The organism is uncultured Piscinibacter sp., assembly GCF_937952055.1.
Lineage (GTDB): Bacteria > Pseudomonadota > Gammaproteobacteria > Burkholderiales > Burkholderiaceae_C > Piscinibacter.
In genome coordinates this window covers 1-56,042 of record NZ_CALFYO010000031.1, presented here as the reverse complement: position 1 = coordinate 56,042, position 56,042 = coordinate 1, and the positions used below count along the sequence as shown (strand labels likewise).

Here is a 56,042-nt window from a genome sequence, read left to right as displayed (position 1 = left end):
CGAACCCGTCGACGAGAAAAAGCTCATCAACGACGCCATCGCCGGCATGGTGTCCGGGCTCGACCCCCACTCCCAGTTTTTCGACAAGAAGACCTTCAAGGAATTCCGCGAGGGCACCAGCGGCCGATTCGTCGGCGTGGGTATCGAGATCGGCATGGAAGACGGCCTGGTCAAGGTGGTTTCGCCGATCGAGGGTTCGCCCGCCTTCCGCGCCGGCCTCAAGAGCGGCGACCTGATCACCAAGATCGACGACACCGTGGTCAAGGGCCTGACCATGGACCAGGCGGTCAAGAAGATGCGTGGCGAGCCCAACACCAAGGTGGTGCTCACCGTGTTCCGCAAGGCGGAGAGCCGCAGCTTCCCGGTGACCATCATCCGCGAGGAGATCCGCGTGCAGAGCGTGCGCGCGAAGATGGTCGAGCCGGGCTACGGCTGGCTGCGCGTCAGCCAGTTCCAGGATCGCACCGTCGACGACTTCGCGCGCAAGCTGGAGGAACTCTACAAGCAGGACCCCAACCTGAAGGGACTGGTGCTCGACCTGCGCAACGACCCCGGCGGCCTGCTCGAGGGTGCGGTGGCGATCGCCTCGGCCTTCCTGCCCGCCGAAGTGGTGGTCGTCACCACCAACGGGCAGATCGCCGACTCCAAGGCCACCTTCAAGGCCTCGCCCGAGTACTACATGCGCCGTGGCGGCGCCGACCCGCTGCGCCGCCTGCCCGACGCGGTGAAGAGGGTGCCGCTGGTGGTGCTGGTCAACGAAGGCTCCGCCTCCGCCAGCGAGATCGTTGCCGGCGCACTGCAGGACCACAAGCGCGCCACCATCATGGGCGCGCAGACCTTCGGCAAGGGCTCGGTGCAGACGGTGCGCCAGCTCGGCCCCGACACCGCGCTGAAGATCACCACGGCGCGCTACTACACGCCCAGCGGCGCGTCGATCCAGGCCAAGGGCATCGTGCCCGACGTGATGCTCGACGAGACCGCCGAGGGCAACGTGTTCGCGGCGCTGCGCGTGCGCGAGGCCGATTTGGAGAAGCACATCGCCAGCGGCCAGGGCGCCGAGCAGAAGGACGACGCACGCGAGAAGGCACGCGAGGAAGCGCGCAAGAAGCTCGAGGAAGAGGCGCAGAAGAAGGCCGCGATCAAGCCGTTGCCCGAGTTCGGCAGCTCCGACGACTTCCAGCTTGCCCAGGCGCTGAACCGCCTGAAGGGCAAGCCGGTGCTCGTGAGCAAGACCGCCGTGGAGCGCAAGGCCGAAGCGCAGACGAACAACTGAGCGGGCGCTTCGCCCCACCATCGACGCCCGCCGCCATGCGGGCGTCGTCGTTTTCCGCAGGCTATGCTGCACACATGAGCGACGACCCAGAAGACGGCCTCAGCGACGCGCAGCTCCTGCGCTACTCGCGCCACATCCTGCTCGACGAGATCGGCGTCGACGGGCAGGCGCGGCTGCTGGCCGGCCACGCGCTGGTCATCGGCGCGGGCGGGCTGGGCTCGCCCGTGGCGCTCTACCTCGGCACCGCCGGCGTCGGCACGATCACGCTGGTCGACCACGATACGGTGGACTTCACCAACCTGCAGCGACAGATCGCCCACAACCTCGCGCGCGTCGGCCAGCCCAAGGTGACGTCGGCGGCGCAGTCGATCGCGGCGATCAACCCGGAGGTTCGCGTGATCACCCTGCAGGAGCGCGCCGATGCGAAGCGCCTGGACGAGTTGGTCGCCGGCGCCGACGTGGTGGTCGACTGCTGCGACAACTTCGCCACGCGGCAGGCCGTCAACGCCGCCTGCGTGGCACACCGCAAGCCGCTGGTGTCGGGCGCGGCGATCGGTTTCGACGGCCAGATCTCCGTCTACGACACGCGTGCCGAGGCCAACCCCTGCTACGCCTGCATCTTCCCGCCGGAGGCCACCTTCGAGGAGGTGCGCTGCGCCACCATGGGCGTGTTCGCGCCGCTGGTGGGCATCATCGGCACCGTGCAGGCGGCCGAGGCACTCAAGCTGCTTGCCGGCATCGGCAGCTCCCTGGCCGGCCGGCTGCAGATGCTGGATGCGCGCACGATGGAGTGGCACGAGATCCGCATGCAGCGCGCGCCGCATTGCCCGGTGTGCGCCGCGCGACGCTGAGGCCCGGCGCATCGCGGGTATTCTCCGCGCCATGGACAAGAAACAGGACCTGACCGCGCGCAACTTCCCGACCGCGGAAGAGGACGCCGAAGCCGTCATCCAGCCCTCGCGCTACGCCGGCCCGGAGAGCGCCTACCGGCTCGCCTTCACCGACACCGAGTTCCTGCTTCGCGAGGAACTGCGCCCGGTGCGCATGCAGCTCGAGCTGCTCAAGCCCGAGATGGTGCAAAGCGAGCACGGCATCCGCTCGACCATCGTGATCTTCGGCAGCGCGCGCATCGTGCCGCCGGACGTGGCCTTCCAGCGCCTGGAGGCGGCGCGCGCCGCCGGCGAGGCCGAGGCGATCCGCCGCGCCGAGATGACAGTGGCGATGTCGCGCTACTACGACGAGGCGCAGCGCTTCGCCGCGATCGTGACGCGCAAGTCGCGCGAGCTGGAGTCGCCGGTCTACGTGGTCACCGGCGGCGGCCCCGGCATCATGGAGGCGGGCAACCGCGGCGCGCACGAGACCGGCGGCAAGAGCATCGGGCTGAACATCGTGCTGCCGCACGAGCAACAGCCCAACCCCTTCATCACGCCGGAACTGTGCTTCCAGTTCCACTACTTCGCGCTGCGCAAGATGCACTTCGTCATGCGCTCGATCGCGCTGGTGTGCTTCCCCGGCGGATTCGGCACGCTCGACGAACTGTTCGAGACGCTCACGCTGACGCAGACCGGCAAGTCGCGCCGCCGTCCGATCCTGCTCTTCGGACGCGAGTTCTGGACGCGGCTGATCGACTTCGACTGGCTGATCGAGACCGGCATGATCAGCCCGGGGGACACGGGCCTGTTCCGCTTCGTCGAGACCGCCGAGGAGGCCTGGACGGTGCTTGCCGAGGAATACGGCTTCGACCTGCCCGAGACGAGCACCGGCGAGTTCGCCGACGACACCTGAGGAGGCGCCGCCCATGAACAAGCAGGTCAGCCTGATCGGCGCACCCACCGACATCGGTGCCGGCAGCCGCGGCGCGAGCATGGGGCCGGAGGCGCTGCGCGTGGCGCAGATCGTTCCGGTGCTCGAATCGCACGGGCTCGAGGTGGTCGACCGTGGCAACCTCGCCGGTCCGGCCAACCCCTGGCTGCCGCCGGTGGACGGCTACCGGCACCTCGCCGAGGTCGTGGCCTGGAACCGCGCGGTGCACGAGGCGGTGCATGCCGAGCTGAAGGCCGGCCGACTGCCCATCCTGCTCGGCGGCGACCACTGCCTGGGCATCGGCTCGATCAGCGCGGTGGCGCGGCACTGCCGCGAAACGGGCAGGAAGCTGCGCGTGCTCTGGCTCGACGCCCACGCCGACTTCAACACCAGCGAGCTCACACCCAGCGGCAACATCCACGGCATGCCGGTGGCCTGCCTGTGCGGACACGGGCCGACGGAACTGGTCGAGATCGGCGGCGCGGTACCGGCGATCAGCCCCAAGTCGGTGCGCCAGATCGGCATCCGCAGCGTCGATCCCGGCGAGAAGCGCTTCGTGCACCAGGCCGGCCTGGACGTGTTCGACATGCGCTACATCGACGAGATGGGCATGCGCCACGCCATGGAGCTGGCCCTGGCCACGCTGGACACGAACACGCATCTGCACGTCAGCTTCGACGTCGACTTCCTCGACCCGGAGATCGCCCCCGGCGTCGGCACCACCGTGCCCGGCGGACCGACCTACCGCGAGGCGCAGCTGTGCATGGAAATGATCGCCGACACCGGCCGGCTCGCATCGCTGGACGTGATGGAGCTCAACCCGGCGCTGGACGTCCGGAACAAGACTGCCACCCTGGCCGTGGACCTGATCGAGAGCCTGTTCGGCAAGAGCACGCTGATGCGTCAGGAGGGCCGTTGACGCCAGGAGGAGGCCGATGAATCGACGCCATGTCTGGATCGCGCTGGCCTGCGCCGCGCTGATGAGCGCCTGCGGGGGTGGGGATGACGACAGCGGCACCAGCCCGTTCGTCCCGCCGACGTCGGACTTCAACCCGCTGGTCGGCTGGCAGAACCTTCTCGGCACGGGGGGCACTTGGACGGTCAGCGGCACCGGATCGGACAATCTCGCCTACTCGGCGACGCTGAGCTACGCGCCGTCGACGCCCGCGGTCTTCCCGGTGACGGACACCAGCCACGACCGCAGCATCCTGACATCGACACTGACGCAGGACGGCGTGTCGCTGGGCAGCGGCACGGTCGAGTTCTTCCGCAGCAGCGACTTCCGGCTGGAGGCAGTTCGTGTGACGCCGGCGAACGGCGCGGCCCTGTGCAGCCTGGCCACCGCCAGCGCGCTGCCCCCGGGTGCGGCGAAGGTCTTCGCGAGCGGCGCGCTGGCGTCGCTGAACGATCTGAACGGCTGCCTGCCCGCCTCACTGCCCGTCGGCACCACCGAGTCGACCTGGACGATCGACTTCGAGCGCGGCATCGTGCTGTTGTGTCTGAGCAGCGTCTCCCGCGATGCCACCTTGCAGGTGATCGGCCGCGAGAGCGATTGTTTCCAGATGGCCGAAGACGGCACCCTGGGCACAAGGGCTCGCGTGAGCATCGTCCAGCCCGGCTTCACCCTGGTGATGAAGAACTTCTGACGCCGGCGCCGGCCTCGCACGGGCCGTGCGCCTTGCGGAACACCCAGGGCTCGACCGCCGCCGGGTCGGCGAACAAGCCGGCACGGCGGGTCTGCGCATCGCGCTGCTGCGACGCATAGGGGCCAGGATGGCGGCGGAAGCGCGCGCTCCAGGCATGGCCCTGCGACACCATCCACGCGCTCACGTCGCGCCCGTCGGACAGCAGCAGGCCGCCAAGCAGCCGGCCATACGCATCGACGCCGCGCGCGGGCACCTCGACGCGACGCTGCAGCACCTGCGAAGACAACGCCGCGGTCGCCTCGGTGCCCCAGGCCTGGCAGCGCTCGGGCGCGTCGATGCCGATCAGGCGCAGCTTGACCGGCTTGCGCGCCGGCACGCCGTCGGGCCTCACCCAGACGGTGTCGCCGTCGCTGACGCGGATCACCACGCCGCTCATCGCCTGGGCGACACCCGCACAGGCCAGGCCCAGGAACAGCAGGGCAGCCTTCATGCCGAGGCGAACAGGCGCAGCAGCCACCACACGAACAGCCCGAACATCGCCGCCCAGACCAGCAGGATGAGCAGCGCGCCCCACCACAGGCGCGGCAGGTTCTCGGCCGAAGCTTCGGCCTCGCGCAGGCGCGCCTCCCACAGCGGCGGCGGCGTGAGCTTCACCGCCAGCGCCACGCCCAGCGGCAGCAGGATCAGCTCGTCGAGCTGGCCCAGCACGGGAATGAAGTCGGGAATCAGGTCGATCGGGCTGACCGCATAGGCGATCACCGCGATGGCGACGAGCTTGGCGGCGCGCGGCGTCTGCGGATGCTTGAACAGCTTCCACAGCGCGATCAGGTAGGTGGCCAGGCGTGCGGCGTTGGCGAACTGGAACAGACGGGTGAACTTGCTCATCGGTCGGCCATTCTCTCCGCATCGCGCACGATGCGTTCGAGCCGGTCGGCGAGCTTCTCGTTGCTGAGCTTCTCGCGGAAGCGCTCGACCATCAGCGGGAGGCTGAACGGGCTGGGCGCCTTCAATTCGACGAAGTCCAGCCGCTGCACCGCCATGCGCTGCAGGCTGGCGGCCAGACGGACCAGGTCGAGTTCCTGGCTCAGCACTTCCTGCTGCGCCTGGGAGAGCAGCAGGTTGCCGGCATCGTGCTTGCGGAACACCTCGTAGAACAGGCCGCTGGAGGCCTGCAGCTGCCGCGTGCTCTTGGGCGCGCCGGGATAGCCGCTGAAGACCAGCCCGGAGACGCGCGCGATCTCGCGGAAGCGCCGCTGCGCCAGCTCGCCGGAGTTGAGGCTGGCGAGCACGTCGTCGAGCAGCTGCGCGGTGTCGAAGACACGCCTGTCGAGCAGCGCGGCCAGGTCCACCGGCTCGGCGCTGAGCAGCTCGAAGCCGTGGTCGTTGACGCTCATGCTGAAGGTATTGGGCGCATGCCGGGCCAGCCGCCAGGCGAGTAGGCTGGCCAGGCCCAGGTGCACATGCCGCCCGGCGAACGGGTAGAGGTAGAGGTGCTCGCCCTCGCGCGAGCGGTAGCGCTCGATCAGCAGCGTGCCGGGCGTCGGCAGCCGCGACAGCTTCGCCTGCGTGGCGAGCATGGGCGCCGCGGCCTGCATCTCGGGCGCCTGCGCGTCGCGCAGTCCGTCGACCTGCGCAGCCTCGGCGAGCAGCTCCAGCACCGCATCGGCCAGTTCGGTGGACAGCGGCATGCGCCCGCCCGCCCAAGAGGGCACGATGCCGCGGCTCTTCGCCGCCTTGCGCACATAGGCCGCCATGTCCTGCGTACGCACGAACTCCAGCACACGGCCGGCGAACACGAAGCAGTCGCCCGGGCGCAGCCGCGCGATGAAGCTCTCCTCGATGCTGCCGATCCTGCCGCCCGACAGGTACTTCACCTGCATCGAGGCGTCGCCGACGATGGTGCCCACCTGCAGTCGGTGGCGCCTGGCGATGCCGGGGTCGGGCACGCGGTACAGGCCGTCGACGAGCGCCACGCGGTGATACTCGGGGTAGACGGTCAGGCTCGCGCCGCCCTTCTCGACGAAATCCAGCGCCCACTGGAGCTCGGCTCGGGTGAGCTCGCGGTAGGCATGCGTGCCGCGCAGCTCCGCGTAGAGCGACTCCGGCTCGAAGCCGCCGCCCAGCGCGACGGTGACGAGGTGCTGCACCAGCACGTCCAGGGGCTTGTCCGGCGCGGCGCGCCTCTCGATGCGGCCGGCCTGCGCGGCGCGGCGCGCCGCGGCGGCTTCGATCAGCTCCAGCGTGTTGGTCGGCACCACCGTCACGCGGCTGGGCCGGCCCGGCGCATGGCCGCTGCGGCCGGCGCGCTGCAGCAGCCGCGCGACGCCCTTGGGCGAGCCGATCTGCAGCACACGCTCGACCGGCAGGAAGTCCACGCCGAGGTCGAGCGACGAGGTCGCAACCACCGCCTTCAGCCGGCCCTCCTTCAGGCCGCGCTCGACCCACTCACGCACCTCCTTGTCGAGCGAACCGTGGTGCAGCGCCACCAGTCCGGCCCAGTGCGGCCGCTCCTGCAGGAGCAGCTGGTACCAGATCTCCGCCTGCGAGCGGGTGTTGGTGAAGACCAGCGTGGTGCCGCTGCGCTCGATCTCGGCGACCACCGGCTGCTGCATCTGCGCGCCGAGGTGCCCGCCCCAGGAGAAGCGACCGGGGTGGGCGGGCAGCAGCGTGTCGATGACCAGGGCCTTGTCGACGCGGCCCCGCACCAGCGTGGCCTGGCGCGAACCCACCAGCACGCGCATCGCCTCGTCGAGGTTGCCCAGCGTGGCGGACAGTCCCCACACCGCCAGCGACGGATTCCAGCGGCCCAGCCGCGCGATCGCCAGTTGCACCTGCACGCCGCGCTTGTTGCCCATCAGTTCGTGCCATTCGTCGACGACGACGGTGTGCACCGCGGCCAGTTCCCCGGCGGCGTTCTCGCGTGTCAGCATCAGGCTGAGCGACTCGGGCGTGGTGACCAGCACGGTGGGAAAGCGCCTGTCCTGCCGCGCACGCTCGGCCGCCGGCGTGTCGCCGCTGCGCTGGTCCAGCGTCCAGTGCGGCGCCAGGTCGGCCAGCGGCAGCGAAAGCGCACGCGTGGTGTCCGCGGCCAGGGCACGCATCGGCGTCACCCAGAGCACCTGCAGCGGCGGCGCACCGCGCGCGGGCCGTGCCAAGGCCAGGCCACGCAGCAGCGCGCCCAGCCACACCGCGTAGGTCTTGCCCGCGCCGGTGGTCGCATGCAGCAGGCCGCTGCGGCCGCCGGTCAGCGCCGACCAGACTTCGCGCTGGAAGTCGAACGGCTGCCAGCCACGCGCGGCGAACCACTGCAAGGCCGGTTCGGCATCGGTGCGGAGTGGCGGCGCCTCGGGCATCCGCACGAGTGTGCCGTAACCCCCTTGATCCTCTCGGCCTTGTGTTTTTGCCCGGGATCAAGTCTGATCCACTGCGCGAGACACACCATGCGCGCGCCAATGTCGCAGTATCCCCGCCACCCGAACTCGCTGGTCCAGATCCTGCGCGAAGCGCAGGCTGAACACGGCTGGCTGCCCCGCCCGCTGCTGGCCGCGCTGGCGCGCGAGCTCGGCCTCACGCTCGCCCAGGTCGAGGGCGTGGCCAGCTTCTACCGATTCCTCCATCTGGAGCCAGTCGGTCGCTGGCGCGTGCTCTTCAGCGACAACATCACCGACCGCATGCTCGGCAGCCAGGCCTTGATGGACGCGCTGTGCGCGCGGCTGGGTGTGACGCCCGGCGAGATGCGCGCCGACGGCCGCGTCAGCGTCGCGACGACCTCCTGCACGGGCCTGTGCGAACAGGGCCCGGCGCTGCTCGTCAACCACCATCACGTGGTCACGCGGCTCGATGCCGAGCGCGTGACGCGCATCGCCGAGTTGATCGAGACCGACACGCCGGTGTCGCAATGGCCGGCCGAGTGGTTCCACGTCGAGGACCCGATCCGCCGTGCCGACGTGCTGCTCGGCACGAGCGTCGCGCCGGGCGAGGCGCTGGCCGCGGCGCTGGCGCGCGGCCCACTGGCGATGCTCGACGAGATCCGGCACTCGAACCTGCGCGGCCGCGGCGGCGCGGGCTTCGCCACCGGCACCAAGTGGGCGCTGTGCCGCGAGGCACCGGGCGAGATGCATGTGGTGGTGTGCAACGCCGACGAAGGCGAGCCCGGCACCTTCAAGGACCGCGTGCTGCTCAACCGCCATGCCGATCTGGTGTTCGAGGGCATGACGATCGCCGCCGCGGCGGTCGGCGCGCGCCAGGGCCTGGTCTACCTGCGCGGCGAGTACCGCTACCTGCTCGAACACCTGCAGGCGGTGCTGCAGCGCCGCCGCGAGGCTAACCTGCTCGGCCGCGCCATCCAGGGCCACGAGGGCTTCGACTTCGACATCCAGATCCATGTCGGCGCCGGTGCCTACGTCTGCGGCGAGGAGTCGTCGCTGATCGAGTCGCTGGAAGGCAAGCGCGGCACGCCGCGCATCCGTCCACCCTTCCCGGTCGAGCACGGCTACCTGGGCCACCCGACCACGGTGAACAACGTCGAGACCTTCTGCGCCGCAGCCCACATCGCATTGAACGGCGGCGCCTGGTGGGCCGGCATCGGCACGCCGAAGTCCACCGGCACGAAGATCCACTCCGTGTCGGGCGACTGCGAGCGCCCCGGCCTGTACGAGTACCCCTTCGGCACGCGCATCGGCCGCATCCTCGAGGATTGCGGCGCGCGCGACACGCAGGCGGTGCAGGTGGGTGGCCCCTCCGGCCTGTGCGTGTCGGCGTTCGAGTTCGGCCGGCGCATCGCGTTCGAGGACGTGCCCACCGCGGGCGCCTTCATGGTGTTCGACCGCTCGCGCGACATGTTCGAGGTGGCGCGCAACTTCGCCCACTTCTTCGCCCACGAGAGCTGCGGCTTCTGCACGCCTTGCCGCGTCGGCACGGCGCTGGTGGTCAAGCGCATGGACAAGCTGGCCGAAGGGCACGGCTCCCGGCACGACGTCGACGTGCTTTACGAACTCGACAAGCTGATGCACGGCGCCACCCATTGCGGACTCGGTGCCACCGCCTGCAACCCGCTGCGCGACACCATCGCCAAGTTCCGTCCGGCCTACGAGCGGCACCTGAAGTCACTGCACTTCGAGCCGGCCTTCGACCTCGACGCGGAGCTGTCCGAGGCGCGCGCCGTGACCGGCCGGGACGACCCGGCTTCGCACCTGGAGCGCACGCATGAGTGAGGCGCCGACCTTCTCGCTCGACGGCGAGGACATCCCTTTCGACCCCGGCGAGACCATCCTGCAGGCTGCGCGTCGCGCCGGCCGCTACATCCCGCACCTGTGCTGGCACCCGGACTTCCGCGCCCACGGCTCCTGCCGCATCTGCACGGTGAAGGTGGGTGGCCGCATGGGCGCGGCATGCACCGTGCAGGCCAGTGCCGGTCTGGAGGTGGAGAGCGCCACCGAGGAGCTGAACGCGCAGCGCAAGACCCTGCTGCAGATGCTCTTCGTCGAGGGCAACCACTTCTGCCCATCGTGCGAGAAGAGCGGGAATTGCCTGCTGCAGGCCACCGCCTACCAGATGGGCATGGAAGGCCCGCACTTCGAGGAGTTCTACCCCGACCGGCCGGTCGACGCGAGCCATCCCGACGTGCTGCTCGAGTTCAACCGCTGCATCCTGTGCGAGCTGTGCGTGCGCGCCAGCCACGATGTCGACCGCAAGAACGTCTTCGCCATCGCCGGCCACGGCATCGGCACGCACCTGGTGGTGAACAGCGAGAGCGGCCAGTTGGTCGACACCGCCCTGGCGCTGACCGACCGCGCCACGGGCATCTGCCCGGTGGGCGTGATCCTGCCGAAGCGGCGCGGCTTCGTGATCCCGATCGGCCAGCGTCGCTACGACGAGGCCACCGCGGCCGATCCCGCGTGCCAGGAGGCCTCGTGATGGCGACGCCGACGCCCCCGCTGCACGCGCCGCGCAAGCTGAAGCTGGCCACCGTCTCGCTGGCCGGCTGCTTCGGCTGCCACATGTCATTCCTCGACATCGACGAGCGGCTGCTCGAGCTGATCGAGCATGTCGAGTTCGACCGCTCGCCGCTCACCGACATCAAGGAGGTCGGCCACTGCGACCTCGGCCTCGTCGAGGGCGGCTTGTGCAATGCCGAGAACGTCGAGGTGCTGCGCCAGTTCCGCGCCCACTGCAAGACGCTGGTGGCGGTGGGCGCCTGCGCGATCAACGGCGGCCTGCCGGCACAGCGCAACCATCTGCACCTGGGCAGACTGCTCACCGACGTCTACCCGCAGGGCGTGCCGAACGACCCCGAGTTGCCGCTTCTGCTGAACAACGTGCACCCGATCCACGAGGTGGTGCACGTCGACTACGTGCTGCCCGGCTGCCCGCCCTCCGCCGACGCCTTCTGGCAGTTCCTCACCGACCTGATGGCCGGGCGCACGCCGCACCTCGGCCACGGCCTCATCCACTACGACTGACGCGCCATGAGCTTCGATCTCGAGTCCGCCGCGCAACCGCAGGGACTGCGCCGCGTCGCCATCGATCCGGTGTCGCGCGTCGAAGGCCACGGCAAGGTGACGCTGCTGCTCGACGAGGCCCACCGCGTGCAGCAGGTGCGGCTGCACATCGTCGAGTTCCGCGGCTTCGAGAAGTTCATCGAGGGCCGGCCCTACTGGGAGGTGCCGGTGATGGTGCAGCGGCTGTGCGGCATCTGCCCGGTGTCGCACCACCTCGCCGCGAGCAAGGCGATGGACCGCGTGATCGGCGCCCACCCGGTGCCGCCCTCGGCCGAGAAGATCCGCCGGCTGATGCACTACGGCCAGGTGCTGCAGTCGCATGCACTGCACTTCTTCCACCTCAGCTCGCCCGACCTGCTGTTCGGCTTCGATTCCGAGGTGCAGAAGCGCAACATCGTCGGCGTGATCGAGGCGCATCCGGACATCGCGAAGAAGGGCGTGATGCTGCGCAAGTTCGGCCAGGAGGTGATCCGCGTCACCGCCGGCAAGCGCGTGCACGGCACCGGCTCCGTGCCCGGCGGCATGAACAAGCACGTGAGCCGCGAGGACCGCGAGCTGCTGCTGCGCGACATGGCGCAGATCCTCGACTGGGCGCAGGACGCGGTGACGATCGCCAAGCGGCTGCACGCCGGCAACCGCGAGCTCTACGACGGCTTCGGCAGCTTCCGCTCCAACATGCTCTCGCTGGTGCGCCGCGACGGCGCGATGGACCTCTACGACGGCGTGCTGCGCGCGCGCGACGCGAACGGCGCCGTGCTCGTCGACGGTGCCAGCGACCAGGACTACCGCGGGCTCATCGAGGAAGAGGTGCGGCCCTGGACCTACATGAAGTTCCCGCACCTGCGCTCGCTCGGCCGCGAGGCGGGCTGGTACCGCGTCGGGCCGCTGGCGCGCGTGCAGAACTGCGACTTCATCCCCACGCCGCGGGCCGAGGCGCAGCGGCAGGAGTTCCTCGCCTGGGGCCAGGGCGCTCCGGTGCACGCCACGCTGGCCTACCACTGGGCGCGCATGATCGAGCTGCTGCACTGCGCCGAGGTGATCGCGCAACTCCTCGACGACCCGGACATCCTCGCCGGCGAGCTGATGAGCGGCGGCGTGCGCACCGGCGAGGGCGTGGGCATCATCGAGGCGCCGCGCGGCACGCTGGTCCACCACTACCACGTCGGCGACGACGACCTCGTCACGCTGTGCAACCTGATCGTCTCGACGACGCACAACAACCAGGCGATGAACGAGGCGGTGCGGGCGGTGGCACGGCAGTACCTCGACGGCCGAGAGATCACCGAGGGACTGCTCAACCGCATCGAGGTGGCGATCCGCGCCTACGACCCCTGCCTGTCCTGCGCTACCCATGCCCTCGGCCGCATGCCGCTGGACGTGACGCTGCTCGATGCCGACGGAACCGTGGTCGACCACGTGCTGAAGTCGCACGACGGCTCGCTGCAGCGTGCGCTGCAGGCTCCGGTCGGCCTGCACGGATGACCGCCCCGCTGCTGGTGTTCGGCTGGGGCAACGCCAGCCGTGGCGACGACGCACTCGGGCCGCTGTTCGTCGAACGGCTGCGCGAGCGGCTGGGCGAGGCGGCCGACCAACATGTCCAGTGCCTCGACGACTACCAGCTGCAGGTCGAGCATGCGCTCGACCTCGTCGGCCGGCAGCGCGTGCTGTTCGTCGACGCCAGCCTGTCCTGCCCGCCCCCCTTCGAGGCCACACCGCTGCAGCCGAGGCGCGACCCGAGCTTCAGCAGTCACGCCATGTCACCGCACGCGGTGCTGCAGGTCTACCTGGAGCTGCACGGCCAGGCGCCGCCGCCGGCCACGCTGCTGGCCATCCGCGGCGAGCGCTTCGAACTCGGCGAGCCGCCGGGCGCCGCGGCGCTCAGTCACCTGGAGGCGGCGCTGGACTGGGCGCTGGACTGGGCGCGGGTGCGCTGACGATCCAGCCCTCCAATGGGTCGGCATCCGGCGGCAGGCCGTAGCCCGGCTGCAGGCTCGCCCACGCCGCCTGCATCAGGCACAGCACAGCGTCGAGCCGATCGCCCGAGGCGTCGGCGGTGAGGTCATCGCGCTGTGCATGCGAGAGCCGCAGTCGCAGCCCGAGCCGCGAGCGCCCCTGTTCCAGTGCCTCGAGCAGATCCTTGCGGGCGATCAGACGCTGCGGCGTCTGCTTCGCCCTCTCGTCGCTCTTGTAGGAGCGCCGGCCGATCAGCTCGCGCGCCAGCAGACCCGGGTAGGCCTCCAGCGCGACGCGCGCGCTGTCGCCCGCGTGCAGCCCCGGCAGGTGCACACCGGCGTCGACGAGCATCGGCACGCCGGCGTGCAGCATGAAGGCCACCGGCGGGTTCACCCACTTCATCGAGGGCGACGATCCGGCGGGCAGGTCGCAGGCACGGTGGGCGAACTTGCCGCCGGCCGGCCGCGCCTTGCAGAAGGCGGCGAAGGTGGCGCGGATCTGCTCGCGCGACATCGCGGCGTAATGGCGCATCAGCGGCAGCCACTCGCGCGGCCAGCCCAGCGTCAGCACCAGCTCGCGAGGCAGGCCGAAGGGGAAGTCGAAAGCGCCCAGCCAGGGCCCGGGCGCCCGCAGCCAGGCCGCGAAACCGTCGAACCCCGCGTGCCCTTCGAGGCGGTGCAGGCGCACGCCCTGGCCGTCGAGCGTGCCGAGCGCCACGGTGATCGGCTTGCGCCGTGTCGGCCGGCTCGTGAAGTCGATGCCTGCCAGGGTCGGGTGCTGCATCGGCGCACGCTATCACGTGCCGGCGGCCTCCCTGCGCCTGCATCGGCAGACCAGCAGGCGACAATCGGGGCCGTGAACCGTCAGCGACTTCTCGTGCTCGCCGCCTTCATCGCCGTGCTCCTGCTGGCCGTCGTGCTCGGCCTGCGCAGTGCCGCCAGCCGGCTCGAGGCCGGCCTGCGCGAGGCGCTCGGCCCGCGCGCGAGCATCGCAGCGGTGCGCCTGGGTTTCACCGGCGTCGAGGTGACCGACCTGCGCATCCGCGGCGCACCGGGCAGCTGGCCGGCTGCCGACGAGCTGATCGCGAAGCGCGTCAGCCTGCGGCCGGCCCTGTCCAGCCTGTGGTCGCCCGGCTGGCACATCGCGCGCATCGAGGTCGAGGACGGCTACCTCTCGCTGCTGCGCACGCGCCAGGGCAGACTGCGCGTGCTGCCGGCGCTGCTCGACAAGCCCAGGCCGGCCGACGGCACGCCCCGCCCGGCGCCACGAGTGCATATCGCCGAGGTGGTGCTGCGCGACGTGGCGATCGACTTCCACGACGCCAGCGTGCGATCGGGGATGCACAAGCTGCGCTTCGAGTCGCTGCACGCCGACGTGGGGCCGCTGGATCTGCCGGCCTTCGACAGCCCGACCGAGATCGATCTGCAGGCCGTGCTGAAGGGCCCGCAGCGCAACGGCCGCATCGCCATCCAGGGCGAGTTCACCATCGCCACGCTCGATGCGAGGCTCAAGGCGGCGGTGCACGCGGTCGACCTCGTCGCCCTGCAGCCCTACCTGCTGAAGGTGAACGAGGCTGGCGTGAAGCGCGGCACGCTGGACCTGAGCCTGGACGCCCGCGTGAAGGCGAAGCAGTTGCACGCCCCCGGGCACGTCACGCTGACCGGGCTGGAGCTGGCCAGCAGCGGCGGCCTGCTTTCCACCTTCGGCGGCGTGCCGCGGCAGGCGGTGCTGGCGGCGATGCAGCGCGACGGCCGCATCGAAGTCGGCTTCACGCTCGAAGGCCGCATCGACGACCCCGCGTTCTCGATCAACGACAACCTCGCCACCAAGCTCGCCGGGGGACTGGCCGAGGTGCTGGGCGTGAGCCTGGGCGGCGTGGTCGAGGGCGTGGGCAGCGTGATCAAGGGCCTGCTCGGGCGCTGACTCGGCAAGGCGATGGGTCACCACCCGATCCTGGTGGAGTTGCTGCGCGGCACCACCCTCGAGTCCATGCACCGCGGCGCGCTGGCGGTGGTGGATGCCGAGGGCGCCGTGTTCGCTGCCATCGGCGACATCGCGCGGCCGGTGTTTCCCCGCTCGGCGGTGAAACTGCTGCAGGCACTGCCGCTGGTGGCCAGCGGCGCCGCCGAGGCGCTGGCGCTGAGTGACGAGGAACTGGCCTTGGCCTGCGCCTCGCACACCGGCGAGCCGGCGCACGTGCGCACCGCGGCCGGCATGCTCGCCAAGGCGGGGCTGGACGGCGCGGCGCTGGAGTGCGGCACGCACTGGCCCAGACTGGACGTGGCCGCCCGCGAGCTGGCGGCGCGCGGCGAGCGGCCGACGGCGCTGCACAACAACTGCTCGGGCAAGCACGCCGGCTTCCTCTGCCTGGCCTGCCACCGCCATGGCCGCGCAGGCCTGCGCGGCTTCGCACGCGGCTATGTCGAGCCGGAGCATGCGCTGATGCGCGAGATCACTGCGGCGCTGCAGGCGGCCACCGGCTGCGACCTCGCCGCGGCGCCCCGAGGCACCGACGGCTGCTCGATCCCCACCTTCGCCATCCCGCTGCGCCAGCTCGCGCTGGCCTTTGCACGGGTGGCCACCGGCCACGGCCTGTCGCCGGACCATGCGCGCGCGGCGCGGCGGCTGCGCCAGGCGGCGGCGCGCGCGCCCTTCATGCTGGGCGGCAGCGGCCGCTTCGACACCCGGGTCATGCAGGCGCTCGGCGAGCGTGTCTTCTGCAAGGTCGGCGCCGAGGGCGTGTACTGCGCCGCCCTGCCCGAGCAGGGCCTGGGCGTGGCGATCAAGGTCGACGACGGCAACACCGCGCGCGCTGCCGAGGTGGTGATGGCGGCGGTGATCGAGGCGCTGCTGCCGCTGGCCGGCGAGCCGGCGACGCTGCTGCGTTCCCTCGGCGATGCGACCCTGCGCAACTGGAACGGCCGCGAGGTCGGCCGCCTGCGGGCCAGCAGCTGGCTGCGCCGGACGCTGGACGGGGCTCAGGGTGCAGGCGCAGCATAGACCAGCAGGCGGCCCTTGTAGGCTGGCGCTCCGCCGCCGTCGGCCGGCCGGTCGAGCCGCTCCTCGAGCAGCGCGAAGCCGGCCGCCGCCATGCGGCGGCTGAAGGCGCTGCGGTTGCCGCGGTCCGGGTCGACGATCCAGACCTGTGCCCCCGGCGCCGCATGCCGGACGACGGTGGCGGCCAGCGCGCCGGACTCGTCCCGCTCGTAGAGCAGGTCGCTGCCGACGATGAGGTCGAAGCGGCCTTGGAGATCGGCAGCGGCCGGCACGCCAGCGCGTGCGGGCGCCGCTGCCAGGCCGCCCCAGTGGCCATGCCGGTACTTCATCGGCGCCAGCGCGTTCAGGCGCAGGTTCTCGGCCAGGAAGCACTGTGCCAGCGGATGGCAGTCGCTTGCGGTGACGTCGGCGCCGCGCCGGTGCGCGACCAGGCTGGCCAGCGCCAGGCCGCAGCCGAGTTCGAGGATGCGCTCGGCGGCGCGCACCGGCCGCCGCGCGAGGCGCGCCGCGAGTTCGGCGCCCGATGGCCACAGCAGGCCGAACAGCGGCCACGCAGCTGACGAGATGCCGAGCCGGCCGGCATCGCCGCTGGGGTCGCTGAACTGCTGGCGGTCGAGCAGCGAGCGGATGACGAGGACGTCGACGCCGGCGACGGCGATCTGTTCTTGCTTGGTCAGGTAGCCGGGCACGTCGCGGATCGAAACCCGCGTGAAGGGCCTCGGACAGGAGGAAGGCGCCGAGTATGAGGCCTGGCGCTCGCCCTTCAGCTGCCCGTGCCGGTCAGGTTCAGCACCAGCCCGCCGTAGTCGGCGCCGTAGGCGTCGTTGACGATCAACGGCGTGGGCACCGAGAGACCTCTCTCGGTCGGCGCGAAGACCACGCTGATGTTGCAGCTGGAGTCCACCGCCAGCGTGTCCGGGCAGTCGTCGCTGACGCTCCAGCCGCTGCCTGTGGGACCGACGACGGAGATGGCATCGTCGGCGTTGCCGATGTTGCGCACCGCGTAAATCAGCGTCCGCGTCTGCCCGACGGAAACGCTGCCGAAGCTACCGTCGGGCGTGCCGACGAAGGCCAGCACGCCGCTGGGGGGATCGAGCTCGGTGACGGCGCCGCCGCTCAGCGGCAGCGCCACCGTCGCGGCATTGCTCGTCACGCGCAGCTCGCCGGTCAGCGTGCCGGCGGCCGTCGGCAGGTAGTAGACGGAGAGGAAGCATTCCTCGCCCTCCTCCAGCGTGCCCGGGCAGTTGTGGCTGAGCGTGAGGCCGGCGCCGCTGACGGTGGGTACGATGTCCTCCAGCGGCTTGACCTTCGGCAAGCCGGAGTCGCTGTTGCGCAGCCGGAAATCCAGCCGCTTGCGCGTGCCCACCAGCGTGCTCGCGTAGTCCGTGCCGGGCGTGCTGACGGCGTCGAGTCGCGGTTTCGGATCGCTTTCCTCGAGGCTGCCGCAGCCGGCGAACATGGCGCACATCGCGATGGCGGCGCCAATCCTTGTCTTGCACTTCATCCTTCGTCCTCCGCGCGGCTCATTGTGCGCTCAGCAGGGCTTCGAGCGCCTGCAGGGTGTCGGCCTCGTGCAGAGGCTTGTCGCCGCGCAGGCGCAGCATGCGCGGGAAGCGCACCGCGATGCCGCTCTTGTGCCGCGCACTGCGTTGGATGCCCTCGAAGCCGAGCTCGAAGACCAGCGAAGGCCGCACGCTGCGCACCGGGCCGAACTTATCGACCGTGGTCCGGCGGATCACGCGGTCGACCTGCTGGAACTCGGCATCGCTCAGGCCCGAGTAGGCCTTGGCGAAGGTGACCAGTTGCAGCGCTCCGGGCGGCGCCGGCTCGCGGCGCTCGATGGCGTCGAGCGCGGTCCGCGCCTCTTCGGCGTCGCGCGGCGCACGGTTCCACACGGCGAAGGTGTAGTCGGTGTAGACGCTGGCGCGGCGGCCATGGCCGGCCTGCGCGTAGACGAGCACGGCATCCACCGACAGCGGCTCGATCTTCCACTTCCACCAGGTGCCGCCGCTCTTCGTGCGGCCGCTGCCGTAGCGCGCCTCGCGGTGCTTGAGCATGAAGCCCTCGACACCGCGGGCGCGCGACTGCTGGCGCCGCGCGGCGAGGGCAGGCCAGTCCTCGCCCGCCAGGATCGGCGAGAGCTGCAGCGGCGTGCCTTGCAGCGCCTCTTCCAGCAGCGCACGGCGCTGGTCCTGCGGCCGCTCGCGACGGTCCTCGCCCTGCCATTCGAGCAGATCGTAGGCAACGAAGCTCACCGGCGCATCGGCGAGCACGCGCCGGTTCAGCGTCTTGCGCCCGATGCGCTGCTGCAGCAGGTTGAACGCCGCGGGCCGGCCGTCCTTCCAGACGACGATCTCGCCGTCGAGCACCGTGCCATCGGGCAGCTGCGCCGTCGCATCGGCCAGCTCGGGAAAGCGCTCGGTGACCAGCTCCTCGCCGCGTGACCAGATCCAGCTCTGGCCGACACGGCGCACGATCTGCGCGCGGATGCCGTCGTACTTCCACTCGACGCGCCAGTCGCCGGCCGGACCGAGCCTCGTCTCGAACTCGGTCAGCGGGATGTCCAGCGCGTGGGCGAGGAAGAAGGGATAGGGCTGCCCGGCGTCGGATCGGCCCGCGTCCGCCGGCGCGACGAGCGCCGCGAAGGCCGCAGCATCGGGCCGCGCGTTGGCATCGGTGTAGCCCATCATGCGCTGCGCGATCCGCTTGGCGTCCAGGCCGGCATGGGCGGCGAGCGCGCGCTGCACCAGCTGCCTGCTGACGCCGACACGGAAGCCGCCGCCGATCAGCTTGACCAGCAGGAAGCGTCCGCGCGCGTCGAGCTCGTTCCACCAGGCGGCGATGCGCGCGGCCTGGTCGTCGGATTCGGCGCCGCGCAGCGGCAGCAGGCGTTCCTGCAGCCACTGCGCGAGGCCGAGGTCGCTGCGCGAGCCCGCCGGCGGCAGCACGTGGGCGATGGTCTCGGCCAGGTCGCCCACCGCCTGGTGGCACTCGTCGAACAGCCAGTCGGGGATGGCCGCGCATTGCGCCGCCAGCGTGCGCAGGGAGGCGGTGCGCACCAGCTGGCGCGGCCGGCCGCCGGCAAGGAAGTACACCGCCCAGGCGGCATCGGCCGGCGCCGCTTCGGCGAAGTAGCGCTGCAGCGCCTCCAGCTTGGTCGTCGTGGACGTGCTTGCGTCGAGCTCGTCGAACAACTGCGCGAAGCGGTTCACGCGACCGCCTCCGCCCGCGCCGCATCGTCCTCGCTGCCGTACTCGGTGCGGAAGGAACTGGCCTGCAGCCCCTGCTCTGCCAGCCAGCGCACCATCACCGCCTCGTAGCCGTGCGTGACGATCACGCGCGACGCGCCGGTGGCCGCGACGGCACGCTGCAGCCCCGGCCAGTCGGCATGATCCGAGAGCACGAAGCCGCGGTCCACGCCCTGTCGCCGTCGCGCGCCGCGCAGTTGCATCCAGCCGCTGGCGAAGGCATCCGCGCAGTCGACGAAGCGCTTCAGCCAAGCCGAGCCTTGCACCGCCGGCGGAGCGATCACCAGCGCGCGCTGCAGCATGCCCTGGTCGGTCACCTCGGTGGCCAGGGTCGTCGCCGGCAGCGCCACGCCGGCAGCACGGTAGGCGTCGTTGAGCGGCTCCACCGCCCCGTGCACGAGGATTGGCCCGATGCTCGCGTCCACGCCGGCAAGGATGCGCTGCGCCTTGCCGAAGCTGTAGGCCATCAGCAGGCTGGTGCGGCCCTGCGCGGCGTTGGCGCGCCACCAGTCATCGATGGCAGCGAACACCTCGCGCTGTGCCGCCCAGCGGTAGACCGGCAGGCCGAAGGTCGACTCGGTGATGAAGCAGTCGCAGCGAACCGGCTCGAAGGGCGCGCAAGTGCGGTTGTCGTCGCCCGCACCGCTGACGAAATAGTCGCCCGAGGCCACCCAGACCCTGCCGCCCTGTTCGAGCCGCACTTGCGCCGAGCCGAGCACATGGCCGGCCGGGTGCAGGCTGATGCGCACGCCGCGGTGCTCGACGATCTCGCCGTAGGCCAGCGGCTGCAGCGTGATGTCGCCCAGCCGCGCACGCAGCACGCCTTCGGCGGCCGCGGTGGCCAGGTAGTGGCCATGGCCGCGCCGCGCATGGTCGGCATGGGCGTGGGTGATGACGGCGCGCTCGACCGGGCGCCACGCGTCGATGTAGAAGTCGCCGGCCGGACAGTAGAGGCCCTCGGGGCGCTGCACGACGAGGTCCACGAGGCGCCCCGATCAGTAGCGCTTGCCGGCGACCATGATCATCAGCCGCATCATCGCGTAGGCAACCCAGTTCATCGCCCGCGTCGCCAGCGAACGGCGCGCATGCGAGTCGGGCTCGACGCGCCGCCCCTGATGGGCGATGGCATGGTGCAGGTGGGTCATGAGCTCGGCGGCAAAGGCGTCGTCGCGCACGAACACGTTGGCCTCGCGTGCGAGCAGCAGGCTGAACGGATCGAGATTGGACGAGCCCACCGTGGACAGGGCGCCTTGCCGCGCATCCATCACCGCCACCTTGGCATGCAGGAAGCTCGCCTCGTACTCGAAGATCTCGATGCCGGCCTCCAGCATCGGGCCGTACGCCGCGCGGCTGGCGTGGTACTGCATGAAGTACTCGTAGCGGCCCTGCAGCAGCAGGGTGATCTTCACGCCGCGGCGCGCCGCCCGCAGCAAGGCGCGCTGCAACTTCACGCCCGGCACGAAGTAGGCGTTGGCGATGACGATCTCCCGCCGGGCCTGCGCGATCGCCAGCCGGTAGGTGCTCTCGATGCGACGGCGGAAGCGGAAGTTGTCTCGCAGCACCAGCGATGCGGTCGAGCCGGGCTGCAGGCGGCTGATGTGCGGCGCCTCCTCGACACCGGCGCGAGCGGCCGCTCGCACCGCCTCCAGCGCGCCCTCGAGATCGCGCGGGCGTGCGACCTGCAGCCGCCACCACAGGCGCGTCATGGTGTCGTGCATGTCGGCCACCAGCGGCCCGAGCACGCGTACGGCGAAGTCCAGGCGCGGCTCGGCGAGTTCGCCGTGATTGGGGTCGTAGTGGTCGTCGAGCAGGTTGATGCCACCGCAGAATGCGACCGCCGCGTCCACCACGCACAGCTTGCGGTGCAGGCGCCGCCAGTGGCGCGGCACGATCAACCGCCAGCCGCGCACCGGCCCGAACACGCGCCACCGCACCCCGGCGCTGTGCCAGCGCTGCTTCCATTCGGCGGGCAGGTCGGGCGTGCCGATGCCGTCGACGACCACGCGCACCGTCACCCCGCGCCGGGCGGCACGCTCCAGCGCCTCGGCCACCCTCAGCGGAGAGCGGTTGAAGTCGAAGATGTAGGTCTCGAGCAGCACCTCGCTGCGCGCTGCGTCGATCGCCTCGATCATGGCTGGGAACAGTTCGACGCCGCCCTTGAGCAGCGCCAGCTCATGCTCGGCGCGCGGCGTGTCGCGGCTCTTCATGCCGGCACGAGTTCGGCCACCAGGGGCAGGTGATCGGACATGCGCGCCCAGGCCGTGCCGCGCGGCACCGAGGTCGACAGGCAGCGCAACCCGCGGGTATAGATGCGGTCGAGCGAGAACACCGGCACACGCGAGGGGAAGGTGTTCTGTCGCGCGGCGCCGGCGCCCTCCGCCGCCGCGCGCTGCAGGCCGCTCTCGCGCATCGGCGCATCGAGCCTCTCGCCCCAGTCGTTGAAGTCGCCGGCAACGACGAGCAACTCGTCGTGCGGCACGTTGGCCTCGATGAAGGCGGCCAGCCGATCGACCTGGCGCACCCGGCTGGCGTGCATCAGGCCCAGGTGGGCGACCACGGCGTGCAGCGTCATCCCGTTCCAGTGCACCGGCACGTGCAGCAGGCCACGCTGCTCGAAGCGGTGGTCGCTGACGTCGTGGTGGCCGATGTCACCCAGCGGCCAGCGCGACAGCAGCGCGTTGCCGTGCTCGCCATGGCGGGTGACCGCGTTGGTGCGGTAGGCCACCTCGTAGCCCTCGGGGGCGAGGAACTCCGCCTGACCCTCGCGCGGCCAGCCGAACCAGGTGCGCTCGAAGCGACGCGCCTCGCGATGGTGGAAACTGCGCACCTCCTGCAGGAACACCAGGTCGGCGTCCAGCGCCTCGATGCCCAGGCCGAGGTTGTGGATCTCCAGCCGCCTGCGCGGTCCGACGCCGCGCACGCCCTTGTGGATGTTGTAGGTCGCCACGCGCAGCGTGTCGCCGTGGCTCAGCGTCGAGGGAGGGGCGTGTCGCATGGCGTGAAACGGGGCAGTTGCAGGATGGCCTCGGCGTTGCTGAACGAGAAGCAGGCGTCGGCCGCCTCGCGCCAGGGCAGCCAGCGCCAGGCCAGGTGCTCGCGCGGCGCCAGCGTGATCGGCGTGTCGCGCGGCACGGTCAGGCCGAACACGTGCTCGGTGTTGTGCGTGACGCCCGGCGCGTAACGGTGGCGCCAGACCGGGAAGATCTCGTAGACGTTGCGCAGGCCCCAGTCGACCAGCGCCGTGCGCGGCACCGCTGGCGTGCCGATGCGGATGCCGGTCTCCTCGGCGACCTCGCGGATGGCCGTCGCGTCGAACGGCTCGTCGACCTGGTCCTTCGCGCCGGTGACGCTTTGCCAGGCGCCGGGCTTGTCGGCGCGCTCGATGAGCAGCACCTCGCAGCCGGGCGTGTGGATGATCACCAGCACCGACTCGGGGATCTTGTGCGTCGTGGGGGCCGCGCGCGTGGACGACATGGATGCGAGCATAGCCAAGCCGTCCCCGCGCCGGCGCGCCGGGCTCAGCGCAGCCACAGCACCGCCCCGAACGCGGCAGCGAGCAGCGCGCCGTGCAGCAGCGCCGCGGCCAGCGTCAGCACGATGGCCGGACGCATGCGATGCGGCGCGCGGGCGTGGCGCGCCAGCAGCACCGTCGCGCCCAGCGACGCCGGCGCACTCAGCAGCGCCCACCAAGCCTGCGTCGGCAGCCAGCCCGCCCACCACCAGGCGAGCACCCAGCCGTGGGCCAGCGCCGCCAGCGCCGCGTACACGAGAACGGCCGCCGACGGGCCGAGGCGCACGACCAGCGTGCGCTTGCCCGCCGCCGCATCCGCCGAACGGTCGGGAAACTCGTTGACGAGCAGGACCGTCGCCACCAGCAGCGCATAGCTGACGCCGGCGATCGCTGCCATGTCGTGCAGGCGCTGGCGCTGCACGTAGTCTGCGCCCAGCACGACCAGCCACCAGGCCGCGGCCACCGCGATCTCGCCGGCACCGCGCGACATCAGCGCGACGCGCGGGCTGGAATAGGCCCAGCCGATGACTCCGCCGGCCAGGCCGATGATCAGCAGTCCCGGTCCGCTTAGCGCGGCCAGCACGATGCCGCCCCCCATCGCCAGCAGCGCCAGCCAGCCGGCCCACTCGCGCATGCGCGCAGCGTTGAGCACGCCGTCCTGGATCAGCCGCGAGCCGCCGGAGAACGGCGACACGCGGTCGTGGTTGAGGGCGTCGGAGCCCAGGCCGTCATCGGCCCAGTCGTTGTAGACGTTGGCCGCCGCATGGGCCAGCAGCGCCAGCACGATCGTGGCGGCTGCGGCCTCCGGCCGTGCGCCGGAGCCGCAGGCCAGCGCGACCACGATGCCCAACACGCAGGCCATCGCGGTCACGGACAAGAAGCCAGGGCGCGTGGCGCGCAGGTGATGCCGGATGGTCGCGAACTGCACAAGGGCGAGCATCACCGCCGCGCTCGGCCCTCGGCTTGACGACGGTCAGCCGCCCGCCGTGTCGCTCAGGCGGCCGGCGTCGGGTTGCGCAGGCGGATGTGCAGTTCGCGCAGCTGCCGCTCGTCGACCTCGCTGGGCGCGTTGGTCAGCAGACACTGCGCGCGCTGCGTCTTCGGGAAGGCGATCACGTCGCGCAGACTCTCGGCGCCGGTCATCAGCATGACGAAGCGGTCCAGGCCGATGGCGATGCCGCCGTGCGGCGGCGCGCCGTACTTCAGCGCGTCGAGCAGGAAGCCGAACTTGAGCTGTGCCTCCTCGGCGCCGATCTTCAGCGCGCGGAACACCTTGCTCTGCACCTCCTCGCGGTGGATACGCACCGAGCCGCCGCCGAGTTCGATGCCGTTGAGCACCACGTCGTAGGCCTTGGCGATGCAGGCCCCCGGATTGCTCTCGAGCCAGTCCTCGTGGCCGTCCTTCGGGCTGGTGAACGGGTGGTGCACCGCGTTCCAGCGCTGCGCCTCGTCGTCGTGCTCGAACATCGGGAAGTCGACCACCCACAGCGGCTCCCACTGCCCCTGCATCAGGCCGCGCGCGCGGCCGAACTCGCTGTGGCCGACCTTGACGCGCAGCGCGCCGATCGCATCGTTGACGATCTTCGCCTTGTCGGCGCCGAAGAAGATCAGGTCGCCACTGGCCGCGCCGGTGCGTGCCAGGATCTGCTCGATCGCCCGGTCATGCAGGTTCTTCACGATCGGCGACTGCAGGCCCTCGCGGCCCTTGGCCACGTCGTTGACCTTGATCCAGGCCAGCCCCTTGGCGCCGTAGATCTTCACGAACTCGGTGTAGGCGTCGATCTCGCCACGGCTCATCTCGCCGCCGCCGGGAATGCGCAGCGCGACGACGCGGCCGTCGGCGGCGTTGGCCGGGCCGGAGAAGACCTTGAAGTCGACGTCCTTCATGACGTCGGTCAGCTCCGTGAACTCGAGCTTGACGCGCAGGTCGGGCTTGTCCGAACCGTACAGACGCATCGCGTCGGCGTACTTCATCACCGGGAAAGCCGGCAGCTTGACGCCGATGGCGTGCTCGAACGTGCTGCGGATCATGCCCTCGAACATCGTGCGGATCTCCTCCTCGGTGAGGAAGGAGGTCTCGATGTCGATCTGCGTGAACTCGGGCTGGCGGTCGGCGCGCAGGTCCTCGTCGCGGAAGCACTTGGTGATCTGGTAGTAGCGGTCGAAACCCGCCACCATCAGCAGCTGCTTGAACAGCTGCGGGCTCTGCGGCAGCGCGAAGAACATGCCGTCGTGCACGCGGCTGGGCACGAGGTAGTCGCGCGCGCCTTCCGGCGTGCTCTTGGTGAGCATCGGTGTCTCGATGTCGATGAAGCCGTTGGCGTCGAGAAACTTGCGCACCTCCATCGCCACGCGGTAGCGCAGCATCAGGTTGCGCTGCATCGGCGGGCGACGCAGGTCGAGCACGCGGTGCGTCAGGCGCGTGGTCTCGGAGAGGTTCTCCTCGTCGAGCTGGAACGGCGGCGTGACCGACGCGTTGAGCACCTCGATCTCGTGACACAGCACCTCGACCTTGCCGCTGGTGATGTTGGCGTTCGTGGTGCCGGCCGGCCGCTCGCGCACCTTGCCGACGATCTTCAGGCAGAACTCGTTGCGCACATGCTCGGCGACCTTGAACATGTCGGGACGGTCCGGGTCGCAGACCACCTGCACCAGGCCCTCGCGGTCGCGCAGGTCGACGAAGATCACGCCGCCGTGGTCGCGGCGGCGATGCGCCCAGCCCATCAGCGTGACAGTCTGGCCGAGCAGGGCCTCGCTGACGAGGCCGCAATACGTGGTTCTCATGGGTTCACTCCGGGATCGGTTCGGGGGCGATGGGGACACGTGGGGCGAAGGGGCGCTGCGCGGCGGCAGCGCCCCCTCAATTTCGCACCGCGCCTGCGGCGGCGGCCGGCAGCGGCGGCGCCACCACGCCCATCGAGATGACGTACTTGAGCGCTTCGTCGACGCTCATGGCGAGCTCGATCACGTCGCGCCGCGGCACCATCAGGAAGAAGCCCGAGGTGGGGTTGGGCGTGGTCGGCACATAGACGCTGAGGTAGTCGCCGACGAGGTGCTGCGCCGCTTCGCCGCCGGGCCGGCCGGTGACGAAGGCGATCGTCCACGCACCTTCGCGCGGGTACTGCACCAGCACCGCTTCGCGGAAGGCATTGCCGCTGCTGGAGAACAGCGTGTCGGAGACCTGCTTGATCGAGTTGTAGATCGACTTGACGATCGGGATGCGGTTGAGCAGGCGCCCGCCCTGGCGCAGCCACCACTGGCCGACCATGTTGGTGGCGAACATGCCGGTCAGCAGCAGGCCGCAGAGCATTACCACCACGCCCAGGCCGGGAATGTGGCGCAGCGCCTCCAGCGGCGCGGTGGCCGCCTGCGGCAGCACCGCCTGCGAAGCGCTGAGCAACCAGCCGAACACGCCGTCCATCAGGCCCAGCACGGAGTGCAGCAGCCAGATGGTGATGGCCATCGGCAGCCAGACCAGCAGGCCGGCGATGAGGTACTTCTTCACGGCGGTTCCGGCGCGGCCTGCTCAGTGGCAGGCGCAGGAGGCACCGCAGCCGCCGGCGGCGCCGCCCGCGTCCGACGAACTCGTCGACGACGGGCTGCTGCCGGCCGCCGGCGCGCTGGCCGGCGCTGCGGCGTCGGCCGGCTTGTCCGAGCCAGCGCCGCCGCCACTCTTGAAATCGGTGACGTACCAGCCCGAGCCCTTGAGCTGGAAGCCGGCAGCGGTGAGTTGCTTCTGGAAGCTCTCGGCACCACAGGCCGGGCAGGTGCTCAGCACCGGATCGGAGATCTTCTGCAGCACGTCTTTCGCGTGGCCGCAGGCCGCGCAGCGGTAGGCGTAGATCGGCATGGCTAAATCCTTGATGCAGAAAGGAAAACCTGGAATTATAAAGGCGCGGCGCCGGACCCGCCGGCGCCGCGCCCGTTGGGGACGCACGGGCTCAGTGCTGCGTGCTGTGGCGGCGCTCGTGGTGCGCGTGGCTGGCGGCCTGCTGCAGCGTGTGCTCGATCGAGTGGCCGTGGTGCGCCAGCACCTGCGGCGCCAGCGAGCCGATGACCATGAAGATCGCCGAGGCGAACAGGCCGACCAGGTTGGCCGGGATCATCGCCTCCGGCGCGAGCATGGTGGCGCCGAGCCAGAAGCCGACGCCGAAGACGATCGCCGCCAGCGCCCCCTGCGTGGTCGCCTTCTTCCAGTAGGCACCGGCCAGCAGCGGCACGAAGGCGCCGACCAGCGTCACGTTGTAGGCGTTCTGCACCATTTCGTACATCGTGCTCGTGCTGTTCACCGCGAACACCAGCGCCGCGGCGCAGAAGGTGACGAGGATGATGCGCAGCGTGAGCAGGAACTGCCGGTCACCCATGTTCGGCACGAAGGGGCGCAGCACGTTCTCGGTGAAGATCGCGGTGGGCGCCAGCAGCGCGCCGCTGGCAGTGGACAGGATGGCCGAGAGCAGTGCGCCGAAGAACAGCGCCTGCGTCCACAGCGGCATCTTGCCGAGCACGAGGTCGGGCAGGATGCGCTGGATCTGGCGCGCATCGTCCGAGTCGAACAGTTCCTTCAGGCCCGGATCGGTCACCAGCGCGGCGTAGCCGATGAAGATGGGCACGAACGCGAAGCAGAAGTAGACCAGGCCGCCGATGATCGTGCCGCGCACCGCGGTCTTCTCGTTCCTCGCGCTGGTCATGCGCTGGAACACGTCCTGCTGCGGGATCGAGCCGAAGGCGAAGGCGAAGAAGGCGCCGGCCATCGCCCAGTACGCCGCGCCGTCCATCTCGGCGGGGAACATGACGAGCTTGCCCTCGGCCGCCGCCTGGGCGACCACCTTGCCGGCACCGCCGGCCATGTCGCTGACGACGTAGGCCACCAGCGACAGGCCGAGGATGATGATGACCGTCTGGAACAGGTCGGTGAAGGCGACCGACCACATGCCGCCGAAGATGGTGTAGACGAGCACGATGCCCGCGCCGATGAGGATGGCGGTGTTCAGTTCGACCGCTCCGCCGGAGAGCACGTGGATGACCAGGCCCAGCGCCGTCATCTGCGCCGAGGTCCAGCCCAGGTAGCTGGCGGTGATCGCCACGCTGGTCAGCACTTCCACCGACTTGCCGTAGCGGTGCTTGTAGAAGTCGCCGATCGTCAGCAGGTTCATCCTGTAGAACAGCTTGGCGAACAGCAGCGCGGCGAACACCAGGCAGATCGAGGCGCCGAAGGGATCCCCGGGGATGCCGTTCAGGCCATCCTTGGCGAAGGTGGCCGAAACCGCCAGCACCGTCTCGGCGCCGAACCACGTGGCGAACACCGTGGCCACGTTCATGTACAGCGGCAGGCTGCGGCCGGCGACGAGGTAGTCCTTGGCGTTGTGCACCCGCCGCGCGGCGATCAGGCCGATCGTGATGGTGACGGCCATGTAGATGACGACGAAGGTGATCAGCACGGCAGATTCCTCGCAGGCAGGAAGTGGGGCAAAAAACTGGCGCGGAGTTTACCCGCGGGTCAGGCCATGCGTAGCAAGACGAGGGCCACGATCGCGCCGGCCGCGAGTCCGGTCGCCAGCCACAGCAGCCAGCGCAGCGACCGGTTGAGCCGCCGCTGCTCCTCGACCAGCAGCTCGAGCACACGCGTGTCCGGCCCCGGCTGCTGCTGCAGCGCCTGATGGATCAGCCGCGGCAGTTCGGGCAGCAGCTGCACGTAGCGCGGTGCCTCGTTCTTCAGCCGCTCGGCGAAGCCGCGCCAGCCGATCTGCTCGTTCATCCAGCGCTCGAGGAATGGCTTGGCGGTGTTCCAGAGGTCGAGGTCCGGATCGAGCTGCCGGCCGAGACCCTCGACGTTGAGCAGCGTCTTCTGCAGCAGCACCAGCTGCGGCTGGATCTCGACGTTGAAGCGCCGCGAGGTCTGGAACAGGCGCAGCAGCACCTGACCGAGCGAGATGTCCTTCAGGGGTCGGTCGAAGTGCGGCTCGCACACCGCACGGATCGCACCTTCCAGTGCGTCGACGCGCGTTTCCGGCGGCACCCAGCCGCTCTCGACGTGCAGTTCCGCCACCCGCTTGTAGTCGCGACGGAAGAAGGCGATGAAGTTCTGCGCCAGATACTCCTTGTCGAACTCGGTGAGCGTGCCGACGATGCCGAAGTCGAGCGCGATGTAGCGACCGAAGGTCTCCGGCGCGACGCTGACCTGGATGTTTCCCGGGTGCATGTCGGCGTGGAAGAAACCGTCGCGGAACACCTGGGTGAAGAAGATCGTCACGCCGTCGCGCGCCAGCTTCGGGATGTCCACGCCGGCTTCGCGCAGGCGGTCGACCTGGCTGATCGGCAGGCCCTTCATGCGCTCCATCACGATGACGTTCTGGGTGCACAGATCCCAGATCATTTCGGGCACCATGACCAGGCGAAGCCCCTCCATGTTGCGGCGCAGCTGGGCCGCGTTGGAGGCTTCGCGCACCAGGTCGAGCTCGTCGTGCAGGTAGTTGTCGAACTCGGCCACGACCTCGCGCGGCTTGAGACGCTTGCCGTCGACCGACAGCCGCTCCACCCACACCGCCAGCGTGCGCATCAGCGCGAGGTCGTCGTCGATGACCTCGAGCATGCCAGGACGCAGCACCTTCACTGCAACCTCGCGGCCGTCCTTCAGCACGGCCAAGTGGACCTGCGCGATCGAGGCACTGGCCACCGGCTCGGCGTCGAAGCTGGCGAAGATGGCGTCGATCGGGCGCCCGAAGGCCTTCTCCACCAGGGCACGCGACTGCGCCGCCGGGAAAGGCGGCACGCGGTCCTGCAGCTTGGCGAGTTCCTCGGCATAGTCCGGCGGCAGCAGGTCGCGCCGCGTCGACAGCACCTGGCCGAACTTGACGAAGATCGGCCCCAGGCGCTCGAGCCCGAGGCGCAGGCGCACGCCGCGAGGCGCATCGAGCCGGCGTCCGATCGTCAGCACGCGCACCAGTGCCCGCACCCAACGCTGCCGAAAGCTGGACAGCGCCAGCTCGTCCAGCCCGTAGCGCAGAACCGTGACGCAGATGAAGATCAGCCGGCCGACGTGCCTCATCGCGGCTTGGGCCCGGCCGCGTCGTCAACCGCGCCGCGCAGGCGCGAGGCGATGCTGCCGATGCTGCGCACGGCCTCGCGCAGCGCCGCCGCCAGGCTGGTGCCGAAGCGCGACAGCTCATGCGCCGGCGCGTCGCCGATCAGCCGGGCCAGATCGTCCTCGAGGTCCCAGTGCAGGTTGTCGAACAGCCAGTTGACGTCGGTGGCGAACTGCGCATCGCCAGCCACCTCGATGCGCGGCTTGTCGCCGGCCAGCGTGCGCACCAGGGCCAGCGCCGGGTTGGAGGCGTCGACCGAGACGCGCAGGTCGGGCGAATCGGGCAGGTTCTCGCCGCACCACTCGAGCAGGCCGGCCGGCGTGACACGCAGCGCCAGCGGCGGCAGCACCGGCAGCAGCGCCGGCCAGCCGTCGAGATGCAGCACCAGGCTGCGGCCGGTGTGCGCACGCAGACGCTGCGCAGCCACCGGCTCACTGGCGATGACGTGGTTGGCGAGTAGGATCGTGCGCTCGATCACCGCCTGTGAGGCGAGCGCTTGCAAGCTGTGCAGCATTCACGGATTGTAGGCACGACGCCACAGTTACCCCCAATGTCGAGGGCCGTCGGAGCGGCCGCGCCGCGCCAGAATCGGTCGGCCCCGAATCGATGAGCATGCCCCCCACCATCCTCCTCACCGGCGCCACCGGTTACATCGCCTCACACACCTGGCTCGCATTGCAGGCGGCGGGCCTGCGCGTGATCGGTGTCGATGACTTCTCGAACAGCTCGCCAGAGGTCCTGCATCGGCTCGCTCGACTCTCCGGCCAGCGTCCCGAGTTCGAGCGCGCCGACGTCTGCGACGAGGCCGTGCTGGAGGCGCTGTTCGAGCGCGAGAGCATCGACGCGGTGGTGCACTTCGCGGCCTACAAGGCGGTGGGCGAGAGCACCGCGAAGCCACTGGCCTACTACCGCAACAACCTCGGCAGCCTGATCGCCCTGGCGCTCACCATGCAGCGCCACGGATGCAGGCGCCTCGTCTTCAGCTCCAGCGCCACCGTGTACGGCGATCCGCAGCGACTGCCCATCACCGAGGACGCGCCGCTGGCGGCGACCAATCCCTACGGCGCCACCAAGCTGATGGGCGAGACCATCCTGCGCGATCTCGAGCGTTCCGAGCCGGGTTGGGCCATCGCGCTGCTGCGCTACTTCAACCCGGTGGGCGCGCACGAGAGCGGCCTGATCGGCGAGGCGCCGCAAGGCACGCCGAACAATCTCATGCCCTACCTGACCCAGGTCGCGGTGGGCCAGCGGGACAAGCTGCGCGTGTTCGGCAACGACTACGACACGCCCGACGGCACCGGCGTGCGCGACTACATCCACGTGCTCGACCTTGCCGAGGGCCATGCCGCCGCCCTGCAGCACCTGCTCGGCGGCGGCGACTCGTTCACCGTGAACCTGGGCACGGGTCGCGGCCACAGCGTGCTGGAGGTGGTGAAGGCGTTCGAACGTGCCAGCGGCCGCATCATCCCCTACGAGATCGTGCCGCGCCGGCCCGGCGACGTGGCCGCCTGCTATGCCGACCCGACCCGCGCACAGCAGCTGCTCGGCTGGCGCGCGCGGCACGGCCTCGATGCAATGTGCGCCGACAGCTGGCGCTGGCAATCCTTGAACCCGAACGGTTTCGCGCCGATGCGATGACCCCTGGACGGACCCGACCATGAAGCACATCGATCTCCAACCCGTCGTGATGGCCGGTGGCAGCGGCACGCGCCTGTGGCCGCTGTCACGCGCGCAGTACCCGAAGCAGTTCCTCGTGCTGAACGACAACCGCAGCCTCTTTCAGCAGGCGGCGCAGCGCCTGGCAGGGCTGGCCGCGTCCGACATCGCCGTGGCACCGTTGTGCGTGGTCGGCAACGAGGAGCACCGTTTCCTCGTGCTGGAGCAGTTGCGCGAACTCGGCGACTCGGGTGCCACGCTGCTGCTCGAGCCGATGGGACGCAACACCGCACCAGCCATGACGCTCGCCGCGCTGCACGCGATGCAGGCCGGCCGCGACCCGGTGCTGGTGGTCACGCCGGCGGACCAGACCGTCGTCGACGAGCCGGCCTTCACCACCGCGCTGCAGCGGGCCGCGCGCTTGGCGAGCGAGGGCCCGATCGTCATCCTCGGCGTGCAGCCCGACCGGCCGGAGACCGGCTACGGTTACATCAACGCTTCCGGCAACGAGACCTCGGGCATGCGCGTCGAGCGCTTCGTCGAGAAGCCGGACCTGGCGACTGCGCAGCGCTACCTGGCCGACGGCCACTACTTCTGGAACAGCGGCATGTTCGTCGTGCGCGCCTCCGTCTGGATGGCCGCCATCGAGCGCTTCCGCGGCGACATCGCCGCCGCGACGCGCCTGGCGTGGGAAGAGCGGCAGACCGACGCCGCCTTCGTGAGACCGGGCCGCGAGCAATTCGCTGCCATACCATCCGAGTCGATCGACTATGCGGTGATGGAGCCGGTGTCGGCGGCGCCTGGCAGCTTCTCGCTGCGCATGGTGCCGCTGGCAGCGGGCTGGAACGACCTCGGCGCCTGGGAAGCGGTCTGGCAGGTCAGCCCCAAGGACGAGGCCGGCAACGCCACACGCGGCGACACCTTGCTGCGCGACAGCCGCAACACGCTGGTCCACGCCACCAGCCGGCTGGTCGGCGTGGTCGGCATGGACAACGTCGTCGTGATCGAGACGCCCGACGCGGTGCTGGTGGCCGAGCGCAGCCGCAGCCAGGAAGTCAAGCAGATCGTCGCCGAGCTCGACCGCGCCGGTCGCAGCGAGCAGACGCTGCACCGTCAAGTGCACCGGCCCTGGGGCTGGTACGACAGCATCGACGCAGGCGGCCGCTTCCAGGTCAAGCGCATCATGGTCAAGCCGGGCGCTGCGCTGAGCCTGCAGATGCACCACCACCGCGCCGAACACTGGATCGTCGTCAGCGGCACGGCCGAGGTCACCTGCGGCGAGCGCAAGATCCTGCTGTCGGAGAACCAGAGCACGTACATTCCGCTGGGCGAGAAGCACCGGCTGGCCAACCCCGGCAAGGTGCCGCTGGAGATCATCGAAGTGCAGTCGGGCAGCTACCTGGGCGAGGACGACATCGTTCGCTTCGAGGACACCTACGGCCGGGCAAAGTAGAGGCGTCACGCCGCGCATGCCCCTGAACGGGCGGGTGCGGCGAGCGGCGTCGTTCATCGACAATCCACGTTCACCCGGGCGTCTGCCGCCCCTCGCTGCGCGAAAGCCAACCCTCAGACACCATGAAAGTCCTGGTCACCGGCGCCGCCGGCTTCATCGGCAAGCACGTTTCCCAGATCCTGCTCGGTCGAGGCGACCGCGTCGTCGGGTTGGACAATCTGAACGACTACTACGACCCGCAGCTCAAGCTGGACCGCCTCGCGCACCTCACGCCGCATGCTGACTTCCGCTTCGTCAAGCTCGACGTGGCCGACCGCGAAGGCATGGCGAAGCTGTTCGCCGACGAGAAGTTCGACCGCGTCGTGCACCTCGCCGCGCAGGCCGGGGTGCGCTACTCGCTGGTCAACCCGCATGCCTACATCGACAGCAACGTCGTCGGCTTCACCAACGTTCTTGAAGGCTGCCGGCATCACGGCGTGCAACACCTGGTGTACGCGTCCAGCTCCAGCGTCTACGGCGGCAACACCGCGATGCCGTTCTCGGAGCACCACAACATCGACCATCCGGTCAGCCTGTACGCCGCCACCAAGAAGGCCAACGAGCTGATGGCGCACACCTACAGCCACCTGTTCCGGCTGCCCACCACCGGCCTGCGCTTCTTCACGGTCTACGGCCCCTGGGGCCGACCGGACATGGCGCTGTTCCTGTTCACCAAGGCGATCCTCGCGGGCGAGCCGATCAAGGTCTTCAACCACGGCAGGATGGTGCGCGACTTCACCTACATCGACGACATCGCGCAGGGCGTCGTGCGGGTGCTGGACCGGCCGGCCACGGTGGACCCGTCGTTCGACGCGGACCTGCCCGACCCGGCGCGCAGCAACGCACCCTACCGCGTGTTCAACATCGGCAACAACGATCCGGTACGCCTGATGGAGTTCATCGAGGCGATCGAGGCATCGCTCGGCAGGACGGCGCTGAAGGAGTACCTGCCGCTGCAGGACGGCGACGTGCCCGCCACCTCGGCCGACGTGTCCGAACTGGAGGCGTGGACCGGCTTCCGGCCGGCCACGCCGGTGCGGGAAGGCGTCGACCGCTTCGTGCAGTGGTATCGCGACTATTTCAAAGCTTGAGATCAGAGGGACACAACGCATGACCACCATCGCAGTCATCGGCCTGGGCTACGTGGGCCTGCCGCTCGCCGTCGAGTTCGGCAAGAAGTACCGCACGCTCGGCTTCGACCTCTCCGCCGAGAAGGTCGCCGCCTACGGCCGCCACGTCGACCCGACCGGCGAAGTGAGCGGCGACGACCTGAAGGCGGCGACGATGCTGACCTGCAGCACCGACCCGAAGGTGATCGGCGAGGCCGATTTCATCGTCGTGGCCGTGCCGACGCCGGTCGACGATGCGCACCAGCCGGACTTCACGCCGCTGGTGAAATCCTCCGAGAGCGTCGGCAAGCACCTCAAGAAGGGCGCGATCATCGTCTACGAGTCGACGGTCTACCCCGGCGCCACCGAGGAGGTCTGCATCCCCATCATCGAGAAGCACTCGGGCCTGAAGTGGAAGGAAGGCTTCTTCGTCGGCTACAGCCCGGAGCGCATCAATCCCGGCGACAAGGAGCGCACGGTCACGAAGATCACCAAGGTGGTGTCCGGCGACACGCCCGAGACACTGCGCAAGGTGTCCGAGGTCTACGGCTCGGTGATCACGGCCGGCGTTTATCCGGCGAGCTCGATCAAGGTGGCGGAGGCCGCCAAGGTGATCGAGAACACCCAGCGCGACCTCAACATCGCACTGATGAACGAGCTGTCGGTGATCTTCCATCGCATCGGCATCGACACGGTGGAGGTGCTCAAGGCTGCCGGCACCAAGTGGAACTTCCTGCCCTTCCGGCCCGGCCTGGTGGGTGGCCACTGCATCGGCGTCGACCCGTACTACCTGACGCACAAGGCCGAGAAGCTGGGCTACAACCCCCAGGTCATCCTGGCCGGCCGTCGCATCAACGACAGCATGGGCAAGTTCGTCGCGGAGCAGACCGTCAAGCAGATGATCGCCGCCGACCTGCCGGTCAAGGGAGCCGATGTCATCGTGCTGGGCATGACCTTCAAGGAGAACTGCCCGGACCTGCGCAACAGCAAGGTGATCGACGTGGTCAAGGAACTGAAGAGCTTCGGGGCCAAGGTGCATGTCCACGACCCGATCGCCGATTCGTCCGAGTGCGAGCACGAGTACGGCATCACGCTGACACCCTGGGACGATCTGCCGCGCGCCTGCGCCATCGTCGCGGCCGTGGCTCACAAGGAATTCGCCGAGATGGGCCTGGCGAAGATCGCCGGGAAGGCCGTCGACAAGGCGGTGTTCGTCGACGTGAAGTCCGCCTACGAGCCGGCTCAGCTGGCGGCGCTCGGCCTGCACGGCTGGAGGCTCTGAGCCCCGCGCCGATTCAGAGCAGCGCCTGCTGCCGCGCCAGCCGCCAGTCGCCATCTTGCGGCTGCTTGGCCAGCATCCACACCTCGCGGAAGGGCATGGCGCCACGATCGGCGGACTCGCGGACCACGCCGCTGAACTCGATGCTGGCGAGCTCGAGCGGCCCCACCGCCTCGTGCGAGATCAAATGCGCCTCGAGAGAGAGCACATCGGTGCGGTTCGGCATCGGGCCGCGCGCCGGCAGTTCGGCGACGATCTCGTCGAACATGCTCTCGGTGGTGAGCTGCCGCAGCGCATCCAGGTCGGCCGCGTCCCAGGCAGCCTGCAGGCGCAGGAACTGCTCGCGCGCCGCACCGAGCAGGGCGCGTTCGTCCTCGGTACGCACGGCGCGCGCCAGCATCGGCCGCGAGGGGCGTCCGACCAACTTCGGGAGGCCGGCTCCCTGCGCGCGCAACTGCGTGGCTGCGCCCAGCAGCAGCAGGAGCAGCACCGACAGGCCCAGCGCCGTCGCCGCGTTCGCCGGCGAAGCACCCAGCGACGCCAGCAACGCAAGCAAGGCTCCGGCCAGCCCCATCGAGGTGCTCAGCGCCGTCATCGCGGCGGCCGAAGCATCGTGCGGCAGCAGCGCCAGCACGATGGACAACACCGGCGCGCTACCCGCCATCAGCCCCGGCCCTGCGCTGCGTCTCAGCACTTGATCCCCACGTGCAGCGCCACCACGCCGGCGCTGAGGTTGTGCACGTCCACGTGGGCGAAGCCGGCGCTCTTCATCATCGCCTTCAATTCAGCCTGCCCCGGGTGCATGCGGATCGACTCGGCCAGATAGCGGTAGCTGTCGGCGTCGCCCGCCACCCACTGCCCGATGCGCGGCAGCACGTTGAACGAATACCAGTCGTAGGCCTTCGCCAGCGGCGGGGCAATCTTGGAAAACTCCAGCACCAGCAGCCGGCCGCCAGGGCGCAGCACGCGGTTCATCTCGGCCAGGGCAAGGTCCTTGTGCGTCATGTTGCGCAGCCCGAAGGCCACGCTCACGAGGTCGAAGCTGCCGGTGCCGAAGGGCAGCCTCTCGGCGTCGCAGATCACCGTGGGCAGCACGATGCCCTCGTCGATCAGTCGGTCGCGGCCGCGACGCAGCATCGCCTCGTTGATGTCGGTGTGCACCACCGTGCCGCCGGCGCCGACCTTGCGCGCGAACGCGCGCGCCAGGTCGCCCGTGCCGCCGGCGAGGTCGAGCACACGGTCGCCTTCGCGCAGGTTGGCCACCGCCACCGTGTAGGACTTCCAGACGCGGTGCAAGCCCATCGACATCAGGTCGTTCATCACGTCGTACTTCGACGCGACCGAATCGAACACGCTGCGCACGCGCGCAGCCTTCTGCGTCTCGTCGACGGTCTCGAATCCGAAGTGGGTCTCGCTCATCGCCGCCCGATCAATGGTGATGGCCGCAACCCGACGCGGCGGCGCCGGGCATCGGCGCGTCGCGATCCATCCCGGCCTCGCGCAGCCGTTCCTCGTAGCGCTCCCACAGCTGCATCTGCTGCGAGCCGAGACGGTAGAGGTAGTCCCAGGAGAAGATGCCCGAGTTGTGGCCATCGCTGAAGGTCGGCTGGATGGCGTAGTTGCCCACTGGCTCGATCTCGGTGAGTTCGACCTCGCGCTTGCCGGTCTGCAGCACTTCCTGGCCGGGACCGTGGCCCTGCACCTCGGCCGACGGCGAGTAGATGCGCATCAGCTCGAAGGGAATGCGGAACGTCTGCCCGTCGGAGAAACCGACCTCGAGCACGCGCGATTGCTGGTGCACCGTGATGTTGGTGGGCTGGGGAGTGTCGGAGCTGAGACCGGCCATGGACGAGAGAGGTGTTGACGGGGCCGCCGCAGTGTATCCAAGCGCCTGTCGCGATGCGATCAGGGACTTTGATACCCGTCAGTCACGCGCAGCAAGCGCCTCTGCCACGCGTGCGTCGAGCTCGGACAGTGACAGGCCCAGCCGCACCAGCGCCCCGCCTGCCACCTCGCGCTGGCGCGGGCCCCATACCGGCTGCGGAAAGTGGCTGTCCCACTCGAAGCGCGCGATCACGTGCCAGTGCAGGTGCGGCACCATGTTGCCGAGCGCAGCGAGGTTGATCTTGGTCGGGTGCAGCTGTTCGATGAGCACGCGTTCGACCGTGCAGACGAGGTCCATGCAACGCTGCCGCTCGGGGGCGAGCAGTGCGGAGAACTCGCCCACGTGGTGGCGCGCGATGACACGGTAGAAGGCCGGAAAGTCGGCGTCCTCGGCACGGATCACGCGCCAGGTGCCGTCCTGCCAGAGCGGCACGCCGCCGTGTTCGCGGCACAGCAAGCAACCGGGCCGGGCATCGGCGGCGGGCTCGAATTCCTGCACCATGCGACGACTCGCGATCAGGCCGAGACGGGCAGCTTCGCCCCTTCGGCGTCGCGCCCTTCCGTGCCGCCGCGCACGGCGCCGCTCCTGCGCCCGCGCGGCCCGTGGCGCAGCGAATCGCGTCCACCGGCCTTGGCGCGGTAGAGCTGGCGGTCGGCCTCCTCGACGAGCGCCTCCACCGACTCGACCTCGTCCGACAATGCCGCGGCACCCATGGACAGCGTGATGCCGTGCGGCTGCTTGAGCCCGTGGATGGGTCGCTCCGCAAGCTGCTTGCGCAAGCGCTCGAACAGCGCAGGCAACTCGTCCACGGCCGTGCCCGGCATGACGAACAGCCATTCGTCGCCGCCCCAGCGGCCCAAGCGCTCCTGACCCCGCAACACCTCGCTGGCCGCCTCGGCGAAGGCGCGCAGCACACGATCGCCGGCAGCGTGGCCGCTGGTGTCGTTGACCTGCTTGAAGTGATCGAGGTCCACCAGCGCCACGCTGAGCTCCAGGCCGAGCCGGCGGCACAGGTCAAACTGCTCCTGGGCGAATGCGAGCACCGCGCGGCGGTTGGGCATGCCGGTGAGCTCATCGCGCAGTACCAGGTCGGCGAGCTGCCGACGGCGCGCCAGCGCACGCATGCCGAACCAGAACGCGGCCGCCAGCAGCCCGGCCAGCGCAGCCAGCGCTGCCCACAGTGCCTGCTGTTGCGCCTCGCGGGCCTGCAGCGCGAGTCGGTCGGCTTCGGCGCGGTGGCGCAAGTCGGCGAGTTCGGCTTCGCGGCGCGCGATCTCGTAGCGCGCCTGCAGGCGCAACACCTGCGTGTCGCGGATCGACTGCTGACCCTGTTCCACCGCCTGTGTCGAGCGCTGCAGCTCGGCGTAGGCCTGCGCGTACAGCCCCTGCGAGGCATAGCCGGCGGCCATGCGCTGCGCCAGCCGGGCGCGCTCGCGCGCCGGCAGGACCAGTCGGTCCAGCGCGCGCGCCCTGTCGATCTGCGGCAGCACCTCGGCCCGCTTGAGCTTGGCCAGGGCCTCGATGATCAGGCCGTGCGCATTCGCCAGCCGTGCCGGCGCCTCGCCGGATTGCAGCGACGGCAGCACCCCGCGCACCAGCTCGAGCACATGCGTCGGCTCGCCCTGCGCCAGGCGCAGCGCGGCGAGATCCAGCGTGACGATGGCCTCGCCGGTGACATCGCCGATCTCGCGGCTGCGCGCCAGCGAGGCCTCGAAGAATCGCGCTGCCTTCTCGCCCTGGCCAAGGCGCGCCAGCGTGTTGCCGAGTTCCCACTCGATCCAGCCACGCTGGAAGCGCGCCGGCTGCACTCCCAGCACCTCGAGCGCGCGCTCGAAGTAGCGCTCGGCGGGCGCCTTGCCCGACAACGAACTGGCCATGCCGCCCATGGCGATGAGCGCCGAGGTCTCGATGTGCAGTTGGCCGAGCTTGCGGCCGCAACGCTCGGTCTCCTCGGCCACACGCCAGGCTTCGTCCAGCGCGTGTGTGTCACGCAGCAGGAAGAGGTCTCCCACCGAGATCTCGCACAGCAGGTACTCGTCGCCCAGCGGCACCGCAGCGCGGCGCAGTTCCACGCTGCGAGGGATCAGCCTGGCGGAATCTTCGCTGCGGAACAGCGCGCCGATCGCGTAGGCCTCGAGCCAAAGGTGATGGCGCGGCGTCGCGGTGGGCACGCGGCCGAGGCGGGCGCGTGCCTCGTCGACGGCGCGCTGCGCGGCGCTGGGCTGGTCGAGCAGTGTGTACACGCCGGCCTTGCCGAGCAGGCGCCAGAAACGGGACTCGGAGTCCAGCGTGTCGAGTGTCGCATCGGCCAGCGCCAGGGCCTCGTGCGGGTCGTCGAGCGACCGCACGAGGACAGGGCGCAGTGCCTCGGATAGCGCTGGCGCGGCGACCCCGCTGCCGAAGGCACCCATGCCCAGCAGCCAGACCGCGCCGGCGGCGAGGCGGCGCAGGCCGGCGCCTGGCGGGGAACGAAAGGTCAGCTGCATGGCTCGGCCGCTATTGTCGCCCCGGCGCGGCCGCCCCGGAACCGTCGTGCGCCGCGAGGCGCTCCCGCTAAGATGCCCGCCTCCCCTCAGACTCGTGCCTTCACGTCATGACCCTTGCCTTGACCCGCCGCACCCTCGCCGGCCTCGGCCTCGTGGCCGCCCTCTTGCCGCTGCACGCTCTCGCCCAGAGCTGGCCGGCGAAGCCGATCCGTTGGGTGGTGGCCTACCCCGCCGGCGGCGGTTCCGACTTCCTCGCTCGGCAGCTGTCGCCGCAGTTGTCCAAGCAGCTCGGCCAGACCATCGTCATCGACAACCGACCCGGCGCGGCCGGCATCATCGGCACCGACAATGCCGCCAAGTCACCGCCCGACGGCTACACGATCGTCACCGGCGACAACGGCGCGATGGTGTTCCACGAGGCGATGTACAAGAAGATCCCCTATGCACCGAGCGACCTTGCGCCGGTCGGCTTCATGGCGCGCTTTCCACTGATCCTGGCGGTCAACCCGGACGCCGGCTTCAGCAGCGGCCGACAGCTGCTCGACGCGCTGAAGCAGAACCCGGGCAAGTACAGCTACGCCTCGCCGGGCATCGGCAGCCCGCACCACCTCGGCATGGAACTGCTGAAGGACCGCACCCAGAGCTTCGTCGTGCACGTGCCCTACCGCGGCACCGCGCTGGCGATCCAGGACGTGATCTCCGGCCAGGTGCCGATGATGGTGCTGGATACCGCCGCCGGGCTGCCGCAGATCCGTGCCGGCAAGGTGAAGGCCCTGGTCGTGATGTCGAGAAAGCGCATCCCCTCGCTGCCCGACGTGCCGACGCTCGACGAGCTCGGCGTGAAGGACTTCGAAGTCACGGCCTGGCAGGGCCTGTTCGTGCCCAAGGGCACGCCGGCGGACATCGTCGGCCGACTGACCGCCGAGATGAACAAGGCGATCAGCACGCCGGAGGTGAAGGCCAGGCTCGAGGACTTCGGCCTTGAGGTGCTGCCGGGCGACGGGCCGGCACTGGCCACGTTCATCCAGAAGGAGACCACCTTCTGGCACGCGCTCATCAAGGAGCGCAAGCTCTCCGCGGAGCAGTGAGTCCGGCGCCGCGCAGGCGGCGCTGGCCGCGCCCGGTGCGCGCGCGCTCGCCCGTGCGGCCGCTCCGCGCCTGCTAGACGAGCACGCGCTCGATGCCGCCGCCGTTGGCACGCTCGACGTAGTCGGGCAGCCAGTCGGGGCCGAGGATGCGGTTGGCCATCTCGACGACGATGTAGTCGGCCTCGAGCAGGCCGTTGTCGAGGTCGCCGGTGTAGCGGCTCAGGCCCTGCAGGCAGCTCGGGCAGGAGGTGAGGATCTTCAGGTCGCCCTTCGCCGGCACGGCTCCGCTCGAGCGCAGCGCGGCTTCGTCCCGGCGCAGCTCCTCTTCCTTGCGGAAGCGGATCTGCGTGGAAATGTCCGGACGCGACACGCCCAGCGTGCCGCTCTCGCCGCAGCAGCGCTCGCTCTTGCGGACGTTCTCGCCGACCAGCGCCTTCACCGTCTTCATCGGTTCGCGCAGCTTCATGGGGCTGTGGCAGGGGTCGTGGTAGAGATAGCCGCCCGCGCCCTGCCCCGCCTCCAGCGTGATGCCCTTTTCGAGCAGGTACTCGTGGATGTCGACGATGCGGCAGCCGGGGAAGATCTCTTCGAACTTGTAGCCCTGCAGCTGGTCGTAGCAGGTGCCGCAGCTGACCACCACGGTCCTGATGTCGAGGTAGTTCAGCGTGTTGGCGACCCGGTGGAACAGCACCCGGTTGTCGGTGATCATCTTCTCCGCGCGGTCGAACTGGCCGCTGCCGCGCTGCGGGTAGCCGCAGCATAGGTAGCCGGGCGGCAGCACCGTCTGCACGCCGGCGTGCCAGAGCATCGCCTGGGTGGCCAGGCCGACCTGCGAGAACAGCCGCTCCGAGCCGCAGCCGGGAAAGTAGAACACCGCCTCGGTGTCGGCGCTGGTCGTCTTCGGATCGCGGATGATCGGGACGTAGTCCTTGTCCTCGATGTCGAGCAGCGCGCGCGCTGTGCGCTTCGGCAGCCCGCCCGGCATCTTCTTGTTGATGAAGTGGATCACCTGCTCCTTGATCGGTGCCGCGCCCACCGTGGCCGGCGGCGCGGCGGTCTGCTTGTTTGCCAGGCCGCGCAGCAGGTTGTTGGCGAAGCGCTGTACCTTGAAGCCCACGTCGACCATCGCAGTACGCATCAGCTTGATGGTCTGCGGGTGGGTCGCGTTGAGGAAGAACATCGCTGCGGCGTTGCCGGGGCGGAAGCTCTTCTGGCCCATCTTGCGCAGCAGATTGCGCATGTTCATCGACACGTCGCCGAAGTCGATCTTCACCGGGCAAGGCGACAGGCACTTGTGGCAGACGGTGCAGTGGTCGGCCACGTCCTCGAACTCCTGCCAGTGCGCGAGGCTGATGCCGCGGCGCGTCTGCTCCTCGTAGAGGAAGGCCTCGATGAGCAGCGAGGTGGCGAGGATCTTGTTGCGCGGGCTGTACAGCAGGTTGGCGCGCGGCACATGCGTGGCGCACACCGGCTTGCACTTGCCGCAGCGCAGGCAGTCCTTGACCGAGTCGGCGATCTGGCCGATGTCGCTCTGCTGCATGATCAGCGACTCGTGGCCCATCAGGCCGAAGCTCGGCGTGTACGCATTGGTCAGGTCGGCCCGGAGGCTCTCGCTGCGCAGCAGCTTGCCCTTGTTGAAGCTGCCTTCCGGATCGACCCTGCGCTTGTACTCGGTGAAGCCGGCGAGTTCCGCGTCGCTGAGGAACTCGAGCTTGGTGATGCCGATGCCGTGCTCGCCGGAGATCACGCCGTCGAGCCGCCGCGCCAGCGCCATGATGCGGCCGACCGCCTCGTGCGCAGTCTGCAGCATCTCGTAGTTGTCGCTGTTGACCGGGATGTTGGTGTGCACGTTGCCGTCGCCGGCGTGCATGTGCAGCGCCACCCAGACCCGGCCCTTGAGCACGCGGTCGTGGATCCTCTGGCATTCGGCGACGATCGGCTCGAGCGCCGCACCGGCGAAGATGTTCTGCAGGCCGCTGCGGATCTGCGTCTTCCAAGAGGCGCGCAGCGTGTGGTCCTGAAGGTCGGCGAAGACGGTTCGGCCCGTGTCCGCTTGCACGGTGTCGAGCTGATCCATCCATCGCTGCCACAGCGCACGCACCTCGCGCAGCAGGCCGAGGGCCTGCTGCACGCGGTCCTCGAGCAGTTCGGCGCTGGCGATCTCGCCGGCATCGTCGCTCTTGCCCAGCGGCAGGTTGCCTTCGACGAAGAAGGCCTCCAGCGCATCCACCATCGCCAGCTTGTTGCGCAGCGACAGCTCGATGTTGATGCGCTCGATCCCTTCCGTGTACTCGCCCATGCGCGGCAGCGGGATGACCACGTCCTCGTTGATCTTGAAGGCGTTGGTGTGCCTGCTGATCGCCGCGGTGCGCTTGCGGTCGAGCCAGAACTTCTTGCGCGCATCGGCGCTCACCGCGACGAACCCCTCACCGGCGCGGCTGTTGGCGATGCGCACGATTTCGCTGGTGGCACGCGCCACCGCATCGGCGTCGTCGCCCGCGATGTCGCCGACCAGCACCATCTTCGGCAGGCCGCCGCGCTTGCTCTTGGTCGCGTAGCCCACCGCCTTCAGGTAGCGGTCGTCGAGGTGCTCCAGTCCTGCGAGGATCGCACCGCCCTGTTTCGCCTCGGCGAACATGAAGTCCTTGATCTCGACGATCGAAGGCACCGCGTCGCGCGCATTGCCGAAGAACTCCAGGCACACCGTGCGCGTGTGCGCCGGCATGCGGTGCACCACCCAGCGCGCCGAAGTGATGAGGCCGTCGCAGCCTTCCTTCTGGATGCCCGGCAGGCCGGCCAGGAACTTGTCGGTGACGTCCTTGCCCAGACCTTCCTTGCGGAAGCTGCCGCCGGGGATGTCGAGCCGCTCGGTGCGCACTGGCGTCTTGCCGTCGGCAGCGAAATAGCGCAGTTCGAAGCTCGCCGTCTCCACGTCGTGGATCTTGCCGAGGTTGTGGTTCAACCGCACCACCTCCAGCCACTGCGCCTGCGGCGTGACCATGCGCCAGGAGGCCAGGTTGTCCAGCGCCGTGCCCCACAGCACCGCCTTCTTGCCGCCGGCGTTCATGGCGATGTTGCCGCCGACGCAGGAGGCCTCGGCCGAGGTCGGATCGACAGCGAAAACGTGGCCGGCGCGCTCGGCGGCATCGGCCACGCGTTGCGTGACCACGCCGGCCTCGGTCCACACCGTGGCCACCGGCCGGTCCACGCCGGGCAGCGCAACCATCTCGACCTCGCTCATCGACTCGAGCTTCTCGGTGTTGATGACGGCGCTGTTCCAGGTCAGCGGCACGGCGCCTCCTGTGTAGCCGGTGCCGCCTCCGCGCGGGATGATGGTCAGCCCGAGTTCGATGCAGCCCTTGACCAGTGCAGCCATCTCCGCCTCGGTGTCGGGCGTCAACACGACGAAGGGGTACTCGACGCGCCAGTCGGTCGCGTCGGTCACGTGAGCCACCCGCGACAGGCCGTCGAACTTGACGTTGTGCTTGGCCGTGATGCGGCCGAGGACACGCGTCACGCGCCTGCGCAAGTCGGCCATCTCGTCGAACTGGCGCTCGAAGCGCTCGACCGCCGAGCGCGCCGACTCGAGCAGTTCGCCGACGAAGGCGTCGCGCTCGCCGTCGGCCTGAGGAGCGCGGCGCGCCTCGATGGCGCGCAGCCGGTGATGCAGCGCCTCGATCAGCGCCGCGCGGCGCCTCGGGTTGTCGAGCAGATCGTCCTGCAGATAGGGGTTGCGCTGAACCACCCAGATGTCGCCCAGCACCTCGTACAGCATGCGCGCCGAACGGCCGGTACGGCGCTCCTCGCGCAGCCTGTTGAGCACCTCCCAGGCCCGCGCACCGAGCAGCCGGATGACGATCTCGCGGTCGGAGAACGAGGTGTAGTTGTAGGGAATTTCGCGCAGGCGCGGGGCGAGCCCTTGCGCCGCCGTGCCGGCGCTGGCGACGGCGGCCATGTGGGTCAGGGAAGCGGGTGCGTTCATCGGAGCCGGGGGCGCGGCGGCCCCCGTGTTGGCACTTGAGGAGCAATCGTAGCGCAGTGCAGCATTTCTCCCGCCGGCCCGGGCAAGCGGCACCGACGGCGCGGCGGGTTATCCCCGTTGCCGCGCCGCGGCAGGGAGCCGATAAACGCGCCTGTCACAAACCGCGAAGACACTGCCCGGCTGGCCCACGAGGCCCGTCACGAAACCCTCACGGAGCTGTCATGAAGACCACCCGACGCGCCCTCGGCGCATTCGCAATCGCCGCTGCCGCCGCGTGGCCCGCCCACGCCCAGACAGAAATCCATTGGTGGCACTCGATGACCGGCGGCTTGAACGACTGGGTCACCGACCTGGCCAACGGCTTCAACGCCAGCCAGAAGCACTACAAGGTCGTGCCCACCTACAAGGGACAGTACGACGAGTCGATGACCGCCGCCATCGCCGCCTTCCGCGCCGGCAACGCGCCGCACATCCTGCAGGTCTTCGAGGTCGGCACTGCCACCATGATGGCCAGCAAGGGCGCCATCGTGCCGGTGGGCAAGGTGCTGGCCGACGCCGGTCACAAGTTCGATGCCAAGGCCTACATTCCCGCGGTGGTGGGCTACTACACCGCGCCGAACGGACAGATGCTCAGTTTCCCGTTCAACAGCTCGACCACGGTGCTCAACTACAACAAGGACGCCTTCCGCAAGGCCGGCCTCGACCCGAACAAGCCGCCTGCCACCTGGCCCGAGCTGGTCTCGGCCGCGGCGAAGCTGAAGGCTTCGGGCTTCGCCTGCCCGTTCACCACCAGCTGGCAAAGCTGGACGCAGCTGGAGAGCTTCTCGACCTGGCACAACACGCTGTTCGCCACGCAGAACAATGGCTTTGGCGGCACCAGCGGCCGGCTCGCGTTCAACAGCCCGCTGCACGTGCGCCACATCGAGAACCTGGCCAACATGGCCAAGCAGGGCCTGTTCCACTACCGTGGGCGCAACAACCTCGGCGACGCGCCGTTCTACTCGGGCGAGTGCGCGATGGCCACCGCGTCGTCGTCGACCTACGCAAGCATCAAGAAGAACGCCAAGTTCGAGTTCGGCATCGCACCCTTGCCCTACTACCCTGACGTGCCCGGCGCACCGCAGAACACCGTCATCGGCGGCGCCTCGCTGTGGGTCATGTCGGGCAAGAAGGCGCCCGAGTACAAGGGCGTGGCCGCATTCTTCAACTACCTGACGAACGCCGAGATCCAGGCCAAGAGCCACCAGCGCACCGGCTACCTGCCGGTCACCATGGCCTCGTTCGAGCTGACCGAGAAGTCGGGCTTCTACAAGCAGAACCCGGGCACCGACACCGCGGTGAACCAGATGATCCGCAAGACCACCGTCAAGTCGCGCGGCATCCGCCTGGGCAACTTCGTGCAGATCCGCGCCATCGTCGACGAGGAGCTCGAACAGGTCTGGGCGGGTAAGAAGGGTGCGAAGGAGGCGCTGGACAGCGCAGTGAAGCGGGGCAACGAACTGCTCCAACGGTTCGAGAAGGCGAACAAGTCCTGACGGACTTGTTCGCCTTGCGGCAGACATGTCGGCACCTCACCCCGTCCCTCCCCGCCCAGCGGGGAGGGCCAACCTCGATTAGGTTCCCTTGGCCTCCGAGAAGCGCGTCGTCTTCCGTTCCGGATGGCTGCCCTGGGCGCTGCTCGCGCCCCAGGTGGCGGTCATCGCGGTGTTCTTCTTCTGGCCGGCGGGCCAGGCGCTGTTGCAGTCCTTCCAGCAGTCCGACGCCTTCGGCAGCTCGACCGAATGGGTTGGCCTGGAGAACTTCGCCAATCTCTGGAACGATCCGACCTACCTCGCCTCGTTCGAGACCACCGCGGTGTTCTCCGTGCTGGTGGCCGGCCTGGGCATCGCGATCTCGCTGCTGCTGGCGGTGTTTGCCGACCGCGTGGTGCGCGGCACCATGGTCTACCGCACGCTGCTGATCTGGCCCTATGCGGTGGCGCCAGCGGTGGCCGGCGTGCTGTGGCTGTTCATGTTCGCGCCCTCGATCGGGATCGTCTCGTATGCGCTGCGCAGCTTGGGGCTGGAGTGGAACCACCTGCTCAACAGTGGACAGGCAATGGCGCTGATCGTGATGGCCGCGGTGTGGAAGCAGATCTCCTACAACTTCCTGTTCTTCCTCGCCGGATTGCAGAGCATCCCGAAGAGCCTGATCGAGGCCGCGGCGATCGACGGCGCGCGGCCCTGGCGGCGCTTCTGGACGATCCAGTTCCCGCTGCTCTCGCCGACCACCTTCTTCCTCTTCGTGATCAACGTGGTCTACGCCTTCTTCGACACCTTCGCGATCGTCGACGCGGCGACGCAGGGCGGCCCGGGCAAGGACACCGCGATCCTCGTCTACAAGGTCTACTACGACGGTTTCAAGGCACTCGACCTGGGCTCGTCGGCGGCGCAGTCGGTGGTGCTGATGGCGATCGTCGTCGCGCTGACGGTGGTGCAGTTCCGCTTCGTCGAGAAGAAGGTGACCTACTGATGAGTGCCCCCCAGTCGCCTTCGGCTCCTGCCCCGGAGGGGCGCCACTTCGGCTTGGGACGGCCCGGCGCCGGAGCCTGACATGGTCGAACGCCGCCCCACCCTCGGCATCCTGGCGCACCTCGTGCTGCTGCTCGGCGTGGCCGTCGTGGCCTTTCCGCTGTACGTCACCTTCGTCGCCTCGACGCAGACGGCCGAGGAGATCCTGCAAGCGCCGATGTCCCTGGTGCCCGGCAGCCACATCGTCGACAACTACCTCGCCGCGCTGAAGGGCACGGCCATGGGCGCGGCGTCGAACGCGCCGGTAGGCCGCATGATGATGGTCAGCCTGATCACCGCGCTGGTCATCGCGCTCGGCAAGATCGCCATTTCGCTGCTGTCGGCCTTCGCGATCGTCTACTTCCGCTTCCCGCTGCGCGGCTTCTTCTTCTGGGCGATCTTCGTCACGCTGATGCTTCCGGTGGAGGTGCGCATCGGGCCGACGTACGAGGTGGTCGCCGGCCTCGGCATGCTCAACACCTATGCCGGCCTGACCGTGCCCCTGATCGCTTCGGCCACCGCCACCTTCCTGTTCCGGCAGTTCTTCTTGACCGTGCCCGACGAGCTCGTCGAGGCGGCGCGCATCGACGGCGCAGGCCCGATGCGATTCTTCAAGGACGTGCTGGTGCCGCTGTCGGCGACCTCGATCGCGGCGCTGTTCGTCATCCAGTTCATTTACGGCTGGAACCAGTACCTCTGGCCGCTGCTGGTGACCACCGACGAGAGCATGTACCCGGTGGTGATCGGCATCAAGCGCATGATCAGCGGTGGCGATGCGGCGACCGACTGGAACATCGTGATGGCCACTGCGGTGCTGGCGATGATCCCGCCGGCACTGGTGGTGCTGCTCATGCAGAAGTGGTTCGTCAAGGGCCTGGTCGACACCGAAAAGTAGAACGCAGAAGAAAGACAGACATGGGCGCGATCAGCATCCGCAAGGTCGTCAAGCGCTACGGCCACGGCCCGAAGGCCAACCAGGTGATCCACGGCGTCGACGCCGAGATCGCCGACGGCGAGTTCATCGTCATCGTCGGGCCCTCGGGCTGCGGCAAGAGCACGCTGCTGCGCATGGTCGCCGGACTGGAAGAGATCAGCGGTGGCGAGATCGCCATCGCCGGGCGGATCGTCAACGACGTCGAACCCTCCGAGCGCGACATCGCCATGGTGTTCCAGAACTACGCGCTCTATCCGCACATGTCGGTGTTCGAGAACATGGCCTACGGCCTGAAGATCGCCAAGCTTCCGGTGGCCGAGATCAAGGCGCGCGTCGACAAGGCGGCGGCGATCCTGCAGCTCGAGCCCTACTTGAAGCGAAAACCGAGGGAGCTCTCCGGCGGGCAGCGTCAGCGCGTGGCCATGGGTCGGGCCATCGTGCGCCAGCCCGAGGTGTTCCTCTTCGACGAACCCCTGTCCAACCTCGATGCCAAGCTGCGCGCGCAGACTCGGCTCGAGATCCAGAAACTGCATGCCGAGTTGGGCGTCACGTCCCTATTCGTCACCCACGACCAGGTCGAGGCGATGACGCTGGCGCAGCGCATGATCGTCATGAACGCCGGGCGCATGGAGCAGATCGGCACGCCGGAGGAGGTCTACGCGCGGCCGGCCACCACCTTCGTCGCCGGCTTCATCGGCTCGCCGCCGATGAACCTCGTTCCCGGCCATGCCGATGGCTCGCGCCTCACGGTCGACGGCCAGCAGCTGCCGCTGCCTGCGGCGGCGCCGCGTTCCGGCGAGTTGATCGTCGGCCTGCGTCCGGAGCATGCGACGCTGAAACCCGCGGGAGTACCCGGCTGGCCTTTCAAGGTGGAGATGAGCGAGATGCTCGGCGCCGAGCGTCTGGTGCACGGCACGCTGGGCGGCACGCTCTTCACCGTGCGCGTCGACGCCACGCAGGCAGCGCCCCGCATCGGCGACACGCTCACGCTGCAGGGCCCGGCCGAACACCTGCACTGGTTCGACGCCGCCACGCATCGGCGCATCGGCTGAGCCGGCAGAGGATCACGGCCATGAGCGCCTGGCCCTACCCCTTGTGGATCGCCCACCGCGGCGCCGGCAAACTGGCGCCGGAGAACACGCTGGCGGCCTTCCGCGTCGGCGCGGCGCACGGCTACCGCGCCTTCGAGTGCGACGTGAAGCTCAGCGCCGACGGCGTGCCCTTTCTGCTGCACGACACCACGCTGCAGCGCACCACACCGGCACGCGGTGCGGCTGGCGATCGCCCCTGGAGCGAGCTGTCGCGGCTGGACGCCGGCGGCTGGCATGGCCGCGCCTACGCCGGCGAGCCGATTCCCAGCCTGGAGGCGATTGCCGCGTACTGCCTGCGCAACGGCTTCGCGTTGAACATCGAGATTAAGCCGACGCCCGGCCAGGAACTGGAGACGGGCCGCGCAGTGGCCCGCGAGGCCGCACGGCTGTGGGCGGCGAACCGCGGCGATGCTGGCGTGCCGCCGCTGCTCAGTTCCTTCCGTCCCGAGGCGCTGCAGGGTGCGCGCGAGACAGCGCCCGCGTTGCCGCGTGCTCTTCTGCTGGACACGTTGTGGAGCGGCTGGTTCGAGGTCGCGAGGGCGATCGACTGCTCGGCCTGCGTGACGAACCACGGCCTCATGGACGAGGCGCTCATGGCTCAGTTGCGGGCGGCGAAGATGCGCGCGCTCGTCTACACGGTGAATGACGCCGCCGAAGCGCAGCGCCTGGTGCGCCTGGGCATCGACGGCATCATCACCGACGCCGTCGACAAGTTCTCGCCCGCCGCGCGTTCAGTGCTGGATTGAGCCGAGCGGTTCCTCGATGCCGCGCACCCGCGCATACACGCGGGTGCTGCGCACCTCACCGGAGACTGCGACGCTGTCGCCGCGCAGCAGCGCCTCCATCGTGAAGCCGGCGCGCTCGGCCACCTTCCAGCTCGCCGCGTTCGCATCGTCGGTGCGGATCTCCACCCGCCGCGCGCCCAGTCGATCGAAGGCGAAGCGCGAGAGGGCGCGTGCGGCTTCCGTGACATAACCACGCCCGCCGCAACCGCTGCGACGCCAGTAGCCGATCTCGAAGCTGCGCAGCGTCCAGTCGATGCGATGCAGCCCGGCACCGCCGATGAAGCGGCCCTCGCGGCCGAGCATGTCGCGCTCGAAGATGAGCATCGCCAGTTCTTCGCGCAGCATGTAGTGCGCCTGCATGCGCCGGCAATAGGCCTCCGACTCGTCGAGGCTCTTCGTCGGCTTCGCCCACGGCATCCAGGGTTTCAGCTCGGACAGCGTCTCGCGCTCGGCCTCGTTGACCAGTGCGCCATCGCCAGGTTGTGGGCAGCGCAGCAGGAGTCGCTCCGTCTCGATCCGTTCGGGCACCTCGATCAGCACCGGGTCCATCGTTCGTTCTCCTTGTCCTTCATCGGGAAGGCTGCGGCACGATGCCGGCGGACTCGGCACCCACCCAGTCGTCGTCGTGCTCGGGGGTGGGCAGCTCGCGCAGGTCGCGGATCACCGGCACCCGCGAGGCCACCGCCGCCAGCAGCAGTGCCGTGCCGCCGGCGAAGCCGAGCGAGGCGCGCAGGCCGAGGTGCTCACCCAGCCAGCCGCCGAGCAGCGCGCCCGGACCGGCGGGAATGAGGATCAACCAGCGCATCGTGCTCGTCATGCGGCCGAGCAGCGGCTCGGGCGTGACCGCTTGGCGCAGCGCCAGGAAGTTGATGAACACCAGCACTGCGCCGGCCGAGAACATCAGCAGCATGAGTGCGAAAGCGGCCACGCCGTAGCGGTTGGCCGGCGCCAGCGCGAGCATCGCCCAGCCGGCCCCGCAGACCGCGAAGCCGAGCGTGAGGCAGCGACCCGGTCCGAGCCGGCGGCTGATGCGGTTGCCGTACACGCTCGCCACGATGGTGCCGAGGCCCATGCCCATGTAGCTCAGGCCCACGGCCTGCTCGGACAGGCCCAGCGTGCGTGTGGCGAAGAGGATCTGCACGACGATCGCCGCGTGGTGGCACATCTGCCAGACACCCACCGCGCAGGCCAGCGCGACGAGCAGATGGTGGCGCGCGACGAAGCGCACGCCCGTCTTCAGATCCCGCCAGAAATGTGCGTCGTGGCGGACCAGCCGCTCCTCGTTGACGACGATGCCACGCAGGATCGCCGCGGAGACGAGCAGCAGCACGGCGTCGACGAGCAGCGCGAGCGGCGCGCCGACCAGCTTGATCAGCGCACCGGCGAAACCGGGCCCAGCCACCTCGGCGCCCGAGGTCGCGAGCGCGTTCTTCGCGTGCGCCTCGACGAGTCGCTCGCGCGCCACCACCTGCGTGAGCACGATCTGTGCGGCCGATCCCGCCGTCGTGTAGACGGTGCCGATGACGAAGCCGACGACGTACAGCCAGGTCATGCTCAACCCGCCCAGCCACCAGGCCAGTGGCACGCTGGCGACGACGAGCGAGAGCGCGCTCTCGCCGATCACGTAGACCGGCAGCTTGCGCACGCGGTCCAGCCACACGCCGGAGGGCAGCGAGAAGAGCACGAAAGGCACGATCTCCATGGCCGTCAGCAGGCCCATCTGCGTCGGCGTGGCGTGCAGCAGCACGGCGGCAGTGAGCGGCAGGGCGAGCATCGTCACCTGCCCGCCGAACGAGCTGATCAGGATCGAGGTCCACAGGCGCCGGTAGGTGGCCTGGCGCAACAGGTCCTCGCGCGGCAGCAGGCCATCGAGCCAGCGCACCAACCGGATCAGCGCCCCCTCCTTCAGACTCAGCAGCCATTGCGTCATGGTTGCGTCCCCTCGTGCTCGTTCGTCGGGCACCGGTGGGCACCCTGATGGGTCGGTCGACCCGATGTGGCGAGGGAATCGAAGATCCCGATCTCCCCGCCGGATCTCTCGGCGGGGCCTCGGTGGAGGCGGGAAGCCGAGAGGCCTAGAAGGCGGCGAACACCCGATCGATCGGGCGGTTCACGGCGCACGGGTCAGCGGGCAGTACCGCCGGCCAGCGCGATCGCAAGGCCGCCATGGACCATGCGCCGCCCAACGCGAACGCGCCGGGACCGGCGTGTGGCGAATGGAGGCGTGCGTGGTTCATGGGCGCTGCTCAAGCTGTTGTCCTGAAATGCTAGCAGCGAGTTCGCAGCGCGCGCAATGCGGCAAACGTGGGGTGTCGCGACGCGATACCCGCCGTGGCACGCACGGCATCGCCTCGCCGCACGCTTGCGCGCTGCGCTCCTTCCCGGGCAGCATGCCGCCATCGCCGAATCGCCTGGAGTTTGCATGCGCCACGCCGCCACGTCGCCCGCACCGTCCCGCCGCCGCCTCGGCCGCGAACGGGTGCTGCCGGTGCTCGGCGTGCTGCTCGCGCTCGCACTGATCGTCCACGGACCGATCCCTCAGTGGGCCGCCTACCATGCGTTCGCCGACCGGCGGGCGCTCTTCGGCGTTCCGAACGCTGCCGACGTGCTGAGCAATCTGCCCTTCGGAGTGATCGGACTGTGGGCGCTGTGGACCTCACGCGGCCAGCCCATCCGCGAGGCCTCGCTCGCCTGGGCCGCCTTCGCGCTGGCACTGATCGGCACGGCGGCCGGTTCGGCCACCTACCACTGGGCGCCGACGAATGCATTGCTGGCCTTCGACCGCCTGCCGATTGCCTGGGCCTGCGCGGCGCTGACCTGCGCTTTCCTCGCCGAGCGAGTCGACGCACGCTGGGCCGGGCCCGGTGCGCTCGGGGCCGCGTTGACCATCGCCAGTGCCTCGGTGGCGCTGTGGTGGTGGAGTGAAGCGGCCGGCCGCAGCGATCTGCGCGCCTACCTGTACGTGCAGTTTCTGCCCATGCTCCTCGTGCCGGCCGGCCTGCTGCTGCGGCTGCCGCGACGCTCGGCCGCCGCGGTGGCCGATGCCGGCTGGTGGGGCGTGCTCGCCGGCTACATCCTGGCCAAGGCCTTCGAACTGGCCGACCAGGCGGTGCTGGAGCACATCGGCCTGGTGAGCGGCCACACCCTGAAGCATCTGGTCGCCGCCGCCGCCGCGGCCTGGCTCTTGCACGCCGCACGGCGTGCCGCGAAGTTCAGCTGCGGTAGTCCGCGTTGATCTTCACGTAGTCGACGCTCAGGTCGCAGGTCCACACCGTGGCGTGTGCCTTGCCTCGGTTGAGGTCGACACGAACGATGATCTCCGGCTGCTTCATGACGCGAGCGCCGTCTTCCTCGCGGTACTCGGGCCGGCGGCCACCTCGGTGCACCACGTGCACGTCGTCGAGGAAGAGGTCGATGGTCGACTGGTCGAGGTCGGCGATGCCGGCGTAGCCCACCGCAGCGAGGATGCGCCCGAGATTGGGATCGCTGGCGAAGAAGGCTGTCTTCACCAGCGGCGAGTGTGCAATCGCGTAGGCTGCCTGACGGCACTCTTCCTTGGTGCGGCCACCATCGACGCGCACCGTGATGAACTTGGTGGCGCCCTCGCCGTCGCGCACGATCGCCTGAGCCAGTTGCTGTGCCACCGCGAACAGCGCCTCGCGGAAGGCGGCCCCGTCCGGCGACTCGGCCTGCGCGACCGGCGTGTTGCCGGCCTGGTGCGTGGCGATCAGCACGAAAGAATCGTTGGTCGAGGTGTCGCCGTCGATGGTGATGCGGTTGAACGATCGATCCGCCGCCTCGCGCACCAGCTCCTGCATGAGCGGCGGGGCGATCGCGGCGTCGGTGGCGATGAAGCCGAGCATCGTCGCCATGTTCGGTCGGATCATGCCGGCGCCCTTGCTGATGCCGGTGATGGTGACGGTCCTGCCGCCGATCGTCAGCTGCCGAGATGCGGCCTTGGGCAGCGTGTCGGTGGTCATGATCGCCTCGGCAGCGAGCGCCCAGTTCGCCGCCTTCGCGTCGGCCAGCGCCGCGGGCAGTGCGGCCTCGATCCGGTCGTTGGGCAGCGTCTCCATGATCACGCCGGTGGAGAACGGCAGCACCTGCTCGCTGGCCACGTCCATCTGCCTGCCCAGCGCCGCGCAGGTGGAGCGCGCACGTGCCAGGCCGTCGGCACCGGTGCCGGCGTTGGCATTGCCGGTATTGACGACGATCGCGCGGATGCCCAGGCCCGCCGCCAGGTGCTCGCGGCACACCTGCACCGGCGCGGCGCAGAACCGGTTCTGCGTGAACACGCCCGCCACCGACGAGCCCGCGGCGAGCTTCACGACCAGCACGTCGCGCCGGTTGGCCTTGCGCACCCCGGCCATCGCGACGCCCAGTTCGACACCGGCCACCGGGTGAAGGTCCGCAGGATGGGGGGCGCTCAGGTTGACGGGCATGGGGTGCTCCGGGTGACGACGCGGTTCAGGCCAGCTTGCCGTGGCACTGCTTGTACTTCTTGCCGCTGCCGCAAGGGCAGGGATCGTTGCGTCCCACCTTGGGCACCTGCGCCACCATCGTCGCCGGGTCGGCCTCCTCGGACACCGAGCCGTCCTCGTTCGGATGCGTGTAGGTGACGTTTTGGACGCGCTCCGCCCGCTCCTCGATCGCCTCGGCCGCCTCCAGCGCTTCTTCCTGGCTCTGGATGCGCACCGTCATCATGACCCGGGTGACTTCCATCTTCACCACATCGAGCAGTTGCGAGAACAGCTCGAAAGCCTCGCGCTTGTACTCCTGCTTCGGGTTCTTCTGCGCGTAGCCGCGCAAGTGGATGCCCTGGCGCAGGTAGTCCAGCGCCGCGAGGTGCTCGCGCCAGTGCGTGTCGATCGACTGCAGCAGCACCATGCGCATGAACGGCGTGAACTGCTCGACCCCGACACGCTCGAGCTTGTCGGCGAAGTGCGCGTCGGCGGCCTTGACCACCTTTTCGACGATGTCCTCGTCGGTGATGCTGCTGCTCTTGTCGACTTCGGCGACCAGCGGCACTTCGAGCTGCCATTCCTCGCGCAGCACCTTCTCCAGGCCGGGCAGGTCCCACTGTTCCTCGACGCTCTCGGCCGGCACGAAAGTGCGCACCACCTCGGCCATGGTGGCCGCACGCAGGTTGCCGATCTGCTCGGTCAGGCTCTCGGCTTCGAGGATCTCGTTGCGCTGCTGGTAGATGACCTTGCGCTGGTCGTTCGAGACGTCGTCGTACTCCAGCAGCTGCTTGCGGATGTCGAAGTTGCGCGCCTCGACCTTGCGCTGCGCGCTCTCGATGCTGCGTGTCACGATGCCGGCCTCGATGGCCTCGCCGTCGGGCATCTTCAGCCGGTCCATGATGGCGCGCACGCGGTCGCCCGCGAAGATGCGCATGAGCGGGTCGTCCAGCGAGAGGTAGAAGCGCGACGAGCCCGGATCGCCCTGCCGTCCCGAGCGGCCGCGCAGCTGGTTGTCGATGCGCCGCGACTCGTGGCGCTCGGTGGCGATGATGCGCAGGCCACCCTGCGCCTTCACCGCGTCGTGCAGGCTCTGCCATTCGTCCTGAAGCTGCTTGGCGCGCGCCGCCTTCTCCTCGGCGGGAATCGCCTCGTCGGCATCGAGGAACTTGATCTGGTTCTCGACATTGCCGCCGAGCACGATGTCGGTGCCGCGGCCGGCCATGTTGGTGG

51 protein-coding genes (1 of these 51 running past the window's edge) are annotated in these 56,042 nt (G+C 69.6%); 23 read left to right on the top strand and 28 right to left on the bottom strand.

What is annotated here, in order from left to right; all coding sequences use genetic code 11:
* The 5 genes from Q0599_RS22440 to Q0599_RS22420 all read left to right on the top strand — a co-directional run.
* Positions 1-1,273: the 3' portion of a S41 family peptidase gene (locus Q0599_RS22440; protein ID WP_298834680.1), read on the top strand. 167 nt of this gene lie to the left of the window's left edge; only the last 1,273 of its 1,440 coding nucleotides appear in the window; its start codon lies beyond the left edge, outside the window; the stop codon is at positions 1,271-1,273.
* Between the two features lie 74 nt (positions 1,274-1,347).
* Positions 1,348-2,124 carry a molybdopterin-synthase adenylyltransferase MoeB gene (locus Q0599_RS22435; protein WP_298834678.1) on the top strand — a complete coding sequence of 259 codons (777 nt, stop codon included), beginning with the start codon at positions 1,348-1,350 and terminating at the stop codon, positions 2,122-2,124.
* A gap of 31 nt (positions 2,125-2,155) precedes the next feature.
* Complete coding sequence (locus Q0599_RS22430; RefSeq protein ID WP_298834676.1) at positions 2,156-3,058, top strand: LOG family protein; 903 nt, start codon at positions 2,156-2,158, stop codon at positions 3,056-3,058.
* Positions 3,059-3,071: 13 nt separating this feature from the next.
* The gene (rocF, locus tag Q0599_RS22425; RefSeq protein ID WP_298834675.1) at positions 3,072-3,995 is read left to right on the top strand and encodes an arginase; all 924 of its coding nucleotides are present in this window, start codon (positions 3,072-3,074) and stop codon (positions 3,993-3,995) included.
* A 16-nt stretch (positions 3,996-4,011) separates the two neighbouring features.
* Positions 4,012-4,722: a hypothetical protein gene (locus Q0599_RS22420; protein ID WP_298834674.1), complete on the top strand. Its 711-nt coding sequence runs from the start codon at positions 4,012-4,014 to the stop codon at positions 4,720-4,722.
* On the opposite strand, the gene Q0599_RS22415 is transcribed toward Q0599_RS22420, so the two are convergent.
* From Q0599_RS22415 to Q0599_RS22405, 3 genes are read right to left on the bottom strand one after another with little or no spacing between them, the layout of a single operon-like run.
* Entirely contained in the window at positions 4,697-5,212 is a 516-nt protein-coding gene (locus tag Q0599_RS22415) for a thermonuclease family protein (protein ID WP_298834673.1), read from the bottom strand. The genes Q0599_RS22420 and Q0599_RS22415 overlap by 26 nt on opposite strands.
* Entirely contained in the window at positions 5,209-5,607 is a 399-nt protein-coding gene (locus tag Q0599_RS22410) for a YkvA family protein (protein ID WP_298834672.1), read from the bottom strand. The genes Q0599_RS22415 and Q0599_RS22410 overlap by 4 nt, the downstream gene beginning before the upstream one ends.
* Positions 5,604-8,075 carry a ligase-associated DNA damage response DEXH box helicase gene (locus tag Q0599_RS22405; RefSeq protein WP_298834777.1) on the bottom strand — a complete coding sequence of 824 codons (2,472 nt, stop codon included), beginning with the start codon at positions 8,073-8,075 and terminating at the stop codon, positions 5,604-5,606. The genes Q0599_RS22410 and Q0599_RS22405 overlap by 4 nt, the downstream gene beginning before the upstream one ends.
* Positions 8,076-8,162: 87 nt before the next feature.
* Between Q0599_RS22405 and Q0599_RS22400 the strand changes: the two genes are divergently transcribed.
* Genes Q0599_RS22400 through Q0599_RS22380 form a run of 5 tightly spaced genes read left to right on the top strand, consistent with a single transcriptional unit; the run spans position 8,163 to position 13,156 of the window.
* On the top strand, positions 8,163-9,935 hold the full coding sequence (locus Q0599_RS22400) for an NAD(P)H-dependent oxidoreductase subunit E (protein ID WP_298834671.1): 1,773 nt from the start codon (positions 8,163-8,165) through the stop codon (positions 9,933-9,935).
* Positions 9,928-10,638 (top strand): 2Fe-2S iron-sulfur cluster-binding protein, encoded by a 711-nt coding sequence (locus tag Q0599_RS22395; RefSeq protein ID WP_298834670.1) that lies wholly within the window; start codon positions 9,928-9,930, stop codon positions 10,636-10,638. The genes Q0599_RS22400 and Q0599_RS22395 overlap by 8 nt, the downstream gene beginning before the upstream one ends.
* The gene (locus tag Q0599_RS22390; protein ID WP_298834669.1) at positions 10,638-11,183 is read left to right on the top strand and encodes an NADP oxidoreductase; all 546 of its coding nucleotides are present in this window, start codon (positions 10,638-10,640) and stop codon (positions 11,181-11,183) included. Before Q0599_RS22395 ends, Q0599_RS22390 begins: the two co-directional genes overlap by 1 nt.
* 6 nt (positions 11,184-11,189) lie before the next feature.
* A complete protein-coding gene (locus Q0599_RS22385; protein WP_298834668.1) occupies positions 11,190-12,704 on the top strand; it encodes a Ni/Fe hydrogenase subunit alpha in 1,515 nt (504 codons plus the stop codon).
* Positions 12,701-13,156 carry a hydrogenase maturation protease gene (locus Q0599_RS22380; RefSeq protein ID WP_298834667.1) on the top strand — a complete coding sequence of 152 codons (456 nt, stop codon included), beginning with the start codon at positions 12,701-12,703 and terminating at the stop codon, positions 13,154-13,156. The genes Q0599_RS22385 and Q0599_RS22380 overlap by 4 nt, the downstream gene beginning before the upstream one ends.
* Here the strand turns inward: Q0599_RS22380 and Q0599_RS22375 are convergent.
* Positions 13,101-13,958: a DUF429 domain-containing protein gene (locus Q0599_RS22375; RefSeq protein WP_298834666.1), complete on the bottom strand. Its 858-nt coding sequence runs from the start codon at positions 13,956-13,958 to the stop codon at positions 13,101-13,103. The genes Q0599_RS22380 and Q0599_RS22375 overlap by 56 nt on opposite strands.
* 72 nt (positions 13,959-14,030) lie before the next feature.
* Here Q0599_RS22375 and Q0599_RS22370 point away from each other — a divergent pair, with 72 nt between their 5' ends.
* On the top strand, positions 14,031-15,098 hold the full coding sequence (locus Q0599_RS22370; protein ID WP_298834665.1) for a DUF748 domain-containing protein: 1,068 nt from the start codon (positions 14,031-14,033) through the stop codon (positions 15,096-15,098).
* Positions 15,099-15,110: 12 nt separating this feature from the next.
* Positions 15,111-16,175, top strand: a complete 1,065-nt coding sequence (locus tag Q0599_RS22365) for an asparaginase (protein ID WP_298834664.1) — start codon at positions 15,111-15,113, stop codon at positions 16,173-16,175.
* On the opposite strand, the gene Q0599_RS22360 is transcribed toward Q0599_RS22365, so the two are convergent.
* From Q0599_RS22360 to Q0599_RS22295, 14 genes are all read right to left on the bottom strand, one after another.
* A complete protein-coding gene (locus Q0599_RS22360) occupies positions 16,154-16,861 on the bottom strand; it encodes a methyltransferase domain-containing protein (protein WP_298834663.1) in 708 nt (235 codons plus the stop codon). The genes Q0599_RS22365 and Q0599_RS22360 overlap by 22 nt on opposite strands.
* A gap of 74 nt (positions 16,862-16,935) precedes the next feature.
* The gene (locus tag Q0599_RS22355; RefSeq protein ID WP_298834662.1) at positions 16,936-17,676 is read right to left on the bottom strand and encodes a choice-of-anchor D domain-containing protein; all 741 of its coding nucleotides are present in this window, start codon (positions 17,674-17,676) and stop codon (positions 16,936-16,938) included.
* 19 nt (positions 17,677-17,695) lie between these two features.
* The gene (locus tag Q0599_RS22350; RefSeq protein WP_298834661.1) at positions 17,696-19,384 is read right to left on the bottom strand and encodes an ATP-dependent DNA ligase; all 1,689 of its coding nucleotides are present in this window, start codon (positions 19,382-19,384) and stop codon (positions 17,696-17,698) included.
* Positions 19,381-20,403 carry a ligase-associated DNA damage response exonuclease gene (locus Q0599_RS22345; protein WP_298834660.1) on the bottom strand — a complete coding sequence of 341 codons (1,023 nt, stop codon included), beginning with the start codon at positions 20,401-20,403 and terminating at the stop codon, positions 19,381-19,383. The genes Q0599_RS22350 and Q0599_RS22345 overlap by 4 nt, the downstream gene beginning before the upstream one ends.
* A gap of 12 nt (positions 20,404-20,415) precedes the next feature.
* A complete protein-coding gene (gene clsB, locus Q0599_RS22340; protein WP_298834659.1) occupies positions 20,416-21,627 on the bottom strand; it encodes a cardiolipin synthase ClsB in 1,212 nt (403 codons plus the stop codon).
* Positions 21,624-22,415, bottom strand: coding sequence for an endonuclease/exonuclease/phosphatase family protein (locus tag Q0599_RS22335; protein ID WP_298834658.1), 792 nt, complete (start codon positions 22,413-22,415; stop codon positions 21,624-21,626). The genes clsB and Q0599_RS22335 overlap by 4 nt, the downstream gene beginning before the upstream one ends.
* On the bottom strand, positions 22,388-22,894 hold the full coding sequence (gene nudB / locus Q0599_RS22330) for a dihydroneopterin triphosphate diphosphatase (protein WP_298834657.1): 507 nt from the start codon (positions 22,892-22,894) through the stop codon (positions 22,388-22,390). Before nudB ends, Q0599_RS22335 begins: the two co-directional genes overlap by 28 nt.
* 44 nt (positions 22,895-22,938) lie before the next feature.
* Positions 22,939-23,871 (bottom strand): prenyltransferase, encoded by a 933-nt coding sequence (locus Q0599_RS22325; protein WP_298834776.1) that lies wholly within the window; start codon positions 23,869-23,871, stop codon positions 22,939-22,941.
* 53 nt (positions 23,872-23,924) lie between these two features.
* On the bottom strand, positions 23,925-25,715 hold the full coding sequence (gene aspS / locus Q0599_RS22320; RefSeq protein WP_298834656.1) for an aspartate--tRNA ligase: 1,791 nt from the start codon (positions 25,713-25,715) through the stop codon (positions 23,925-23,927).
* A 76-nt stretch (positions 25,716-25,791) separates the two neighbouring features.
* Positions 25,792-26,436 (bottom strand): DUF502 domain-containing protein, encoded by a 645-nt coding sequence (locus Q0599_RS22315; RefSeq protein ID WP_298834655.1) that lies wholly within the window; start codon positions 26,434-26,436, stop codon positions 25,792-25,794.
* A 21-nt stretch (positions 26,437-26,457) separates the two neighbouring features.
* Entirely contained in the window at positions 26,458-26,781 is a 324-nt protein-coding gene (locus Q0599_RS22310) for an FmdB family zinc ribbon protein (RefSeq protein WP_298834654.1), read from the bottom strand.
* Positions 26,782-26,872: 91 nt separating this feature from the next.
* Entirely contained in the window at positions 26,873-28,369 is a 1,497-nt protein-coding gene (locus Q0599_RS22305) for a sodium:solute symporter family protein (protein ID WP_298834653.1), read from the bottom strand.
* 59 nt (positions 28,370-28,428) lie between these two features.
* A complete protein-coding gene (gene ubiB / locus Q0599_RS22300) occupies positions 28,429-29,976 on the bottom strand; it encodes a ubiquinone biosynthesis regulatory protein kinase UbiB (RefSeq protein ID WP_298834652.1) in 1,548 nt (515 codons plus the stop codon).
* On the bottom strand, positions 29,973-30,527 hold the full coding sequence (locus tag Q0599_RS22295; RefSeq protein WP_298834651.1) for a hypothetical protein: 555 nt from the start codon (positions 30,525-30,527) through the stop codon (positions 29,973-29,975). The genes ubiB and Q0599_RS22295 overlap by 4 nt, the downstream gene beginning before the upstream one ends.
* A 98-nt stretch (positions 30,528-30,625) precedes the next feature.
* On the opposite strand from Q0599_RS22295, the gene galE reads away from it, so the two are divergent.
* The 4 genes from galE to Q0599_RS22275 all read left to right on the top strand — a co-directional run bounded on the left by galE (position 30,626) and on the right by Q0599_RS22275 (position 35,552).
* The gene (gene galE / locus Q0599_RS22290) at positions 30,626-31,651 is read left to right on the top strand and encodes a UDP-glucose 4-epimerase GalE (RefSeq protein ID WP_298834650.1); all 1,026 of its coding nucleotides are present in this window, start codon (positions 30,626-30,628) and stop codon (positions 31,649-31,651) included.
* Positions 31,652-31,670: 19 nt separating this feature from the next.
* Positions 31,671-33,122: a mannose-1-phosphate guanylyltransferase/mannose-6-phosphate isomerase gene (locus tag Q0599_RS22285; RefSeq protein ID WP_298834649.1), complete on the top strand. Its 1,452-nt coding sequence runs from the start codon at positions 31,671-31,673 to the stop codon at positions 33,120-33,122.
* A 122-nt stretch (positions 33,123-33,244) separates the two neighbouring features.
* Positions 33,245-34,252, top strand: a complete 1,008-nt coding sequence (locus tag Q0599_RS22280) for an NAD-dependent epimerase (protein ID WP_298834648.1) — start codon at positions 33,245-33,247, stop codon at positions 34,250-34,252.
* 19 nt (positions 34,253-34,271) lie between these two features.
* On the top strand, positions 34,272-35,552 hold the full coding sequence (locus Q0599_RS22275; protein WP_298834647.1) for a nucleotide sugar dehydrogenase: 1,281 nt from the start codon (positions 34,272-34,274) through the stop codon (positions 35,550-35,552).
* 13 nt (positions 35,553-35,565) lie between these two features.
* On the opposite strand, the gene Q0599_RS22270 is transcribed toward Q0599_RS22275, so the two are convergent.
* The 5 genes from Q0599_RS22270 to Q0599_RS22250 form a co-directional block, all read right to left on the bottom strand.
* Positions 35,566-36,243 (bottom strand): TIM44-like domain-containing protein, encoded by a 678-nt coding sequence (locus Q0599_RS22270; protein WP_298834646.1) that lies wholly within the window; start codon positions 36,241-36,243, stop codon positions 35,566-35,568.
* On the bottom strand, positions 36,237-36,968 hold the full coding sequence (ubiE, locus tag Q0599_RS22265; RefSeq protein ID WP_298834645.1) for a bifunctional demethylmenaquinone methyltransferase/2-methoxy-6-polyprenyl-1,4-benzoquinol methylase UbiE: 732 nt from the start codon (positions 36,966-36,968) through the stop codon (positions 36,237-36,239). The genes Q0599_RS22270 and ubiE overlap by 7 nt, the downstream gene beginning before the upstream one ends.
* Positions 36,969-36,978: 10 nt before the next feature.
* A complete protein-coding gene (locus Q0599_RS22260; RefSeq protein WP_298834644.1) occupies positions 36,979-37,395 on the bottom strand; it encodes a DUF971 domain-containing protein in 417 nt (138 codons plus the stop codon).
* Positions 37,396-37,473: 78 nt separating this feature from the next.
* Positions 37,474-37,935 (bottom strand): HIT family protein, encoded by a 462-nt coding sequence (locus tag Q0599_RS22255; RefSeq protein ID WP_298834643.1) that lies wholly within the window; start codon positions 37,933-37,935, stop codon positions 37,474-37,476.
* A gap of 14 nt (positions 37,936-37,949) precedes the next feature.
* Positions 37,950-39,920, bottom strand: coding sequence for a diguanylate cyclase (locus Q0599_RS22250; protein WP_298834642.1), 1,971 nt, complete (start codon positions 39,918-39,920; stop codon positions 37,950-37,952).
* Positions 39,921-40,039: 119 nt separating this feature from the next.
* Between Q0599_RS22250 and Q0599_RS22245 the strand changes: the two genes are divergently transcribed.
* Positions 40,040-41,008, top strand: coding sequence for a tripartite tricarboxylate transporter substrate binding protein (locus Q0599_RS22245; RefSeq protein WP_298834641.1), 969 nt, complete (start codon positions 40,040-40,042; stop codon positions 41,006-41,008).
* Between the two features lie 73 nt (positions 41,009-41,081).
* Here the strand turns inward: Q0599_RS22245 and Q0599_RS22240 are convergent, their stop codons facing one another.
* Complete coding sequence (locus Q0599_RS22240; RefSeq protein ID WP_298834640.1) at positions 41,082-44,963, bottom strand: FAD/FMN-binding oxidoreductase; 3,882 nt, start codon at positions 44,961-44,963, stop codon at positions 41,082-41,084.
* A gap of 248 nt (positions 44,964-45,211) precedes the next feature.
* Here Q0599_RS22240 and ugpB point away from each other — a divergent pair, with 248 nt between their 5' ends.
* The 5 genes from ugpB (at position 45,212) to ugpQ (ending at position 50,310) form a co-directional block, all read left to right on the top strand.
* Positions 45,212-46,525: a sn-glycerol-3-phosphate ABC transporter substrate-binding protein UgpB gene (gene ugpB, locus Q0599_RS22235; protein WP_298834638.1), complete on the top strand. Its 1,314-nt coding sequence runs from the start codon at positions 45,212-45,214 to the stop codon at positions 46,523-46,525.
* An 88-nt stretch (positions 46,526-46,613) separates the two neighbouring features.
* Positions 46,614-47,501 (top strand): sn-glycerol-3-phosphate ABC transporter permease UgpA, encoded by an 888-nt coding sequence (gene ugpA, locus Q0599_RS22230; protein ID WP_298834636.1) that lies wholly within the window; start codon positions 46,614-46,616, stop codon positions 47,499-47,501.
* An 81-nt stretch (positions 47,502-47,582) separates the two neighbouring features.
* Positions 47,583-48,434, top strand: coding sequence for a sn-glycerol-3-phosphate ABC transporter permease UgpE (gene ugpE / locus Q0599_RS22225; RefSeq protein WP_298834634.1), 852 nt, complete (start codon positions 47,583-47,585; stop codon positions 48,432-48,434).
* 20 nt (positions 48,435-48,454) lie between these two features.
* The gene (locus Q0599_RS22220) at positions 48,455-49,525 is read left to right on the top strand and encodes a sn-glycerol-3-phosphate import ATP-binding protein UgpC (protein WP_298834632.1); all 1,071 of its coding nucleotides are present in this window, start codon (positions 48,455-48,457) and stop codon (positions 49,523-49,525) included.
* Between the two features lie 20 nt (positions 49,526-49,545).
* Entirely contained in the window at positions 49,546-50,310 is a 765-nt protein-coding gene (gene ugpQ, locus Q0599_RS22215; protein ID WP_298834630.1) for a glycerophosphodiester phosphodiesterase, read from the top strand.
* Here the strand turns inward: ugpQ and Q0599_RS22210 are convergent.
* Complete coding sequence (locus Q0599_RS22210) at positions 50,296-50,898, bottom strand: GNAT family N-acetyltransferase (RefSeq protein WP_298834628.1); 603 nt, start codon at positions 50,896-50,898, stop codon at positions 50,296-50,298. The genes ugpQ and Q0599_RS22210 overlap by 15 nt on opposite strands.
* Positions 50,899-50,917: 19 nt before the next feature.
* Entirely contained in the window at positions 50,918-52,279 is a 1,362-nt protein-coding gene (locus tag Q0599_RS22205) for an MFS transporter (RefSeq protein WP_298834626.1), read from the bottom strand.
* Between the two features lie 492 nt (positions 52,280-52,771).
* Between Q0599_RS22205 and Q0599_RS22200 the strand changes: the two genes are divergently transcribed.
* Positions 52,772-53,584 (top strand): hypothetical protein, encoded by an 813-nt coding sequence (locus tag Q0599_RS22200; protein WP_298834624.1) that lies wholly within the window; start codon positions 52,772-52,774, stop codon positions 53,582-53,584.
* On the opposite strand, the gene argJ is transcribed toward Q0599_RS22200, so the two are convergent.
* A complete protein-coding gene (argJ, locus tag Q0599_RS22195) occupies positions 53,562-54,791 on the bottom strand; it encodes a bifunctional glutamate N-acetyltransferase/amino-acid acetyltransferase ArgJ (protein WP_298834622.1) in 1,230 nt (409 codons plus the stop codon). The two genes, Q0599_RS22200 and argJ, sit on opposite strands and share 23 nt — an antisense overlap.
* Before the next feature lie 25 nt (positions 54,792-54,816).
* Positions 54,817-56,042 (bottom strand): SEC-C metal-binding domain-containing protein (locus Q0599_RS22190; RefSeq protein WP_298834620.1); only part of this gene is annotated, 1,226 nt, incomplete at its 5' end.

Excerpts from the sequence above, each read along its gene's own strand:
- Q0599_RS22435 (WP_298834678.1), top strand. The coding sequence starts at position 1,348 with ATGAGCGACGACCCAGAAGACGGCCTCAGCGACGCGCAGCTCCTGCGC.
- Q0599_RS22430 (WP_298834676.1), top strand. The coding sequence starts at position 2,156 with ATGGACAAGAAACAGGACCTGACCGCGCGCAACTTCCCGACCGCGGAA.
- rocF (WP_298834675.1), top strand. The coding sequence starts at position 3,072 with ATGAACAAGCAGGTCAGCCTGATCGGCGCACCCACCGACATCGGTGCC.
- Q0599_RS22420 (WP_298834674.1), top strand. The coding sequence starts at position 4,012 with ATGAATCGACGCCATGTCTGGATCGCGCTGGCCTGCGCCGCGCTGATG.
- Q0599_RS22415 (WP_298834673.1), bottom strand. The coding sequence starts at position 5,212 with ATGAAGGCTGCCCTGCTGTTCCTGGGCCTGGCCTGTGCGGGTGTCGCC.
- Q0599_RS22410 (WP_298834672.1), bottom strand. The coding sequence starts at position 5,607 with ATGAGCAAGTTCACCCGTCTGTTCCAGTTCGCCAACGCCGCACGCCTG.
- Q0599_RS22405 (WP_298834777.1), bottom strand. The coding sequence starts at position 8,075 with ATGCCCGAGGCGCCGCCACTCCGCACCGATGCCGAACCGGCCTTGCAG.
- Q0599_RS22400 (WP_298834671.1), top strand. The coding sequence starts at position 8,163 with ATGCGCGCGCCAATGTCGCAGTATCCCCGCCACCCGAACTCGCTGGTC.
- Q0599_RS22395 (WP_298834670.1), top strand. The coding sequence starts at position 9,928 with ATGAGTGAGGCGCCGACCTTCTCGCTCGACGGCGAGGACATCCCTTTC.
- Q0599_RS22390 (WP_298834669.1), top strand. The coding sequence starts at position 10,638 with ATGGCGACGCCGACGCCCCCGCTGCACGCGCCGCGCAAGCTGAAGCTG.
- Q0599_RS22385 (WP_298834668.1), top strand. The coding sequence starts at position 11,190 with ATGAGCTTCGATCTCGAGTCCGCCGCGCAACCGCAGGGACTGCGCCGC.
- Q0599_RS22380 (WP_298834667.1), top strand. The coding sequence starts at position 12,701 with ATGACCGCCCCGCTGCTGGTGTTCGGCTGGGGCAACGCCAGCCGTGGC.
- Q0599_RS22375 (WP_298834666.1), bottom strand. The coding sequence starts at position 13,958 with ATGCAGCACCCGACCCTGGCAGGCATCGACTTCACGAGCCGGCCGACA.
- Q0599_RS22365 (WP_298834664.1), top strand. The coding sequence starts at position 15,111 with ATGGGTCACCACCCGATCCTGGTGGAGTTGCTGCGCGGCACCACCCTC.
- Q0599_RS22355 (WP_298834662.1), bottom strand. The coding sequence starts at position 17,676 with ATGAAGTGCAAGACAAGGATTGGCGCCGCCATCGCGATGTGCGCCATG.
- clsB (WP_298834659.1), bottom strand. The coding sequence starts at position 21,627 with ATGAAGAGCCGCGACACGCCGCGCGCCGAGCATGAGCTGGCGCTGCTC.
- Q0599_RS22335 (WP_298834658.1), bottom strand. The coding sequence starts at position 22,415 with ATGCGACACGCCCCTCCCTCGACGCTGAGCCACGGCGACACGCTGCGC.
- nudB (WP_298834657.1), bottom strand. The coding sequence starts at position 22,894 with ATGTCGTCCACGCGCGCGGCCCCCACGACGCACAAGATCCCCGAGTCG.
- Q0599_RS22325 (WP_298834776.1), bottom strand. The coding sequence starts at position 23,871 with ATGCTCGCCCTTGTGCAGTTCGCGACCATCCGGCATCACCTGCGCGCC.
- aspS (WP_298834656.1), bottom strand. The coding sequence starts at position 25,715 with ATGAGAACCACGTATTGCGGCCTCGTCAGCGAGGCCCTGCTCGGCCAG.
- Q0599_RS22310 (WP_298834654.1), bottom strand. The coding sequence starts at position 26,781 with ATGCCGATCTACGCCTACCGCTGCGCGGCCTGCGGCCACGCGAAAGAC.
- ubiB (WP_298834652.1), bottom strand. The coding sequence starts at position 29,976 with ATGAGGCACGTCGGCCGGCTGATCTTCATCTGCGTCACGGTTCTGCGC.
- Q0599_RS22295 (WP_298834651.1), bottom strand. The coding sequence starts at position 30,527 with ATGCTGCACAGCTTGCAAGCGCTCGCCTCACAGGCGGTGATCGAGCGC.
- galE (WP_298834650.1), top strand. The coding sequence starts at position 30,626 with ATGCCCCCCACCATCCTCCTCACCGGCGCCACCGGTTACATCGCCTCA.
- Q0599_RS22285 (WP_298834649.1), top strand. The coding sequence starts at position 31,671 with ATGAAGCACATCGATCTCCAACCCGTCGTGATGGCCGGTGGCAGCGGC.
- Q0599_RS22280 (WP_298834648.1), top strand. The coding sequence starts at position 33,245 with ATGAAAGTCCTGGTCACCGGCGCCGCCGGCTTCATCGGCAAGCACGTT.
- Q0599_RS22275 (WP_298834647.1), top strand. The coding sequence starts at position 34,272 with ATGACCACCATCGCAGTCATCGGCCTGGGCTACGTGGGCCTGCCGCTC.
- ubiE (WP_298834645.1), bottom strand. The coding sequence starts at position 36,968 with ATGAGCGAGACCCACTTCGGATTCGAGACCGTCGACGAGACGCAGAAG.
- Q0599_RS22260 (WP_298834644.1), bottom strand. The coding sequence starts at position 37,395 with ATGGCCGGTCTCAGCTCCGACACTCCCCAGCCCACCAACATCACGGTG.
- Q0599_RS22255 (WP_298834643.1), bottom strand. The coding sequence starts at position 37,935 with ATGGTGCAGGAATTCGAGCCCGCCGCCGATGCCCGGCCCGGTTGCTTG.
- Q0599_RS22250 (WP_298834642.1), bottom strand. The coding sequence starts at position 39,920 with ATGCAGCTGACCTTTCGTTCCCCGCCAGGCGCCGGCCTGCGCCGCCTC.
- Q0599_RS22240 (WP_298834640.1), bottom strand. The coding sequence starts at position 44,963 with ATGGCCGCCGTCGCCAGCGCCGGCACGGCGGCGCAAGGGCTCGCCCCG.
- ugpB (WP_298834638.1), top strand. The coding sequence starts at position 45,212 with ATGAAGACCACCCGACGCGCCCTCGGCGCATTCGCAATCGCCGCTGCC.
- ugpE (WP_298834634.1), top strand. The coding sequence starts at position 47,583 with ATGGTCGAACGCCGCCCCACCCTCGGCATCCTGGCGCACCTCGTGCTG.
- Q0599_RS22220 (WP_298834632.1), top strand. The coding sequence starts at position 48,455 with ATGGGCGCGATCAGCATCCGCAAGGTCGTCAAGCGCTACGGCCACGGC.
- ugpQ (WP_298834630.1), top strand. The coding sequence starts at position 49,546 with ATGAGCGCCTGGCCCTACCCCTTGTGGATCGCCCACCGCGGCGCCGGC.
- Q0599_RS22210 (WP_298834628.1), bottom strand. The coding sequence starts at position 50,898 with ATGGACCCGGTGCTGATCGAGGTGCCCGAACGGATCGAGACGGAGCGA.
- Q0599_RS22205 (WP_298834626.1), bottom strand. The coding sequence starts at position 52,279 with ATGACGCAATGGCTGCTGAGTCTGAAGGAGGGGGCGCTGATCCGGTTG.
- Q0599_RS22200 (WP_298834624.1), top strand. The coding sequence starts at position 52,772 with ATGCGCCACGCCGCCACGTCGCCCGCACCGTCCCGCCGCCGCCTCGGC.
- argJ (WP_298834622.1), bottom strand. The coding sequence starts at position 54,791 with ATGCCCGTCAACCTGAGCGCCCCCCATCCTGCGGACCTTCACCCGGTG.